General features: G+C 69.9%; 64 protein-coding genes and 1 pseudogene (1 of these 65 cut by a window edge). 31 read left to right on the top strand and 34 right to left on the bottom strand.

Annotation, left to right across the window (positions count from 1 at the left end; all coding sequences use genetic code 11):
- The 6 genes from ABT004_RS18545 to mshD form a co-directional block, all read right to left on the bottom strand.
- Positions 1–602 carry the beginning of an RNA degradosome polyphosphate kinase gene (locus ABT004_RS18545; RefSeq protein ID WP_351337832.1) on the bottom strand. The gene continues 1,816 nt to the left of window position 1, outside the view, so 602 of the gene's 2,418 nt are visible here — the first part of the coding sequence; its start codon is at positions 600–602; the stop codon falls past the left edge of the window.
- Between the two features lie 212 nt (positions 603–814).
- Positions 815–1,753, bottom strand: coding sequence for an ABC-2 membrane transporter-related protein (locus tag ABT004_RS18540; RefSeq protein WP_351337829.1), 939 nt, complete (start codon positions 1,751–1,753; stop codon positions 815–817).
- The gene (locus ABT004_RS18535) at positions 1,750–2,766 is read right to left on the bottom strand and encodes an ABC-2 membrane transporter-related protein (protein ID WP_351337827.1); all 1,017 of its coding nucleotides are present in this window, start codon (positions 2,764–2,766) and stop codon (positions 1,750–1,752) included. The genes ABT004_RS18540 and ABT004_RS18535 overlap by 4 nt, the downstream gene beginning before the upstream one ends.
- Complete coding sequence (locus tag ABT004_RS18530) at positions 2,763–3,659, bottom strand: ABC transporter ATP-binding protein (RefSeq protein ID WP_351337824.1); 897 nt, start codon at positions 3,657–3,659, stop codon at positions 2,763–2,765. The genes ABT004_RS18535 and ABT004_RS18530 overlap by 4 nt, the downstream gene beginning before the upstream one ends.
- Positions 3,656–4,078, bottom strand: coding sequence for a GntR family transcriptional regulator (locus ABT004_RS18525; protein ID WP_351337822.1), 423 nt, complete (start codon positions 4,076–4,078; stop codon positions 3,656–3,658). Before ABT004_RS18525 ends, ABT004_RS18530 begins: the two co-directional genes overlap by 4 nt.
- A gap of 107 nt (positions 4,079–4,185) precedes the next feature.
- Positions 4,186–5,112, bottom strand: a complete 927-nt coding sequence (mshD, locus tag ABT004_RS18520; RefSeq protein WP_351337820.1) for a mycothiol synthase — start codon at positions 5,110–5,112, stop codon at positions 4,186–4,188.
- 217 nt (positions 5,113–5,329) lie between these two features.
- On the opposite strand from mshD, the gene ABT004_RS18515 reads away from it, so the two are divergent.
- Both ABT004_RS18515 and ABT004_RS18510 read left to right on the top strand, forming a co-directional pair.
- Positions 5,330–7,150 (top strand): bifunctional metallophosphatase/5'-nucleotidase, encoded by a 1,821-nt coding sequence (locus ABT004_RS18515; protein WP_351337818.1) that lies wholly within the window; start codon positions 5,330–5,332, stop codon positions 7,148–7,150.
- Positions 7,151–7,256: 106 nt separating this feature from the next.
- Complete coding sequence (locus tag ABT004_RS18510) at positions 7,257–8,456, top strand: LmeA family phospholipid-binding protein (RefSeq protein ID WP_351337817.1); 1,200 nt, start codon at positions 7,257–7,259, stop codon at positions 8,454–8,456.
- A 29-nt stretch (positions 8,457–8,485) separates the two neighbouring features.
- Here the strand turns inward: ABT004_RS18510 and ABT004_RS18505 are convergent, their stop codons facing one another.
- From ABT004_RS18505 to ABT004_RS18485, 5 genes are all read right to left on the bottom strand, one after another.
- A complete protein-coding gene (locus ABT004_RS18505; protein ID WP_351337815.1) occupies positions 8,486–9,907 on the bottom strand; it encodes a HAMP domain-containing sensor histidine kinase in 1,422 nt (473 codons plus the stop codon).
- Positions 9,904–10,632, bottom strand: a complete 729-nt coding sequence (locus tag ABT004_RS18500; RefSeq protein WP_351337812.1) for a response regulator transcription factor — start codon at positions 10,630–10,632, stop codon at positions 9,904–9,906. Before ABT004_RS18500 ends, ABT004_RS18505 begins: the two co-directional genes overlap by 4 nt.
- A 159-nt stretch (positions 10,633–10,791) precedes the next feature.
- Positions 10,792–11,808 (bottom strand): S1C family serine protease, encoded by a 1,017-nt coding sequence (locus tag ABT004_RS18495; protein ID WP_351337810.1) that lies wholly within the window; start codon positions 11,806–11,808, stop codon positions 10,792–10,794.
- Positions 11,809–11,930: 122 nt separating this feature from the next.
- Positions 11,931–12,953: a LacI family DNA-binding transcriptional regulator gene (locus tag ABT004_RS18490; protein WP_351337808.1), complete on the bottom strand. Its 1,023-nt coding sequence runs from the start codon at positions 12,951–12,953 to the stop codon at positions 11,931–11,933.
- 53 nt (positions 12,954–13,006) lie between these two features.
- Positions 13,007–13,834 (bottom strand): response regulator transcription factor, encoded by an 828-nt coding sequence (locus tag ABT004_RS18485; RefSeq protein ID WP_351337805.1) that lies wholly within the window; start codon positions 13,832–13,834, stop codon positions 13,007–13,009.
- Between the two features lie 250 nt (positions 13,835–14,084).
- Here ABT004_RS18485 and ABT004_RS18480 point away from each other — a divergent pair, with 250 nt between their 5' ends.
- From ABT004_RS18480 to ygfZ, 11 genes are all read left to right on the top strand, one after another.
- Positions 14,085–14,912 (top strand): alpha/beta hydrolase, encoded by an 828-nt coding sequence (locus tag ABT004_RS18480; protein ID WP_351337802.1) that lies wholly within the window; start codon positions 14,085–14,087, stop codon positions 14,910–14,912.
- Positions 14,913–14,969: 57 nt separating this feature from the next.
- A complete protein-coding gene (locus ABT004_RS18475) occupies positions 14,970–15,224 on the top strand; it encodes a MoaD/ThiS family protein (protein ID WP_351337800.1) in 255 nt (84 codons plus the stop codon).
- Entirely contained in the window at positions 15,160–16,125 is a 966-nt protein-coding gene (locus ABT004_RS18470; protein WP_351337798.1) for a hypothetical protein, read from the top strand. Before ABT004_RS18475 ends, ABT004_RS18470 begins: the two co-directional genes overlap by 65 nt.
- Positions 16,126–16,200: 75 nt before the next feature.
- Entirely contained in the window at positions 16,201–16,938 is a 738-nt protein-coding gene (locus tag ABT004_RS18465) for an LmeA family phospholipid-binding protein (protein WP_351337795.1), read from the top strand.
- Positions 16,939–17,150: 212 nt separating this feature from the next.
- A complete protein-coding gene (locus ABT004_RS18460; protein WP_351337858.1) occupies positions 17,151–17,231 on the top strand; it encodes a putative leader peptide in 81 nt (26 codons plus the stop codon).
- Positions 17,232–17,348: 117 nt separating this feature from the next.
- Positions 17,349–18,194, top strand: coding sequence for a sulfurtransferase (locus ABT004_RS18455; protein ID WP_351337792.1), 846 nt, complete (start codon positions 17,349–17,351; stop codon positions 18,192–18,194).
- Between the two features lie 32 nt (positions 18,195–18,226).
- Positions 18,227–18,514, top strand: coding sequence for a DUF1416 domain-containing protein (locus ABT004_RS18450; protein WP_351337789.1), 288 nt, complete (start codon positions 18,227–18,229; stop codon positions 18,512–18,514).
- A 122-nt stretch (positions 18,515–18,636) separates the two neighbouring features.
- Positions 18,637–18,897 carry a DUF3099 domain-containing protein gene (locus ABT004_RS18445; RefSeq protein ID WP_351337787.1) on the top strand — a complete coding sequence of 87 codons (261 nt, stop codon included), beginning with the start codon at positions 18,637–18,639 and terminating at the stop codon, positions 18,895–18,897.
- A gap of 222 nt (positions 18,898–19,119) precedes the next feature.
- The gene (locus tag ABT004_RS18440; RefSeq protein ID WP_351337784.1) at positions 19,120–19,713 is read left to right on the top strand and encodes a heme-binding beta-barrel domain-containing protein; all 594 of its coding nucleotides are present in this window, start codon (positions 19,120–19,122) and stop codon (positions 19,711–19,713) included.
- Between the two features lie 16 nt (positions 19,714–19,729).
- Complete coding sequence (locus ABT004_RS18435) at positions 19,730–20,176, top strand: Fur family transcriptional regulator (RefSeq protein WP_351337781.1); 447 nt, start codon at positions 19,730–19,732, stop codon at positions 20,174–20,176.
- 54 nt (positions 20,177–20,230) lie between these two features.
- Positions 20,231–21,211, top strand: coding sequence for a CAF17-like 4Fe-4S cluster assembly/insertion protein YgfZ (gene ygfZ, locus ABT004_RS18430; RefSeq protein ID WP_351337779.1), 981 nt, complete (start codon positions 20,231–20,233; stop codon positions 21,209–21,211).
- A gap of 19 nt (positions 21,212–21,230) precedes the next feature.
- Here the strand turns inward: ygfZ and dtd are convergent, their stop codons facing one another.
- Positions 21,231–21,656 (bottom strand): D-aminoacyl-tRNA deacylase, encoded by a 426-nt coding sequence (dtd, locus tag ABT004_RS18425; RefSeq protein ID WP_351337777.1) that lies wholly within the window; start codon positions 21,654–21,656, stop codon positions 21,231–21,233.
- A gap of 272 nt (positions 21,657–21,928) precedes the next feature.
- On the opposite strand from dtd, the pseudogene ABT004_RS18420 reads away from it, so the two are divergent.
- The 3 genes and pseudogenes from ABT004_RS18420 to ABT004_RS18410 all read left to right on the top strand — a co-directional run.
- Positions 21,929–22,502, top strand: a pseudogene (locus ABT004_RS18420) (IS200/IS605 family accessory protein TnpB-related protein); the annotation flags it as partial.
- A 161-nt stretch (positions 22,503–22,663) separates the two neighbouring features.
- Positions 22,664–23,281: an RsiG family protein gene (locus ABT004_RS18415; protein WP_451193136.1), complete on the top strand. Its 618-nt coding sequence runs from the start codon at positions 22,664–22,666 to the stop codon at positions 23,279–23,281.
- Positions 23,282–23,507: 226 nt separating this feature from the next.
- A complete protein-coding gene (locus ABT004_RS18410; protein WP_351337775.1) occupies positions 23,508–24,800 on the top strand; it encodes a GNAT family N-acetyltransferase in 1,293 nt (430 codons plus the stop codon).
- Positions 24,801–24,885: 85 nt separating this feature from the next.
- Here the strand turns inward: ABT004_RS18410 and ABT004_RS18405 are convergent, their stop codons facing one another.
- Positions 24,886–25,071 (bottom strand): hypothetical protein, encoded by a 186-nt coding sequence (locus ABT004_RS18405; protein WP_351337772.1) that lies wholly within the window; start codon positions 25,069–25,071, stop codon positions 24,886–24,888.
- Positions 25,072–25,236: 165 nt separating this feature from the next.
- On the opposite strand from ABT004_RS18405, the gene ABT004_RS18400 reads away from it, so the two are divergent.
- Entirely contained in the window at positions 25,237–26,229 is a 993-nt protein-coding gene (locus tag ABT004_RS18400; protein ID WP_351337769.1) for a GntR family transcriptional regulator, read from the top strand.
- A gap of 35 nt (positions 26,230–26,264) precedes the next feature.
- Here the strand turns inward: ABT004_RS18400 and ABT004_RS18395 are convergent, their stop codons facing one another.
- The gene (locus ABT004_RS18395; protein WP_351337767.1) at positions 26,265–26,456 is read right to left on the bottom strand and encodes a hypothetical protein; all 192 of its coding nucleotides are present in this window, start codon (positions 26,454–26,456) and stop codon (positions 26,265–26,267) included.
- Between the two features lie 214 nt (positions 26,457–26,670).
- On the opposite strand from ABT004_RS18395, the gene ABT004_RS18390 reads away from it, so the two are divergent.
- From ABT004_RS18390 to ABT004_RS18375, 4 genes are all read left to right on the top strand, one after another.
- Positions 26,671–27,558: a GntR family transcriptional regulator gene (locus ABT004_RS18390; protein WP_351337854.1), complete on the top strand. Its 888-nt coding sequence runs from the start codon at positions 26,671–26,673 to the stop codon at positions 27,556–27,558.
- 32 nt (positions 27,559–27,590) lie between these two features.
- A complete protein-coding gene (locus ABT004_RS18385) occupies positions 27,591–28,343 on the top strand; it encodes an HAD family hydrolase (RefSeq protein WP_351337764.1) in 753 nt (250 codons plus the stop codon).
- 98 nt (positions 28,344–28,441) lie between these two features.
- Positions 28,442–29,341 carry a winged helix-turn-helix domain-containing protein gene (locus ABT004_RS18380; RefSeq protein ID WP_351337761.1) on the top strand — a complete coding sequence of 300 codons (900 nt, stop codon included), beginning with the start codon at positions 28,442–28,444 and terminating at the stop codon, positions 29,339–29,341.
- 32 nt (positions 29,342–29,373) lie between these two features.
- On the top strand, positions 29,374–30,255 hold the full coding sequence (locus tag ABT004_RS18375) for a GntR family transcriptional regulator (RefSeq protein ID WP_351337758.1): 882 nt from the start codon (positions 29,374–29,376) through the stop codon (positions 30,253–30,255).
- On the opposite strand, the gene ABT004_RS18370 is transcribed toward ABT004_RS18375, so the two are convergent.
- Positions 30,200–30,964: an HAD family hydrolase gene (locus ABT004_RS18370; protein ID WP_351337755.1), complete on the bottom strand. Its 765-nt coding sequence runs from the start codon at positions 30,962–30,964 to the stop codon at positions 30,200–30,202. The two genes, ABT004_RS18375 and ABT004_RS18370, sit on opposite strands and share 56 nt — an antisense overlap.
- 163 nt (positions 30,965–31,127) lie before the next feature.
- Between ABT004_RS18370 and ABT004_RS18365 the strand changes: the two genes are divergently transcribed.
- The 6 genes from ABT004_RS18365 to ABT004_RS18340 all read left to right on the top strand — a co-directional run bounded on the left by ABT004_RS18365 (position 31,128) and on the right by ABT004_RS18340 (position 35,452).
- Positions 31,128–32,207, top strand: a complete 1,080-nt coding sequence (locus tag ABT004_RS18365) for a phosphotransferase (protein ID WP_351337752.1) — start codon at positions 31,128–31,130, stop codon at positions 32,205–32,207.
- A gap of 124 nt (positions 32,208–32,331) precedes the next feature.
- Positions 32,332–33,153, top strand: coding sequence for a hypothetical protein (locus tag ABT004_RS18360; RefSeq protein WP_351337750.1), 822 nt, complete (start codon positions 32,332–32,334; stop codon positions 33,151–33,153).
- Between the two features lie 36 nt (positions 33,154–33,189).
- A complete protein-coding gene (locus tag ABT004_RS18355; RefSeq protein ID WP_351337746.1) occupies positions 33,190–33,816 on the top strand; it encodes a TetR/AcrR family transcriptional regulator in 627 nt (208 codons plus the stop codon).
- Positions 33,817–33,924: 108 nt separating this feature from the next.
- Positions 33,925–34,350 (top strand): helix-turn-helix domain-containing protein, encoded by a 426-nt coding sequence (locus ABT004_RS18350; protein ID WP_351337743.1) that lies wholly within the window; start codon positions 33,925–33,927, stop codon positions 34,348–34,350.
- A gap of 22 nt (positions 34,351–34,372) precedes the next feature.
- A complete protein-coding gene (locus tag ABT004_RS18345) occupies positions 34,373–34,996 on the top strand; it encodes a hypothetical protein (protein WP_351337740.1) in 624 nt (207 codons plus the stop codon).
- 117 nt (positions 34,997–35,113) lie between these two features.
- Positions 35,114–35,452, top strand: a complete 339-nt coding sequence (locus tag ABT004_RS18340; protein WP_351337737.1) for a DUF2516 family protein — start codon at positions 35,114–35,116, stop codon at positions 35,450–35,452.
- Positions 35,453–35,486: 34 nt separating this feature from the next.
- On the opposite strand, the gene ABT004_RS18335 is transcribed toward ABT004_RS18340, so the two are convergent.
- The 3 genes from ABT004_RS18335 to ABT004_RS18325 all read right to left on the bottom strand — a co-directional run bounded on the left by ABT004_RS18335 (position 35,487) and on the right by ABT004_RS18325 (position 39,280).
- Positions 35,487–36,938 carry a PP2C family protein-serine/threonine phosphatase gene (locus ABT004_RS18335; RefSeq protein WP_351337735.1) on the bottom strand — a complete coding sequence of 484 codons (1,452 nt, stop codon included), beginning with the start codon at positions 36,936–36,938 and terminating at the stop codon, positions 35,487–35,489.
- 288 nt (positions 36,939–37,226) lie between these two features.
- Positions 37,227–38,297 carry a C40 family peptidase gene (locus tag ABT004_RS18330; RefSeq protein WP_351337732.1) on the bottom strand — a complete coding sequence of 357 codons (1,071 nt, stop codon included), beginning with the start codon at positions 38,295–38,297 and terminating at the stop codon, positions 37,227–37,229.
- Positions 38,298–38,470: 173 nt separating this feature from the next.
- Positions 38,471–39,280 (bottom strand): class I SAM-dependent methyltransferase, encoded by an 810-nt coding sequence (locus tag ABT004_RS18325; RefSeq protein ID WP_351337729.1) that lies wholly within the window; start codon positions 39,278–39,280, stop codon positions 38,471–38,473.
- 169 nt (positions 39,281–39,449) lie between these two features.
- Between ABT004_RS18325 and mshA the strand changes: the two genes are divergently transcribed.
- Both mshA and ABT004_RS18315 read left to right on the top strand, forming a co-directional pair.
- The gene (gene mshA, locus ABT004_RS18320; protein WP_351337726.1) at positions 39,450–40,793 is read left to right on the top strand and encodes a D-inositol-3-phosphate glycosyltransferase; all 1,344 of its coding nucleotides are present in this window, start codon (positions 39,450–39,452) and stop codon (positions 40,791–40,793) included.
- Positions 40,786–41,295, top strand: a complete 510-nt coding sequence (locus ABT004_RS18315) for a type III secretion system chaperone family protein (protein WP_351337724.1) — start codon at positions 40,786–40,788, stop codon at positions 41,293–41,295. Before mshA ends, ABT004_RS18315 begins: the two co-directional genes overlap by 8 nt.
- 46 nt (positions 41,296–41,341) lie before the next feature.
- On the opposite strand, the gene ABT004_RS18310 is transcribed toward ABT004_RS18315, so the two are convergent.
- The 3 genes from ABT004_RS18310 to ABT004_RS18300 all read right to left on the bottom strand — a co-directional run bounded on the left by ABT004_RS18310 (position 41,342) and on the right by ABT004_RS18300 (position 43,185).
- Positions 41,342–41,533, bottom strand: a complete 192-nt coding sequence (locus ABT004_RS18310) for a hypothetical protein (RefSeq protein WP_351337851.1) — start codon at positions 41,531–41,533, stop codon at positions 41,342–41,344.
- Positions 41,534–41,601: 68 nt separating this feature from the next.
- Positions 41,602–41,880, bottom strand: coding sequence for a hypothetical protein (locus ABT004_RS18305; protein ID WP_351337721.1), 279 nt, complete (start codon positions 41,878–41,880; stop codon positions 41,602–41,604).
- A gap of 30 nt (positions 41,881–41,910) precedes the next feature.
- On the bottom strand, positions 41,911–43,185 hold the full coding sequence (locus tag ABT004_RS18300) for an MDR family MFS transporter (protein ID WP_351337719.1): 1,275 nt from the start codon (positions 43,183–43,185) through the stop codon (positions 41,911–41,913).
- 135 nt (positions 43,186–43,320) lie between these two features.
- On the opposite strand from ABT004_RS18300, the gene ABT004_RS18295 reads away from it, so the two are divergent.
- Positions 43,321–44,082 (top strand): phosphoglyceromutase, encoded by a 762-nt coding sequence (locus tag ABT004_RS18295; RefSeq protein ID WP_351337716.1) that lies wholly within the window; start codon positions 43,321–43,323, stop codon positions 44,080–44,082.
- A gap of 94 nt (positions 44,083–44,176) precedes the next feature.
- On the opposite strand, the gene ABT004_RS18290 is transcribed toward ABT004_RS18295, so the two are convergent.
- The 13 genes from ABT004_RS18290 to ABT004_RS18230 form a co-directional block, all read right to left on the bottom strand.
- Positions 44,177–45,142, bottom strand: coding sequence for a Fic family protein (locus ABT004_RS18290; RefSeq protein WP_351337713.1), 966 nt, complete (start codon positions 45,140–45,142; stop codon positions 44,177–44,179).
- A 291-nt stretch (positions 45,143–45,433) separates the two neighbouring features.
- On the bottom strand, positions 45,434–46,684 hold the full coding sequence (locus ABT004_RS18285) for a tyrosine-type recombinase/integrase (RefSeq protein ID WP_351337710.1): 1,251 nt from the start codon (positions 46,682–46,684) through the stop codon (positions 45,434–45,436).
- Entirely contained in the window at positions 46,684–46,878 is a 195-nt protein-coding gene (locus ABT004_RS18280) for a helix-turn-helix transcriptional regulator (protein ID WP_266714660.1), read from the bottom strand. The genes ABT004_RS18285 and ABT004_RS18280 overlap by 1 nt, the downstream gene beginning before the upstream one ends.
- A 2-nt stretch (positions 46,879–46,880) precedes the next feature.
- Positions 46,881–48,254: a replication initiator protein RepSA gene (gene repSA / locus ABT004_RS18275; protein ID WP_351337706.1), complete on the bottom strand. Its 1,374-nt coding sequence runs from the start codon at positions 48,252–48,254 to the stop codon at positions 46,881–46,883.
- Entirely contained in the window at positions 48,247–48,438 is a 192-nt protein-coding gene (locus ABT004_RS18270; RefSeq protein WP_351337703.1) for a hypothetical protein, read from the bottom strand. Before ABT004_RS18270 ends, repSA begins: the two co-directional genes overlap by 8 nt.
- Positions 48,439–48,525: 87 nt before the next feature.
- A complete protein-coding gene (locus tag ABT004_RS18265; protein ID WP_351337700.1) occupies positions 48,526–48,840 on the bottom strand; it encodes a SpdD-like protein in 315 nt (104 codons plus the stop codon).
- A 26-nt stretch (positions 48,841–48,866) separates the two neighbouring features.
- Entirely contained in the window at positions 48,867–49,022 is a 156-nt protein-coding gene (locus tag ABT004_RS18260; protein WP_328633431.1) for a hypothetical protein, read from the bottom strand.
- A 10-nt stretch (positions 49,023–49,032) separates the two neighbouring features.
- Positions 49,033–49,224, bottom strand: a complete 192-nt coding sequence (locus ABT004_RS18255) for a mobile element transfer protein (protein ID WP_266714668.1) — start codon at positions 49,222–49,224, stop codon at positions 49,033–49,035.
- 18 nt (positions 49,225–49,242) lie between these two features.
- A complete protein-coding gene (locus tag ABT004_RS18250) occupies positions 49,243–49,938 on the bottom strand; it encodes a DUF2637 domain-containing protein (RefSeq protein ID WP_351337697.1) in 696 nt (231 codons plus the stop codon).
- Between the two features lie 3 nt (positions 49,939–49,941).
- Positions 49,942–50,127, bottom strand: coding sequence for a hypothetical protein (locus ABT004_RS18245; protein ID WP_351337695.1), 186 nt, complete (start codon positions 50,125–50,127; stop codon positions 49,942–49,944).
- Positions 50,128–50,207: 80 nt separating this feature from the next.
- The gene (locus ABT004_RS18240; RefSeq protein ID WP_351337692.1) at positions 50,208–51,578 is read right to left on the bottom strand and encodes an FtsK/SpoIIIE domain-containing protein; all 1,371 of its coding nucleotides are present in this window, start codon (positions 51,576–51,578) and stop codon (positions 50,208–50,210) included.
- A 2-nt stretch (positions 51,579–51,580) separates the two neighbouring features.
- Positions 51,581–51,937: an SCO3933 family regulatory protein gene (locus ABT004_RS18235; protein WP_351337689.1), complete on the bottom strand. Its 357-nt coding sequence runs from the start codon at positions 51,935–51,937 to the stop codon at positions 51,581–51,583.
- A gap of 138 nt (positions 51,938–52,075) precedes the next feature.
- Positions 52,076–52,855 carry a GntR family transcriptional regulator gene (locus ABT004_RS18230; RefSeq protein ID WP_351337686.1) on the bottom strand — a complete coding sequence of 260 codons (780 nt, stop codon included), beginning with the start codon at positions 52,853–52,855 and terminating at the stop codon, positions 52,076–52,078.
- An 18-nt stretch (positions 52,856–52,873) separates the two neighbouring features.
- On the opposite strand from ABT004_RS18230, the gene ABT004_RS18225 reads away from it, so the two are divergent.
- The gene (locus ABT004_RS18225) at positions 52,874–53,341 is read left to right on the top strand and encodes an NUDIX hydrolase (protein WP_351337685.1); all 468 of its coding nucleotides are present in this window, start codon (positions 52,874–52,876) and stop codon (positions 53,339–53,341) included.
- Positions 53,342–53,722 lie beyond the last annotated feature (381 nt).

The raw sequence follows: 53,722 nt of genomic DNA, 5'->3' as shown, positions 1-53,722 counted from the left end.
CGGGAGCGGTTCCAGATCAGGTCCAGGACCTCGCGGGGCTGCAGGCCCGAGGCCGAGCGGGTGGCGACGCCGGTCGCGATGCGGCGCTTCAGGCCCGCCACCCGGACCATGAAGAACTCGTCCAGGTTCGAGGCGAAGATCGCCAGGAAGTTCGCCCGTTCCAGGAGGGGGGTGCTCGGGTCCTCGGCGAGCTCCAGGACCCGCTCGTTGAACGCGAGCCAGCTGCGCTCGCGGTCCAGGAAGCGGCCCTGCGGGAGCTCCGCGCCCTCTTGGCCCGCGTAGCTCTCCTCGTAGTCGTCCGGGTCCGCGTCGATATCGGCGACGATGCCGGCGAGCTTCGCTGCGGCCAGGTCGTACTCGCCGCCGGCCACGGGGTGCGGCCGGTGCGCGGCGAGCGACCCCACGGACGGCTGGGGCTGCGCGGCCGAGGGGGCCGGAGCAGCGTCGGTCGTCTGGTCCTGTGCGGCGTTCGGCTGGCTCATGGCCCCATTCTTCCGCGTGGACGGCGTCCGGGGCGCGTCGACGGCGTCGGAGTACGCGGGCGCGAGCGCGAGGGTGCCGCGGTGGGCGGGGCCGTCGGGCTCGGGGGCGGGGGGCTGCATTCCGTGAGCGTCGCAAGCCCGTCTGAATCGACGGTTACGGCGACATGACGTACGGGCTATGGGCGTGCGGCCCGCGGGGGGTTTGTCTCCCCGCCCCGCCCCTTCCCGAAAGTCCTGCCGGACGGGCCTGCTCAATCTCCCCCAGCTAACGCTGGGAGGTGCCCCCTGCAGGGGCTATCAATAGCCCCGCCGGCGTTTGAGGCGCGGCACTCTTACCGTGCTCGGCGGCGGAGGAGCCAGAAGGCCGTGGCTGTGGCTGCCCCCGTGAGGGCGAGGATCAGGCCCGTCTCGACGAGCTGGAGGGGCCAGAAGTGGGACGGCGGGTGGCCCTCACGGTAGTAGCCCGTGATGTCGTGCGAGGCCAGGCAGGCGCGGTCGTCGACACACAGGGGGTCGGCGACGCGCGCGCCGGAGCCGGTCAGCGCGCCCTCGGTGGTCACGGAACCTGCGAAGGAGGGGTAGCCCCCGCGCAGGTCGCCGGTCACCGTGACCGTGGGCCACAGCCGGTCGCGGACCGCGCCGAGCACGCCCATCACGACGGCCATGGCGATCAGGGAGAAGGGGGCCGCGGACAGGGTCCGGCGCATAAGGAGTGCCACGACCGCGCCGATGGCCAGGCCGAGCAGCGGCAGGGTCACGGCCGTCGTGCCGAGGGCGCTGTTCGCCGCCGAATCGTGCCAGCGGTTGTCCGAGAGGCCGGGGGCCGCCGAGGCGACGAGCCGGCGCAGGAGGACCAGGACGGTCGTGCCGAGGACCAGGAACATCGCGGGCACGGCCAGCTTCGTGGCGAGCCAGCGGGCCGGGGACACGGACTGCGTCCACGCCAACTCGGCCGTCCCCGTGCCCAGTTCGCGCCCGATGAGCACGCTGCCCGCGAACACCGAGGCCGCCACCGGCAGCAGCGTGATCAGCGTGTCCGCGAGGGTGAGGACGTAGTGGTACGTGTCCCCGCTGGCGCCCTTCGCCGTGCAGCCGTTCGCCACCGCCGGGTCGCAGTGTCCCGTGATGTCGAGCGCGGCCGTACCGGGGCCCCACAGCCACAGCAGCGCGGCGCCCGTCACGACGACGAAGGCGATCCACAGCCAGGCGGCGACGCGGTGCACTCGCAGGACCGTCCGGGGCAGGCCCAGGGAAATCGTGGCGGCGCTCATGCGGTGGTCTCCTTCGTGAGCGGGGTTGCCGACGGCTCCGGCTGGAACCGGCGCAGCACCAGGAAAGCGGCCACGACGGCCAGGGCGGTGAGCCCGAGCAGGATGCCGGTCTCGGCGAGCTGGCGCGGCCAGAAGTCGGGGGAGGGGAGGTAGTGGCGGGTGAAGCCGGTGATGTCGTGCTGGTCCAGGCAGTGCTGCGTATTGCAGCCGGGGTCGCGGATCTCCGCGCCCGTCGACGTGACCGCCTTGCTGTGCACGGGGATCTCCGGCTGCAGGTATTTGCCCTGGAGCGGCCAGGAGTTGGAGCGGAACGCGCCCACCAGGTACGTCACGACCCCGGCGAGGGCGGCTGCCGGCAGCGTCCGGCGCAGCACCAGCGCGGCCAACACCCCGATGGCCAGGCCGAACAGGGCGTTCGCCACCGTCGCGGGACCCACGGAGAAGTCGAAGTCGCGCGGGCCGATGCCGGCGACGAGCAGATGGTTCCGGCCGTCCCACACCAGGCGGTAGAGGATCACGACGAGCGTGGTGCCGACGGTGATGAGCGCGGCGGGCACGTACAGCTTCGCGGCCAGCCAGCGGGCCGGGGAGACGGACTGGGTCCACGCCAACTGGGCGGTGCCCTGCTCCAGTTCGCGGGCGATCAGCGGGCCCGCGGCGAAGACGGCGATGACACACGCGCCGATCCGGGCCATGGTCAGCGGATCGTAGAAGAGGGTGTCGAAGGAGTGGTCGAAGAACCGCAGGAACGGGGAGAACGAGCCCTGCCACGCGTTGTTTTGCGCTCCGCTGTAGCCCATCTTGTCGAAGGCGGACTGGGCCCCCGACGAGCCGGGGCCCCACAGCCACAGGAGCAGGCCGAGGCTGACCGCCACGTAGCCGGTCCACACCCACATCGCCGGGCGGTGCAGCCGCAGGACCGTCCACACCAGGCCGTCGGGTCCGGGCTTCGTGCGGCGCACGCCGGAGGGCTTGGCGGACTTGGCGGGCTTGTCGAGGGACGGGGCACTCATGCCGGCACCGCCGTCCGGCGCGGGCCCGCCGTGGTGCCCGGCGTGATCAGGGGTGGGGCGTCGGGCGAGCGGAGGTGGGCCAGGAGCAGCTCCTCCAGGGAGGGCTCCTGGACCTGCCAGCCCTCGCCGATCGGCCCGTCCCTGCGGATCAGGGCGGTGACGCCGCGGCCCGAGGCGCGTGACTCGACCACCGTGTGCGGGGCGAGGTCGCCGCGGCCCGTGACCAGGCTGTGCGCGCCGATCAGATCGTCGATGCCGCCGCCGAGCCGGATCCGGCCGCCGCCGAGCAGCAGCAGGTGGTCGCAGGCGTCGGCCAGTTCGGTCACGATGTGCGAGGACATCAGGACCGTCGTGCCGTGCTCGGCCGCGTCCGCCATCAGCGTGCCCATCAACTCGTGCCGCGCCAGCGGGTCGAGGTCGGCCATCGGCTCGTCGAGCAGCATCAGCTCGGGGCGCTTGCCGAGGGCCAGGGCGAGCGCGACGCGGGTGCGCTGGCCGCCGGAGAGCGAGCGGATCTTCGCCTTCGGGTCGAGCTGGCCCTGCTCGACGATCTTCGACGCGTACGCGGCATCCCAGCGCTCCGGGTTGAGGTCGGCGCCCGTCCGCAGGGTGTCCGCGACCGACAGCTGGGGGTACAGGGGCTTGCCCTGGGAGAGGTAGGACACCTTCGCGCGGTGCGCGCCAGGGGCGGCGCCGAGCACGGAGATGCTCCCCGAGGTGGGGCGCGACAGGCCGGCCGCGATGGTCAGCAGCGTCGACTTGCCCGCTCCGTTGGGCCCGACGAGCGCGCTGATCCGGCCCGCGGGCAGCCGGAACGAGCAGTCGTCCAGGGCCGCCGCAGCGCGCCGTCCGTAGCGCTTGACGAGGCCGTTCGCCTCGATGGCCGTGCTCATGAAGTCCCCTTGGATGTGGTGCCGAAGTGCGCCTCCAGGACGCTGCCGAACAGGGCCTCGACGTCCTCCCGGTCGAGGCCCGCCTCCTTCGCCCTGGCCGTCCAGTCCCCGAGCTCCGCCCTCAGCGGGGAGTCGGCGGAGCCGGAGCCGAGCGTCGCGCGGACGAACGTGCCGAGCCCGCGCCGGGCCTCGACGAGTCCGGAGCGCTCCAGCTCTCGGTATGCCTTCAGCACGGTGTTCGGATTGATCGCCGTCGCCTCCACTACCTCGCGGGCCGTAGGCAGCTTGTCGCCGGGTTCGAGCAGTCCGAGCCGCAGTGCGTGCTCGGTCTGGTGAACGATCTGGAGGTAGGTGGAAACGCCTGTGTGGCGGTCGATGCGGAACTCTATGACCGGTTCCGGTGCGGACCCTTGTGCCACGGCGTACCCCCTTTCACTAATCAAGTAGTGAAAGGGTGATGCAAGAGAGGGGGCGGCGTCAAGCGACGCCGCCCCCTCAACGTGGGTCGTACCGGTAAAACCCCAGGTCAGGACTCGGTTCGGTACATCAAATCCGTTTCGTACGTGGTGAAACCGAGCCGCTCGTACACGCTCACCGCCGCCTTGTTGTCGGCGTCGACGTAGAGCATCGCGGTCGGAAGTCCGGCCGCCGCCAGGTGCCGCAGGCCCGTCGCCGTCAGCGCCTTGCCGAGGCCGCCGCCCTGGCCCGCGGGCGCCACCCCGACGACGTACACCTCGCCGAGTCGCTCCTGCGCGTGCACCTTCGTCCAGTGGAAGCCGACCAGCTCGTCACCGCGGAACGCGAGGAAGAAGCCCGCCGGGTCGAACCAGGATTCGGCCTTGCGGTCGTCCAGGTCGCGCTGGGTGAGCGTGCCCTGCTCGGGGTGGTGGGCGAACGCCGCCTTGTTCACCGCGAGCCATGCCGTGTCGTCCTGGCCGGGCACGAACGTACGGATCCGGACGCCCTCGGGCAGGGCCGGCTCCGCGAGGTCCAGGTTCTCCAACGGCCGCCGCATCTGCCGCAGTTCGCGGAACAGGGTCAGCCCGAGAACCTGCGCGAGGTGGCGTGCCGCGCTGTGTCCGCCGTGTGCCCACACCCGCAGCCGCTTGCCGGAGGCGGCGAGCAGTGCGCTGCCGAGGGCCCGTCCGTGACCGTGGCCCCGGTGTGCCGGGTGCACGACCAGTTCGGCGGCAGGGGCCTCTACGGGGTCGGTGTCCTCCAGCTGCGCGTAGCCGACCAGGTCGTCGCCGACGCTGAGCAGCAGGTGCCGGATGCCTTCCCGCTCGCCTCCCCGCAGTTGCAGCCGGCCCTGCTCGGAGACGGCTTGCTGGCCGTCCGTGTGGGCGGCTTCGCCGAGCAGGGCGAGAACGGTGGTGGATTGCTCGGCAGTCAGGGTGGGCAGGGTGTCGATCCGGCGGCCGGGATCGTTGGTGGGGGCGGGGTCCGTGGTCATGGATACGAGGGTACGACTGGGCTCCGCCCGGGACGGGTGCCTGGTGCGGCACCGGTCCTACGCCGCGGGGCTCCGCCCCGGACCCTGCGCCTCAAACGCCGGCGGGGCTGGATGTGCTCAATCGCCGCACGGGCTGGATTTTGCTTACGTACTACGCGCGTTGACTCTAGGCTGCCCCCACATTCACGGTCGTCGCACCGCACCCCGAGGGGGCCCCATGCACGTACGGAACAAGAGACCTGTCGCGCTTGTCGTCACCGTCACCGTCGTCGCCGTTGGCGCGCTGGTGGCCGCGTTGCCTGCCGGGGCCAGTGCCGAGAAGGTGGGGCAGGGGCGCTACCAGGACGTACAGCTGCTGTCCTTCAATGACCTGCACGGGAACCTGGAGCCGCCGGCCGGGTCCTCCGGGCAGGTCACCGAGGACCAGGCCGACGGCACCACGAAGAAGATCGATGCGGGTGGCGTCGAGTACCTGGCGAGTTCGCTGCGCAAGGCCCGGCAGGGACATCCGTACAGCGTCACGGCCGCCGCGGGTGACCTGATCGGTGCCAGTCCGCTGCTGTCCGGGCTGTTCCACGACGAGCCGACCGTCGAGGCCATGAACAAGCTGGACCTGGACGTGACCTCGGTCGGGAATCATGAATTCGATGAGGGCTCGGGGGAGTTGAAGCGGCTGCAAGAGGGCGGTTGCCATCCGAAGGACGGGTGTTATGAGGATGGGCGCGCCTTCGAAGGTGCCGACTATCCCTACCTGGCCGCGAACGTCACCGACGAGAAGACCGGCAAGCCGATCCTCGCCCCCTACTGGGTGTGGAAGCACAAGGGTGTGAAGGTCGGGTTCATCGGCGTCACGCTCGAGGGGACGCCGGACATCGTGTCGGCGGAGGGCGTCAAGGGGCTGAAGTTCCACGACGAGATCGAGACCGTCGACAAGTACGCGAAGATCCTCGACAAGCAGGGCGTGAAGTCGATCGTCGCGCTGGTCCACGAGGGCGGCGCCCCGGCCTCGGCCTCGTACAACTACGACTGTGACGCGCCGAGCGGCGGCAGTGGTGTGTCCGGGCCGATCGTCGACATCGCCAAGGGGATCACATCGAAGGTGGATGCCCTGGTGACCGGGCATACGCACAACGCGTACGCGTGCACGATCCCGGACCCGGCAGGCAAGCCGCGGATGGTCACGTCCGCGTCCTCGTACGGGAAGCTCTACACGGACACGACGCTGACGTATGACCGTGCCACCAAGGACGTCGTCCGTACGTCGGTGAAGTCGCCCACCTCCAAGAACCCCGCCTCAAAGAACCCCATCTCCGCCAATCACGTCGTCACGCGGACGCAGCCGAAGGCCGCCGACATGACGGCGCTGATCGGGCAGTGGAACAAGCTGGCAGCGCCGGTCGCGAACCAGCCCGTCGGCTACATCTCCGCCGATGTCCCCGGCCGGGGCGCGGCGACGCCCGAGGCCCCGCTCGGCGATCTCATCGCGGACGCGCAGCTCGAACACGCCAAGTCCCTTGACCCGGAGGCCGATCTGGCGCTGATGAACCCGGGCGGGGTCCGCTCCGACCTGGTGTTCAAGGCGAGCGGCGGCGAGGGCGACGGCGTGGTGACGTACGGGGAGGGCTTCGCCGTGCAGCCGTTCAGCAACACCGTGAATCTGGCCGACCTGACCGGCGAGCAGCTCGTCACCGCGCTCCAGCAGCAGGTCAGCGGAGCGAACACGGCCTCGCCGAAGATCCTTCAGCCCTCGGCGGGACTCACGTACACGCTCGACATGACCAAGGCGGGGGCCGACCGGGTCGTCGTCGATTCGATCAGGTTGAACGGCGCCGCCATCGATCCCGCCGCCACCTACCGCGTCGCGATGAACTCCTTCCTCGCGGGCGGCGGCGACGGCTTCGCGGCGCTCGGGGCGGGGAAGAACCCGCTGGTGGGAAGCGATGGCCTCAAGGCGCTCAACGACTATCTGACGGCCAACTCCTCGGCCTCGAACCCGATCGCGCCGCCGAAGGCGGACCGGATCACGATCGTCAAATAGCTGAAACAGAGCTTGCATTGGGGTGGCCTACGGTTGAACAGTGGGCCACCCTTCGCATGTGAAGGATGTTTGTGCAATTGGTGGGGTTGTGTGATGGAATCACCCGATGCGTACCCCCCACCGCATAGCCGACGACCCCCTGGCCGACGACAGCACGACGTTCGACGGCCACACGACGTTCGATGACGACACGACGTTCGACGATTGGTTTGATGGCGGTGCGGAGGATTTGGTTCCGCCCAGCCACAGGCGAGCCGGACGACGCAGGCGCCGAAGCCGCCTCGCCGGGCTCTCCTTCGCACTGAAGGGCCTGATCGCGGTCCTTGTCCTGTGCGGCTTCCTCGGCCTCGCCGACCGCTGGGCGGTGCTCTACGCCGAGAACAAGGCGGCACAACAGATCAAGAAACAAATGAAGTTGACGGCCGCCCCCGAGGTGGAGATCGCCGGCTTCCCGTTTCTCACCCAGCTCGCCGACCGCCGCATCGGCGAACTGAAGGTGACCGTCCCCGACGTCGCCGCCGACCGCGTCACCCTCGCCAAGGTCTCCGCGACCGCGCACAACGTACGCATCAAGGGCTCGGGCCTCACCGAGATCAGCGGCGCCCAGGCCGACGCGATGCACGGCGAGGTGCTGCTCAGCTTCGCCGACATGAACAGGGAGCTGGGCGCGTCCCAGGTCACGTTCAGCGGGCACGGGAAGAACAAGGTGCTGGCGCGCGGCACCCTGCCCGTCGCCGGGCACGACGTGAAGGTGCGGGCGGACGCGAACATCCAGCGGCTCGGCGCGTCCGGGATCTCCACCGACATCGACAACATGAGCCTGGCCGTCGGGGACCTCGCCACCTACCGCCCCGGCACCCGCGCCTCCGAGGGCCTGCACCTCACGCGCGCCTCCGTGGCCAAGCTCACCAAGCAGGTCGACAAGGCGCGGCAGCTGCTCGCCGTCCCCGCGGTCGTCAAGCGTCTCGGGGTGCCGGACAGCGCGGTGCAGCAGGCGCTGCACAGCGACGCGAAGCTGCGCGAGCTGACCGGGACGCCGCGCTTCGTCAAGCAGTTGATGGGCACGAACCTGATCGACATCGCGCTCGCCCACCCCGAGTTCCTCAAGCGGATCGGGCTCGACCCGGCGCTGCTCGACGGCCTCACCCGGCTCACCAAGCCCGAGCTCGCCGACCGCCTCTCCCTCGCCTTCCGGCTGCCGAAGCTGCCCGGCGACGACGGCTATGTGCGGCTCCAGGACGTGACCGTGGAGAAGGAGGGGATCCGGGTGAACCTGTCGGGCGGCGGGCTCTCGATCGGCAAGTGACCGACAGGGCCTGATCCGGACGACAGGCCCTACGGGATCTCCGGCGGCGCTGTCGGCGCGCCCGGGAGGATCAGCGTGGCGATCGTGCCGCCGCCGTCCGCCGTCGAGAGCGCGACCTGGCCGCCGCTGGCCTCGACGGTGCGGGCCACGATCGACAGGCCGAGGCCCGAACCCGGCAGGGCGCGCGCGGTCGGCGAGCGCCAGAACCGGTCGAAGACGTACGGCAGTTCATCGTCCGGGATACCGGGCCCGTGGTCCCGCACCGTGAGCGTGCCGCGCATCAGCCGGACCTCGACGCGGCCCTTCTCCGGGCTGAACTTCACGGCGTTGTCCAGCAGGTTCACGACCGCCCGCTCGAGCGCCGCCGGCTCGGACCGTACGTACCAGGGGGCCAGCTCCGCGTCGAAGGTCAGCTCGGGGCCGCGCAGCCGGGCGCGCTCGATGGCGCTGCGCACGGTGTCGTGCAGCGAGACCACCTTCAGCGGCCCTTCCGCCCCGGTCAGTCCCGTACGCGACAGTTCCTGAAGGTCGCCGATGAGCGCGGCCAACTCCGTCATCTGGGCCTTCACCGACGCCATCAGCGCCTTGCGGTCCTCCGGGGGGATGGAGCGGCCGGTCTCCTCGATCCGCGTGAGCAGTTCGATGTTGGTACGCATCGAGGTCAGCGGCGTCCGCAGCTCATGACCCGCGTCCGCGATGAGCTGTTGTTGGAGCTCGCGGGAGGAGGCGAGCGAGGCGGTCATCGAGTTGAACGACTCCGAAAGGCGCGCGATCTCGTCGTCGCCCTCGACCGGGATGCGGACCGTGAGGTCCTCGGTCCTCGCCACGTGTTCGACGGTCTCGGTAAGCTGGTCGACGGGGCGCAGTGCGGCGCGGGCGATCCACAGACCGGCGGCCGTGGAGCCGAGGACGCCGATGCCGCCCACGGCGAGGAGCAGCCAGGCCAGGGTGGTCAGCGGCGTCGTGATCTCGTCGAGGGGCGTGGCGACGGAGGCGGCGACGCCGGGGAGCCGGGTGTCGTCCTGCTTGATCGGGACGGTGAGGACCCGCATCGCCTGGCCCTTGGCGTCGTCCGTGGTGTGCACCGAGTGGTCCGAGGTGCCCGCCGCGACGGCGGTGTCCGCGGGCTGGACGGGAATCCTGGGATCGCCCTGCGAGGTGCACGCGGTGCCGTTGGACTCGATGATCTGGATCGTCGGGCCCGGGAAGTTGTGCTGGGCCGAGGAGTCGCCGGACTGGCAGCCCGCGAGGACGTACTCCATCTGTTCGCGCTTGACCGAGTGCGCCTGCTGCACCAGATCGTTGTCCAGCTGCGCGTACAGCTGCTTCGCCGTGACGAACCAGCAGGTCACCGCGACGGCGGCGACGGCGGCGGCCACCGCGACCGCCACCAGGAGCGCGATCCGCGACCTCAGCGGCAGCGTCCGCAGCCGCCGGACGAGCTTGCTCACTCGGACGTCCCGTCGGACCGCAGCACGTAACCCACACCCCGCACGGTGTGCACGAGGCGCGGTTCGCCGCCCGCTTCGGTCTTGCGTCGCAGGTACATCACGTAGACGTCCAGGGAGTTGGAGGACGGCTCGAAGTCGAAGCCCCAGACCGCCTTGAGGATCTGCTCGCGCGTGAGGACCTGGCGGGGGTGCGCGAGGAACATCTCCAGGAGCGTGTACTCGGTGCGGGTCAGCTCGACCGCGCGCCCGCCACGTGTGACCTCCCGGGTCGTCAGGTCCATCCGCAGGTCGGCGAAGGAGAGGGCGTCGTTGTCGTCGGCTTCGTCGCCGGTGGCGCCGTAGGAGCTGCGCCGCAGCAGGGCCCGCACCCGGGCGAACAGTTCGTCGAGCTCGAACGGCTTGACCAGGTAGTCGTCCGCGCCCGCGTCGAGTCCTGTGACACGGTCGCCGACCGTGTCGCGGGCGGTGAGCATGAGGATCGGGGTGGTGGAGCCGGTGGCGCGCATCCGGCGGGCGGCGGTCAGGCCGTCCATGCGGGGCATCTGTACGTCGAGGACGACCAGGTCGGGGCGGTACGAGGCGACCTTCTCCAGGGCGTCGGCGCCGTCGACCGCGACCTCGGTGCCGTAGCCCTCGAAGGCGAGGGAGCGCTGGAGTGCCTCCAGTACCGCGGGCTCGTCGTCGACGATGAGGATGCGCTGCGGTTCGCCTTCGGCGGGGCTCATGCGGTGTGCTTCCTGTCGGTCGGTACGGGTGGGTGGTCGGCGCCTCTCAGCCTCGCACGGCCACCCGGTGTGTGCGTGGAGCTACCCGGCCCCTCCGGTCGCGGGGCTCCGCCCCGGACCCCGCTGGCTCTCGTCCGAACGGCGGGGCTTGAGATGGGCTCAGCTGTCGGAGCCGCCCGCGCGCAGTGTGTCGAGGTCGGCCTTGACCGTGTTGATCGGGATCGCGAAGCCGAGGCCTACGCTGCCGTTGCTGGAGGCCTCCCCGGAACCGGAGGAGTCCGAAGCGGACGAGTACATCGCCGAGTTGATGCCGATGATGTTGCCGTTCATGTCGATGAGGGCGCCGCCGGAGTTGCCGGGGTTGAGGGACGCGTCGGTCTGGATCGCCTTGTACGTCGTCTTGGACGAGCCGGTGTTGCCGTTGAACTCCTGGCCGCCGAACTCGAACGGCCACTCGCCGCTGCCGCCCTGCTGTTGCTGCTGCTGCTCCTCGTCGGTGGAGACGGTGACATCGCGCTGGAGCGCGGAGACGATGCCGCTGGTCACGGTGCCGGTCAGGCCCTCGGGTGAGCCGATCGCGACGACGTCGTCGCCGACCTTGACGCCCCCGGAGTCGCCGAGCGTCGCCGCCTTCAGGCCGGAGGCGCTCTTCAGCTTGATGAGCGCGAGGTCCTTCTTCGCGTCGGTGCCGACGACGTCAGCCGTGTACGTCTTGCCGTCGCTCGTCGAGACCTTGACGGAGGTGGCGCCGGACACGACGTGGTTGTTGGTGACGATCTCGCCGTCGCTCGTGACGATCACGCCGGAACCGGTCGAGGACCCGGAGGAGAGCGTCGAGTTGACCTCGACGATCGACGGGCTGACCGCCTCCGCGACGCCGGACACGGTGCCCTTCTTGCTGCTGGGCACGACCGTGGTGCTGGTGGAGGACGAGGCCGTGGCGCTGCCGGCGCCGGTGAACTCCTGGATGGCGTACGCGGTGCCGCCGCCGACCGCCGCCGCCGCGATCGCCACCGCCGTGATCAGCCCGGCAGGACCGCGCAGCCGCTTCTTCTTCGGGGTGCCGTGCTGCGGGTGCTCGTGGGTCTGTTCGGAGAGTTCCACGCCCGGCAGGTACGGGGGCTGCGGGGGATAGGGCTGGGGGTCGTCGCCGCTTCGGCGGTAGGTCTCGGTCATGGCACCAAGCCTGTGGCGCGTACATGAGAGCTGCCTGAGTGGTCCCTGAGAGTCCCAACAGAACCCTGTTTGCCCGAAATAAAGGTCGACCTCGACCCATAATCCGGCGACCCGCGGAGCGGCTACGCGCAGCCGCAGGACTGCCGGACGACCAGCCGCGAGGGGAACTGCTTCAGCCGCTCGCGCCGCGACCCGGCCACCCGCAGCGAGTCGTCCAGGACGAGGTCCACGGCGGCCCGCGCCATCGCGGGACGATCCGACGCGACGGTGGTCAGGGTCGGATCGGTGAGCCCCGCCTCCTTCACGTCGTCGAACCCGGCCACCGCGAGACCGCCCGGCACGTCGATGCGCAGCTCGCGCGCGGCCCGCAGCACACCGATGGCCTGGTCGTCCGTCGAGCAGAACACCGCGGGCGGCCGGTCCGGCCCGGACAGCAGGCCGAGCGCCATCTTGTAGGCGTCGTAACGGTTGTACGGCGCCTCGAAGAGCCGTCCCTCGATGGAGCGCCCCGCCTCCTTCATGGCGCGGCGCCAGCCCTCGACGTGGTCGGAGACCGGGTCGCCGACGGAGGGGGTGTCGGCGGTGCCGCCCACACAGGCGACGTAGTCGTGGCCGTGCTCCAGGAGGTGGCGGGTGGCGAGCTGGGCGCCGCCCACGTCGTCGGTCACGACCGCGACGTCGTCGATCGCCTCGGGTCGCTCGTGCAGCAGGACGACGCGGGCGTCCCAGGCCTCGATCTCGTTCGCCGCAAGGTCGTTGAAACCGTGCGAGACGAGGATCAGCCCGGAGACCCGCATGCCGAGGAAGGCGCGCACATAGTGGACCTCACGGTCCGGCACGTAGTCGGAGTTGCCGACCAGGACCATTTTCCCGCGCTCCGACGCCGCCTGTTCGACGGCGTGCGTCAGCTCCGCGAAGAACGGCTGGCGCGCGTCCGGCACGATCATGCCTATGAGGTCGGTCCGCCGCGAGGCCATGGCCTGGGCGACCCGGTCGGGCCGGTACCCCAGCTCCTTGATCGCGGCGAGCACCCGCTCGCGCGTGGCCGGGGCGACCGGCCGGGGTCCGTTGTTGATCACGTAGGACACGACGGCGGTCGAGGTACCCGCCAGCCGCGCCACATCGTCCCGAGTCACCTTGGCCACGCGCGGAGTCTACGCGGATGGACCACCCTCTGGGCAGGGCAAGACCCGCACCGCTAACGGCGCATGGAGGCCGGGCGGCCCACCCCGTCCACGGGGGACGGGATCTTGTCCGGGTTGGCTGCGTTATCCGCCTTGTTCGCGGCGGCGGCCTCTTCCTCGGCCTTCTTCTCGGCCCGCGCCTCGGCGTTCTTCTCCGCCTTCTTCTCCGGCTTCTCCGGGGTGACGAAGCGGTAGCCCACGTTGCGCACGGTGCCGATGAGCGACTCGTGCTCGGGCCCGAGCTTGGCGCGCAGCCTTCGCACGTGCACGTCCACGGTCCGGGTGCCGCCGAAGTAGTCGTAGCCCCAGACCTCCTGGAGCAGCTGGGCGCGCGTGAACACGCGGCCGGGGTGCTGCGCCAGGTACTTGATGAGCTCGAACTCCTTGAAGGTCAGGTCGAGGACCCGTCCCTTGAGCTTCGCGCTGTACGTCGCCTCGTCCACCGAAAGATCGCCGTTGCGGATCTCCATGGGGGAGTCGTCGGTGACGATCTGCTGCCGGCCCATGGCGAGCCGGAGGCGTGCCTCGACCTCCGCGGGTCCCGCGGTGTCCAGGAGTACATCGTCGATGCCCCAGTCGGCGGTGACGGCGGCGAGGCCGCCCTCCGTCACGACGAGCACCAGCGGACAGCCGGGCCCCGTGGAGCGGAGCAGCTGACAGAGGCTGCGGACCTGAGGGAGGTCCCGGCGCCCGTCGATGAGGATGACATCGGCACCGGGGGTGTCGACGAGTGCGGGGCCCTCCGCCGGGGCCACTCGCACGTTGTGCAGGAGCAGGCCGAGAGCGGGGAGCACCTCCGTCGACGGCTGGAGGGCATTGGTGAGGAGCAGAAGAGAGCTCATCGGTCCCCACCTGCCCTGGTGGTCGTCATACGTTCGTGCACGGTTCGCTCGCCCATAACGTCTGGTTCCTCCTCGGTCCCATCGAGGACGTTTGCGGCACTGCTTCGTACAAAGGCCAAAACCCCGCGCCCGCGGGTCCTGACCTGCGATTTTTCCTGTGTCTCCGGGGGGCCGTATACAACGCCCCTGAATGCACAAAAGGACCCGGGGGCTGCATTGCCCGAGTCCTCTTCCCAGCAGAATAGCCCACATGACTTGGGGTCCGGCAGGTGACGAGCGTGGATCTTCTGTGTGGCCGATCACGGAACGGGGACGGCGCGTGCTGCTCCGGACACGCGACGGAGTCGCCATCGACGCCGCCTACGAGCCCGGTCCCGGCGGTCCCGAGGACCCGGCGATCGTGCTCGCGCACGGCTTCACCGGCGACCTGGAGCGGCCCCGCCTGCGCCGCGCTGCGGCGGTGCTCGCACAGCGTGCGGCCGTGGTCACGTTCTCGTTCCGGGGCCACGGGCGCTCCGGCGGACGGTCCACGGTCGGCGACAAGGAGGTGCTCGACCTCGCGGCGGCGGTCGAGTGGGCGCGCTCGCTCGGCCACGCGCGCGTGGTGACGGTCGGCTTCTCCATGGGCGGATCCGTGGTGCTGCGGCAGGCCGCGCTGCACAGGGGGCGCACGGAAGCGCGTGTTGACGGGGTCGTCGCGGTGAGCGCCCCCGCCCGGTGGTTCTACCGCGGCACGCCTTCGATGCGGCGGGTGAACTGGGCGGTGACCCGGCCCGTCGGACGCCTGGTCAGCCGCTTCGGGCTGCGCACCCGGATCCACCCGTACGGCTGGGACCCGGTCCCGCTCTCCCCGGTGGAGTCGGTCCCGCTGCTCGCGCCGACCCCGCTGCTCGTGGTGCACGGCGACCGCGACCCGTACTTTCCGGTCGACCACCCCCGGATGCTGATCGGTGCGGCGGCCGACGGAGACGCTGAGTTGTGGCTCGAACCGGGGATGGGCCACGCCGAGAACGCGGCGAGCGACGAGCTGATCGAGCGGATCGGGGCGTGGATCGCGGCGACGCTTGCCGCACAATAGAACGCCGCACCAGCCGCACCAGCCGCACTAGAGAGCGGGTACCGAGAGGAGTCGGGAATGGCGCAGGGCACGATCCGCTTCTGGGCCGCGGCCAAGGCCGCCGCCGGCGTCGCCGAGGAGCCGTACGAGGCCGAGACCCTGGCCGTGGCGCTGGAAGCGGTGCGTACGGGGCACCCGGGCGATCTCGTCCGCGTGCTCCAGCGTTCCTCGTTCCTGGTCGACGGGGACCCGGTCGGGACCCGTGACCATGAGACGGTACGGCTTGCCGAGGGCGGCACGGTCGAGGTGCTCCCGCCGTTCGCAGGAGGATGACACCCCGATGAGCAACAACCAGCAGTATCCGTACCAGTACGACGCGTATGGGCAGGTGCAGCCGGCCCCGGCGGCGGTGCCGCAGCAGCAGTGGTCGTACGAGGCCGGGCCCTCGTCGGCGCCGGAGGGGCTTGAAAGGCCTGCTCAAACGCCGCAGGGGCTTGGTAGGCGGGCGCGTCGTTCTCCCATCATCGAGCCGGGGTTGCAGCCCGCCGCGCTCACCGCCGTGCTCGCCCTGCTGCTCGCGGGGGGCGCCGCCATCGGGTCGTACGCGCTGCTCGTTCCGCTGGTGCTGCTGCAGGCGGTCACGGCCGCGGGCTGGTTCCGGCTCAACGGGATGTGGCCCGCGCGCCAGGGCATCGCGCTCGCCTTCATGGGCGGCGTCGTCGCCGATGTCGCGCTGCTCGTGGCGGGCCGGGACAACGGTCCCGCCGCGATCCTCGGCACACTCGGCGTCTGGGTGCTGCTCACCCTGGTCCTCCAGCTCCGCTCGCACGCCGAACCGGACGAGCGGATGTACGGCCTGATGGCCACGGTGGCCTCCGCGGCGCTCGCGATCATCGCGGCCGGACATCTGGCGGCCGGGCCCGAAGCGGTGACGGTCGGCGGGGTGGCCGTGGCGGTCGCGATCCTGGCCCGTGCGCTGCCGCTGCCGACGGTCGTGTCCGTGATCGTGTCGCTGCTCGCGGCGACCGGTGCGGGGGTCGCGGCCGGCCGTATCACCGACTTCGGCACGGGGGGCGCGCTCCTCGGCCTCGGCGCGGGCGCCTGCGCCGTCATCGGCCACCGCGTCGCGTCCTACGACTTCCCGTCCCGCTTCGTCCACATGACGGCAGGCGTGGCCCTCCCCTTGGCCGCGGCCGCCCCGGCGGTCTGGCTGCTGGGCCGCGCGCTCGGCTAGCCACATCAAGCCCCGGCGGCCCACATCAATCGCCGCAGGGGCTTGATCTGCCGACGTTCGCGTACCCTCCGGCCCATGCGCGCACTGCGAATACTGCTGATATTTGTCGTCGTCATCGGCGCCCTCTTCGTCGCGGCGGACCGCATCGCGGTCCACTTCGCCGAAAGCAAGGCCGCCGACAAGATCCGCACGAGCGAGGGGCTCGGCCAGACCCCCGACGTGTCGATCAACGGCTTCCCGTTCCTGACCCAGGTCGCGGACGGCACCCTCGACGACGTCGAACTCGGCATCCAGGACTTCGAGGCGAAGAGCGGCAAGAGCGACGACGCCGGCATCCGCATCGCCGACCTCAAGGCGGAGATGCACGGCGTGAAGTTCGACAGCAGCTACAGCTCCGCCACCGCCGCCTCGGCCACCGGCACCGCCCGTATCGACTACGCCGAGCTCCTCAAGGCCATCAAGAAGCAGGGCCCCGCGCAGGTCGCCCCCGGCGTGAGCGCGTGGATCGACGACCTCGCGTACGCCGGTGACCACAAGGTCAAGCTGACGATCGCGGTCAAGACCCCGCTCGGCACGGTGCGGCCCACGGTGCGCAGCACGGTCGACGTCAGCGGCGGCAAGGTCTCCGCGCACGCCGACAGCCTGCCGGACCTCCCCGCGTTCGACCTGGCGAAGGACCGGATCCGGGGCGTCACCGACTTCCAGCAGGCGCTCGACGACCTGCCGGCCGGCATCGAGCTCGACCGGGTGCGGGCCGTCGGTCAGGGCATCGAGATCACGGTGAAGGGTTCGGACCTCGACCTGGTCGGGTAGGCCGGGGGAGGCGTCGAAACAGGCCACGAACACTGTTGGTCCGAACTGCGAGACAACGGCGTCCGCAGAGTAGATGTCGAGAGGCACCCGACGGTGCGGCGGCGGGACGAGAGTCACCCCGGATCGCGATCGTTCCCACATTCCGGACGATCTCGTCTCACCATTCGACATGCCGGTGACACGGCCGCCGGTACGTCCTTACGATCGGACCCATGAGGCGACAGGCGGATCTCACGAAGCGGCGGGCAGTAGACCTGTGCCGCGTCGCCGCCATGCTCTGTCGCACCGCCTAGCGGGACGGATCAACTCCCGCTCTCCCCGGACCCCTTGAGGCTCCTGCCTCGGGGTCCCCGTGCAGCTACGCACACCCCCCTTTCGCATACCCCCGCAACTGCCCCGGAGGAATCAGCATGAGCCGCAGCGACGTCCTGGTAGACGCCGACTGGGTCGAGGGAAACCTCGACAACGACAACGTGGCGATCGTGGAGGTCGACGAGGACACGTCCGCGTACGACAAGAACCACATCAAGAACGCCATCCGCATCGACTGGACCAAGGACCTCCAGGACCCGGTCCGCCGTGACTTCATCGACCAGGCCGGCTTCGAGGAGCTGCTGTCGAAGAAGGGCATCGGCAACGACACGACCGTCGTCCTCTACGGCGGCAACAACAACTGGTTCGCGTCCTACGCGTTCTGGTACTTCAAGCTCTACGGCCACCAGGACGTGAAGCTCCTCGACGGCGGCCGCAAGAAGTGGGAGCTCGACTCCCGCGACCTGGTCGACGGCTCGCAGGTCCCGAACCGTCCGGCCACGCAGTACAAGGCCAAGCCGCAGGACACGTCGATCCGCGCCTTCCGCGACGACGTCGTCGACGCGATCGGCACCAAGAACCTCGTCGACGTGCGTTCGCCCGACGAGTTCTCCGGCAAGCTGCTCGCCCCGGCCCACCTCCCGCAGGAGCAGTCGCAGCGTCCGGGCCACGTCCCGTCCGCGCGCAACATCCCGTGGTCGAAGAACGCCAACGACGACGGCACCTTCAAGTCCGACGAAGAGCTCAAGGCCCTCTACGAGGACGAGCAGGTCGACCTGGCCAAGGACACCGTCGCGTACTGCCGCATCGGTGAGCGCTCCGCGCTCACCTGGTTCGTCCTGCACGAGCTGCTCGGCCAGGAGAACGTCAAGAACTACGACGGCTCCTGGACCGAGTACGGCTCCCTCGTCGGCGTGCCGATCGAGCTCGGCGCCAACAAGTAACCCAGCGACCTTTCACTTCCTAGGAGAGCAACATGTGCGGAGCGAAGGCCGGCGGCCCCGACGCCTCGACGATCAAGCCCGGTGAGACCACGATCCAGGGCCAGGTGACCCGCGGCGGCGAGCCGGTGACGGGCTACGTCCGGCTCCTGGACTCGACCGGCGAGTTCACCGCCGAGGTCCCCACCTCGGCCACGGGCCAGTTCCGCTTCTACGCGGCCGAGGGCACGTGGACCCTGCGCGCCCTGGTCCCCGGCGGCCAGGCCGACCGTACGGTCGTCGCCCAGACCGGCGGCCTCGCGGAGGTCGCGATCGCCGTCTGAGCGGTCACACACGACGGCTGAAGGGCCGCACCCCGCCTGGGTTGGACGCCACTGGCACGGGTGCGGCCCTTCGGCATGCCCGGCCCGGAGCCGGGCGGCCCGCACGGGCTTACGCTGAAGTCATGTACGCGCGGCGAAAGCACCTCTACTTCGCCATGATGGGCGTCTGCATCGGCCTGTTCGTGCTGGCCTGGGGCGTCGTACGGCTCTGGTCCGTGCCGGCCGCCGTCGCCATGTGCGTCGTCGCCATGGTCATCCCGCCGGTCGCCGCCATCGTCGGCAACCGGCGCGGGCCCGACGACCGCTGGTGGGACGATCCCTCGGGCGACGAGAAGTCCGACGAGTGGTGGGACGAACTGGACGGCAAGAAGCGCCCCCGATGACCGACCTCGCTGAGAGGGCTTTGGCCCGGACGACTACAGTGGGGTCCGGCTCTGTTATCCGCATACGTTCCGCTCACCGAGGAGCAATCCCGTGCTTGAGGCCTTCTTCTCCACCCTTCTCGTCCTGGTCTGCGTCGGCGTCGTCGCCTTCGCGGGGCTGACCGTGAAGAAGCTGTACCAGGGCCAGCGCTGACCCCCCACTGAGAGACGTCTGAACCGCTCATGATCCAGATCCCGTCCGACCTGAACCCCGACCTCGTCCCCCTCGCCTTCCTCCTGGGCGACTGGGCGGGCGCCGGCGTCACCGACTTCCCGGGCGCCGAGAAGGCCAACTTCGGCCAGGAGGTCTCCTTCACCCACGACGGGCGGGACTTCCTGGAGTACCGCTCGTACACCTGGATCCTGGACGCCGAGGGCAACAAGGTGAAGCCCCTGGAGTCCGAGTCGGGCTTCTGGCGGATCTCCGCCGCCGAAGGTGACAAGCGCGCCAGCAAGGTCGAGGTCGTCATGGTCCGTGACGACGGCGTCGTCGAGGTCTGGTACGGCGAGCTCGCCGACAAGAAGCCGCAGATCGAGATCGCCACGGACGCGGTGGCCCGCACGGCCGCCTCCGGCCCGTACAGCGGCGGCAAGCGCCTCTACGGCTACGTCAAGAGCGACCTGATGTGGGTCGGCGAGAAGCAGACCCCCGAGGTCCCGCTGCGCCCGTACATGTCGGCCCAGCTCAAGAAGGTCGTCTCGCCCGAGGACGTCGCAGAGATGGCGCGCAACCTTCCGGACGACGCCCCGGACGACGGCATCGCGTTCTTCAAGTAGTTCTACACTCGTCGGTGTGGTGAGCACCGAAGGTATCGACTGGAAGAGCGATCTGCGGCAGCGCGGCTACCGGCTGACGCCGCAGCGCCAGCTTGTCCTCGAAGCCGTGGACACCCTTGAGCACGCGACCCCCGACGACATCTTGTGCGAAGTGCGCAAGACGGCGTCGGGGGTCAACATTTCGACGGTCTACCGGACCCTTGAGCTCCTGGAGGAGCTCGGGCTCGTCTCGCACGCCCATCTCGGGCACGGCTCGCCCACGTACCACCTCGCCGACCGGCACCACCACATCCACATGGTGTGCCGCGACTGTACGAACGTGATCGAGGCGGATGTGGACGTGGCGGCGGAGTTCACCGCCAAGCTGCGCGAGGAGTTCGGCTTCGACACCGACCTCAAACACTTCGCGATCTTCGGACGCTGCGAGAACTGTGCGAAGGACAAAGGGCGGACGCAGGAATAGCTAAGGCTCCGCAGGAATAAGCGCGTCCGCCCACTCGTCGTAGTGTGTGTGAACATGCAGCGACTTTCACCGAGCAGCCCCCTGCTGACCCTGCCCGGCGCCGTCCCCGCCGAGGGCGTGGACGAAGGCGTCGCCGCGCACTACGGCGACCTGTTCCGCGAGCAGCGCTCCCTCGCCGACGGGGCGGGCGTCGTCGACCTGTCGCACCGGGGCGTGATCACCGTCACCGGCGCGGACCGACTGAGCTGGCTGCACCTGCTGCTCACCCAGCATGTGGAGCAGCTGCCGCCCGGGCAGGCCACCGAGGCGCTGATCCTCTCCGCCAACGGACACATCGAGCACGCCCTGTACCTCGTCGACGACGGTACGACGATGTGGGCGCACGTCGAGCCGGGCACGCAGGAGGCACTCCTCGCGTACCTGGAGTCCATGAAGTTCTTCTACCGGGTCGAGACAGCCGACCGGACGGACGAGTTCGCCCTCGTGCATCTGCCGGCCGGGTCGATCGCGCCGGTGCCGGACGGGGTGGCCGTACGCGAGACACCGCACGGCCGCGATCTGTTCCTGCCGCGCGCCGACCTGGAGTCGTACGTGAGTGAGAACGGCCCAGCGGTCGGTCTGCTGGCCTACGAGGCACTGCGCGTCGAGCAGCACCGCCCGCGCTTCGGCTTCGAGACGGACCACCGCACGATCCCGCACGAGCTGGGCTGGATCGGCTCGGCCGTGCATCTGCAGAAGGGCTGCTATCGGGGGCAGGAGACCGTCGCCCGCGTGCACAACCTGGGGAAGCCGCCGCGGCGGCTCGTCTTTCTGCACCTGGACGGCAGCGAGGTGCACCTGCCGCCGCACGGCGCCGAGGTGCGGCTCGCGGCGGACGGCCCCGAGGGCCGGAAGATCGGTGTCGTGACGACCGCCGTACGCCACCACGAGCTCGGCCCGATCGCGCTCGCGGTCATCAAGCGGAACGTGCCGGCCGACGCGGAGCTCCTCGCGGAGGCCACGGCGGCGGCGCAGGAAATCGTCGTCGAGCCGTAGCCACTCCGTATGAGAGGGGCTACATCTCCAACAGCACCGTGAACGGGCCGTCGTTCGTCAGGGACACCCGCATCTTCGCTCCGAACCGGCCCGTCGCCACGATCGCGCCGAGCGCCCGCAGCTGCGCCACGACCTCGTCGACCAGAGGCTCGGCGACGGGTCCCGGCGCGGCGGCGTTCCAGGTGGGGCGGCGGCCCTTGCGGGCGTCTCCGTAGAGGGTGAACTGACTGATCACGAGCAGCGGCGCGTCGATGTCGCTGCACGACTTCTCGTCGCCCAGCATCCGTACCGACCAGAGTTTGCGGGCCAGTTGGGCCGCCTTCTCCTTGGTGTCCTCGTGCGTGACCCCGACGAGGACGCACAGCCCCTCCCCCTTGATCTCGCCGACGACCTCGTCCTCGACGACGACGCTCGCGCCGTCCACCCTCTGCACCACTGCTCGCATACGGCCATCATGCCGTGCGCCGATTTTCGTGCCGCGCAAGGGGTTTGCGCTCTTGGTCGAACGTGGGTTTGTGGGTCGAATGGGTGACCTTGTGGGTGGTGGGTCGTTGGGTGGGGTGTCGGGTCGTCTGAAGGTGGATTGGGGGTGAAGTGGTGGGCGGGTTGCGGGAGTTGGTGGCGCCGTTCGTGGTGTCGGGTCCGTCGGGGGTGGCGGTGCGGACCCGGCTGAAGGGGCTGTCCGCGCGGGACGTGGCGGTACTGGAGCGGGTGGGGGCGCTGACCCGGGTGCTGACCTGGGCGAAGGCCTGCGGCGTGACGGCGATCGCCATCGAGGACCTCGACTTCGCAGCGGAGAAGAACCGGGAGAAGCACGGCCGCAGGAAACGGTTCCGTCAGCTCATCTCCGGCGTGCCCACCGGCAGGCTGCGGGGCCCGGCTGACGTCGATGGCCGAGGCCACCGGCATCGCGATCATCGCCGTGGATGCGGCCTACACCAGCCGCTGGGGCACCCAGCACTGGAAGAAGCCAATCACCACGACCACCCGCAAGACGACCGGTCACGATGCGGCGAGCATCGCGATCGGTAGACGCGCCCAGGGACACCCGATCCGGCGACGGACGGCACCGCCCCGCGACGACCAGAGCGATCGTCGCGGGCATCGGACCGCCCAGGCCCCACCGGAGGTTCCCGGGCGTGAGGGACTCCGCCCCCGCATCCCCGGACCACGGACACGATCCGTGCCACCGGACGCGGCGCGTACGCGGGCGACCAGGACACCCAACGCCGTTCGGGATGTCCGCAGCGGCCAGGAATGGGTCCAACACTCACTCCTGCTCACTGAATAGGAACGGTTTGACATACTCCCCAACCCCCCATCCGGGGCGGATCTGGGGCACTCGGGCCCGAATTGGCCACTGGGAGTGGCACGATGCTGACACGCGGTGCGTCGGTGGCGTGCGGCGCGGTCCGGTCGAGGGGACGGTAAGCAACCATGGATACCCATGCCATGAGCCACACAACGAGTACGGGGCTGCCAGGGCAGCCCGTATCGCTGACGCACAGGGAACGGGTGGCCCCGCTGACCCGTCCGCCGGCCCAGCGGACCGACAGCCCGGAGCTGCCCGCCGCGCCGGCCGTCGACCTGTCGGCCCTGCGGCTGCCGGAGCTGCGCACGCTGCGCCGCGGCTCGCAGCAGAACGAGGCGGACCTGAGTTACGTACGACGCCTGCTCCAGGGCCGCATCGACATCCTGCGGGCCGAGCTGGACCGGCGGAAGGACCCCGAGGCGCCGGTCGTGGACCGGCTGTCGGAGATCCTGCGGGACCAGCCGACGAGCCACCGGTCCTCCGCCCGGCACGTCACACTCGGCACGCCGCTCAGTGACGAGTCCCGGCGCCTCGCGCAGGAGATGCTCGCCGAGGTCGAGCTCTCCGACCTGGTCGCCCGCACGGACGACGAGCTGCTCGCGGCGATGGGCCGCCTCGTCCGCTACGAGCAGCAGGTCTCACGCCGCCGCCACCAGCTGCAGCGCACGGCGGACAACTGCAGCGCGGAAATCGCTCGCCGCTACCGAGCCGGTGAGGCCCAGGTCGACGACCTGCTCACGAACTCGACAGGCGAGTGATCATCTAGCCCGCTTCTCGTACGGGAGGCGGCGGGGTGCGGGCAGGTCAAGCCCCGCCGGCGGGTGGGCATTTCAAGCCCCTGCGGCGTTTGAGCAGCGGGGTCCGGGGCGGAGCCCCGATCTTTTCCAGCCCCGCCGGCGATTGAGGCGCGGGGGCCGGGGCGGAGCCCCGTGGCGGGGGGTTAGTGCGGCGACACGTGCTTCGGGTCCGGCTTAGCGTGAGCGTATGAGCAACCGTGACGCCACCCCCGACGACCGCGAAGCGACAACCGTTCGGGCCATCACCGAGGACGAGTTGCCCGACTGGTCCCGCGCCCTCAACACCGGTTTCCTGCGCCCCCCGACCACCTCCCCGCAGACGGTCGCGAAGCGGCGCGCACACTTCGACCTCACCCGCACCCGCGCCGCCTTCGCCCCCGCCGGAGGCCCCGGCACCCGGCAGGTCGCCACGTTCCGCTCCTTCGCGCAGGAGCTCACCGTGCCGGGCGGCGCCACCGTCCCCACGGACGCGATCACCAACGTCACCGTCAGCCCCACGCACCGCCGCCGCGGACTGCTCAGCCGCATGATGGCGGCCGACCTCGCCGAGGCGAAGGAACGCGGCGACGTCGCGGCGACGCTGATCGCGGCGGAGTACCCGATCTACGGACGCTTCGGATTCGGCCCCGCGGCCACCGCCACCGTGTGGGAGGTGGACGTACCGCGGGCCGGCCTCGACCCCCGCTGGGCGGGCCCGGACGACGGCGGCCGCGTGGACCTGGCGGACCCGGAGGAGGTGCGCAAGGTCGGCCCGGAGCTGCACGCGCGGCTGCGCACCCGCGTCGCCGGCGTGGTGTCGCGGGACGAGCACTGGTGGCAGTACAACACCGGCCTGTGGCCGGCCCCGGAAGACCCGTGGACGGAGCCGTACTACGCGGTGTACCGCAACGCGCGCGGCGAGGTGGAAGGGCTGGTCGACTACCAGGCCGACGACCGCTGGGGCGATGCCAAGCAGCCGCTGAACACGGCGCGGGTACGGCAGTTGATCGCCACCACCCCGGCCGCCGAGCGCGCCCTGTGGACGTATGTCTGCTCCGTCGACTGGATCGCCACCGTGCGGTCCGGGCTGCGCGCCCCCGACGACTTGCTGCCGCACCTGCTGCCGGACCCGCGCGCCGCCCGCATCGTGACGCAGGCGGACTTCATGTGGGTGCGGATCCTGGACGTCGCGGCGGCCATGGAAGCGCGCTCGTACGACACCAGTGGGGAGGTCTCGTTCGAGGTGCTCGATCCCGCGGGGCTCGCGGGTGGACGGTTCACGTTGACGGCGGCGCCCGGCGGGGCGGTCTGTTCGCCGGGCGCCGCCTCCCCTCAACTCACTGTCGGCGTAAGTGAGTTGGGGACACTGTGGCTGGGTGACGAGTCAGCGGTGCGGCTCGCCGCCCTGGGACGGCTTGTGGAGCACGAGGAGGGCGCCGCCGCCGGGCTCGGCGCCCTGCTGCGGACCCCGCGGCGGCCGTGGTGCCCCGATGTGTTCTGAGCCGCTGTGTTCTGAGCCGCGACCCCGTTCACGTACGACGTACTGACCGACCGGGCTCCCGGCTCCCCTCCGGAAGGGAGCCCGGTCAGCCGCTCTGGGCGAGCAGCATCACGAGGATGACGGCCCCGATGCCGCTGAGCGCGGTGTTCTTGGCCTTGAGGCCGATGGAGAGAACGATGAAGGCGATGATGCCCATCGGCCCGTACTTCCACTGGATGAGCTGCTCGAACCCGATGGCGAGTGCGGCGACGACGATGGCGAAGAGCGGCATTGTCCTACCTCCTTCAGGACCTGTGGTCCTCGTGGTGACCAACTTCAGGTCCCCCGACCATGTCCGGGAAGTTGGTCACCAACTCAAAGGTAGTTATCTCCATTGAAGAGCGGCTCATAACCACCTTCACGTCAACTCCCCAAAGATGGCGGGAAGTTGTAGGGTTTGGCTGTGAGTGGGGAGCATGCCGCCGTCAACGGACGGCCCAGGTCACAGCGGGCGCGAAACACGTACCGCGAAGTGGCCGACGCGCTGCGCGACCGGATCACGTCCGGTCGCCTGGGTCCCGGCCAACGGATGCCTACGCAGGCACAGTTGGCGGGCGAATTCGGTGTGGAGCGCTCCGCCGTACGCCAGGCGCTGCGCATTCTGCAGTCCGAGAACCTGTTGGTGAACGCCTCGAAGGGCAGCCCTGCCACGGTCGCGCGGCACCCGCGGCCCGCGCTGCACGGCCCCGAGGTGCCGCCGCAGCCGACCATGGTGACGCTCGCTCCGCGGATCGCCGAGGCCTTCGAGCGGGCCGACGTGGAGATCGACGCCCTGTGCCTGACGGCGGTCTCGCTGACGCTCGCGATGGGCGAACCGCTGCGCCTCATCCACGAGGGCCGTACGAAACCGGCCAGGGTGCGGGTCCGCGTGCTGCTGCCGAGCCGGGACATCGACCTCGCGTTTCCCGCGCCCGCGCCCGCGCCCGCGCCTGCGCCGCCGGCCGCCGAGCCCGTGTCACGGGCGGCGGAGGCCTCAAGGGTGGCCGGGGCCTCGCGGGCGGAGGCGGCGATGGGCGGCAGGCTGCGGCGCGACTGGCTGGCGCAGCGCAACGCGCAGGGGCAGGTGCTGCGCCACAATCTGCTGGCGCTGCGGGCCACGCACAACATGGACGTCACGGTGGAGTTCCGCGCGCTGCCGTTCACGCCCCCGGTCAAGCTCTACCTGCTCAACAGCGACGAGGCGCTCTTCGCGTACTACACGCTGGCGAGACGCGGCGAGCAGATCGACCACGAGCGGGTGGACGTGTACGACGCGCAGGGCGTGCGGCAGATGCTCTTCGCGTTCGAGCACGGTGCGGGGCTGCGCGACACGACCTTCGTGGAGCAGTCCCACCTGTGGTTCAACGGACTGTGGAACACGATCAGCCAGGACCTGACGCTGAGCTCGTGACGTGGTCCCGCGGCAGGCCCTCGCTCTCGCCGCGGTCAGTGCAGCGCGGGCCCGGCCACCGTGAGCGCGAGCAGTACGCCGCCCAGCGAACTACAGGTGGCGTTTCGGGCCTTGGCGCCGACGGCGAGCAGCAGCAGGCCCGCGAGGCCGGCCGGGCCGTAGTGCCACTGTGCGAGCTGTTCGAAGGTGATCACGAACACCGCGGAGAGGAGGCTGAGAATGGACATGGTGGTTCCCCCGGCTTCGGCGTTGCTTCGCTGATGGGCCTTACTTGGTCTCCTTCGCTGCCACCATTGGCCACCTTCTTCCAAGTTGGCGACCAACTGCACTGGAGTTGTCCCCACTTGGTCGTGGTATATAAACGAGAGGTCGACAACTCTCACCAAATCAAGGTGAGTTGTGCCGTTTGGTCGGGACCCAGGGGAGCAGGGCGTGGCGGACATGGCAGACGCGACACTGAACGGCAGGAGAAGGCTCACGGCCCCGGAGATAGCCGACCAACTCCGCGAGCGCATCAGGGCGGGCAGCCTGAAGCCGGGCGACCAACTGCCCACGCAGGCCACGCTCGCCGACGAGTTCGGCGTCGAGCGCGGCACGGTCCGTCAGGCGCTCCAGCTCCTGGAGACGGACGGGCTGCTGAGCAAGCGCAGCAAGGGCAGCCCGCCGCGCATCGCACCGGGGACCGCCGCGCGCGACGAGCCGCAGCCCTCCATGGTCGCCCTCGCCCCCCGCCTGGTGGAGGCCTTCCACGCCCCACATGTGCGTATCGACGCGGTCTGCATGACCTCGGAGACCCTGATGCTGGCGCTCGGCGAGCCGCTGCGCCACATCCACGAGGGCCGCATCCGCCCCGACTCCCTCGACGTACGCATCCTACTGCCCAGCCGCGACATCGACCTCGCCTTCCCGGTCCCGGTCCCGGGCGCCGGCGAGGGCGTCGACCACGACGAGTCGGTCGCAGTGCACGACCGTTGGCTCGCCACGCGCAACGCGCAGGGCCAGGTGCTGCGCCACAACCTGCGCTCCCTGCGCTCCTCGCACGACATCGACGTGCGGGTGACCTTCCGCGCCCTGCCCTTCACCCCGCCGGTCAAGCTCTATCTGCTGAACCAGTCCGAGGCCCTGCTCTCGTACTACATGGTCACGCGGCGCGAGGAGGAGATCGACAACGACACCAAGTTGGAGATGTTCTCGGCCACCGGCACGCAGGCCCTGCTCTTCTCCTTCGAGGAGGGGGCGGGCCACCGCGACCGGACCTTCGTGGAGGAGTCGCAGAAGTGGTTCGACGCCCTCTGGGAAACCATCACCTCCGACCTGACACTCTCCTAGTGACTTCAGAGACGACGAAGCAGACTGTTCCGGTGGCAGAAGAGACCGATTCAAGCCGGGAAACGACCGAACAGGGCGATGTACGCGAGGCGGGCACCCTGGCCGAGCTGATCACGGGCGCCCGCCATGTCCTCTTCGACTTCGACGGGCCGATCTGCCGGCTGTTCGCGGGCCGCCCGGCGGCGGGGATCGCGCGGCAGCAGGTGGACTGGCTGGACGCGCAGGGCCTGGGCGACGTGCTGACGGCCGAGGAACGGGTCGATGTGGATCCGCACGCCGCCCTGCGCCGCCTGGGCAGCGCGCGGCCCGACAGCGATCTGGTCCTGGAGATGGAGAGCCGACTCACCGAACAGGAGCTGCGCGCGGTCGGCTCGGCCTGGCCCACGGAACACGTGGACCCACTGATCCGCACCTGGACGGCGGCCGGCGCCCGCCTCGCCATCACCACCAACAACTCCGCCGAAGCGGCCCGCCGCTACATCGCGAGCCGCGGCCTGTCCGGCTGCTTCGAACCGCACATCTATGGCCGCACCCGGAACCTGGCCCTCCTCAAACCGGACCCGTACTGCCTGACCCGCGCCATGTCGGCGATGGGCGCGGCGCCCGGGACGACCCTGATGATCGGCGACGCGGCGACGGACCTGACCGCCGCACGTCAGGCCGGTGTCGCATTTCTCGGCTACGCGCGACATTCCCGCAAGGAGCACGTCCTGCGGGATGCGGGGGCCCGGCAGGTGACCGCGACCCTGGAGCCGATCATCGACATCCTGCGGGGCCACGGCTGACCTGCGATTCCCCCAACCCCTGCGGCAAACCGGGTGGAGTTGGCAGCCAACTGCCGTAGAGTTGTGAGGACTTGGTCGGGGGGTGAGGGGAGATCGCCGTGGCGAACGCGAATACAGAGCCCGCCCCCGGACTCGCTCCCAGACCCGCCGCCGAAGAGATCGCCGACACGCTGCGCAAGCGCATCTACGACGGCGAACTCACCTCGGGCGCCCGTCTGCCAACACAGGCCGCGCTCGCCCGTGAGTTCGATGTGGAGCGGGGAACGGTCCGCAACGCGCTGCAACTGCTCCGCTCGGACGGCCTCTTGACGAACACGGGCAAGGGCAGCCCGCCCACGGTGTCCCGCCCCGAGCGCGCGCTCCTGCCCGGCGCGCAGACCGCCCGCAGCATCCTGGGCCCACGCCTGGTGGCTGCCTTCGAGGCCCCGCACGTCTACGTGGACGTGGCCAGCCTCACCGGAGAAACCCTGGTGACAGCCCTCGGAGAGCCGCTGCGGAAGGTCTACGAAGGGGCACTGCGACCGAAGTCCGTACGGGTCCGGATGGTGGTGCCGAGACTGGGTGAGGACGTCGACTACCCCGCGCCCGCGGCCGGCTGGGGCCACGACGACAAACTCGACGAGGCGGTCAGGCGCCGCGGCCGCGTCCAGTGGACCTCGCAGCGCATGGTGCTGGACAAGGCCTTCATGGGCCTGCGCGACCTCGACATCGACGCGAGCTTCGAGTACCGCTTCGTCTCCGGCGTCCCGACCCGGAAGGTCTACCTCCTCAACCGGCAGGAGGTACTGGTCGGACACTACGTCCCGGCCCGGTTCGAGCGGGAGATCGACGACTACGAGGGGGCGGACACGGTGGAGCTCGTGGACGTGGCGGGCTTCGAAACCGGCATGCTCGCTTTCGGCCGCGCGAACGGCCCGGACCAGGCCGCCTTCGTGGACGGCGAACAGGCGATGTTCGACGGGCTCTGGGAGCACGTGGCGAGGCGTCGTCAGACCTGAGTGTGCCGCCCGGCCGACGGAGGTAACTACCCATGGTGACCGGTAGCCATATCGGGGCGAGCGGTGGAAAAGAGGTCTTCCGTGTCGTGGAGGAGCTGCGAACCCGCATGGCCGGAGGCTTCTATCCGCTCGGTTCCCCGTTGCCGCCCCAGAGGGCGCTGGCCGAGGAGTTCGAGGTCGCGCGGGACACGGTGCAGCGCGCCCTCGGCCAGTTGCGCGAAGAGGGCTGGATCGAGTCGAAGCAGGGCAGCGGCACCCGTGTCGTACGCGCTCAGAAGGCCCAGTCGTACACGGCGCGGGAGGCAATAGAGGGCCGGGTGACGCTGCGCGGGTTCTTCGACGAGGCGTTCGCGAACCCCGAGGTCGTGCTCGACGTGTGCACGCTGACGTCGGAGTCCCTCGACATGCAGGTGAAGGGTCAGATCGAGCGGATCAGGCTCGGGGAAGTGGGGCCCCGGAGCATCGCCATCCGAATGCTGCTGCCCGACGAGTCACTCGATCTGCCGTATCCGCGAGCCTTGGACGATCCTGACGGGCAGCTGACCGCCGCGTTGAAGGAACGGCTGCTGGGGATCACGCGCCGGCACAGCTCGTCGATACAGGTGGAGCTGCGGCAGTTGGAGGCCGAGGGGCTCGTGGAGTCCGCGAGCATCGAGATCCGGCATGTGATGCTCACGCCGACGTCGAAGCTGTACCTGGTCGGTGGCGAGCAGGCGCTGCACGGCCCGTACGAGGTCATCGAGCGGCCGATCGTCCTCGACGACGAGGTGACGGTCCAGGCCCTCGACGTGTTCGGCCTCGGCGCCCAGCTCACGCACTACGTCAAGAATGAAAACCTGGACTCGCGCGGGTCGGTCTTCATGAAGAGCTGGGAGTCGTGGTTCGACTCGGTGTGGGAACGCTTGGCGTACTGAAGTCGTCGCTGGTCACGGCAGCGAGCACCGGTTCCAGCGAAGTGAACACCAGGCGGGCCCCCTGCGTAGTCATCTGCTTGAGTTCCTCACGGTCCTCGGTGCACCCGACGAACGTCATGCAAGCCGCTTGAGCAGCCTGAAAGTCCGATGCCTTGTCGCCTACGAGAAGGCACCGCGAAGCGGGCAGGCCGAGTTTCTGTGCCGCATCCAGGAGAGTGTCGGGAGCGGGTTTCATCTTGCTGATGTCGAGGGGGTCCCGGCCGCACACGGCCGTGCCAAAGGCGGCTCTCATCCCGTGTTCTCCGAGAAACTCGAGAATCGGCTCTCTGGCGTTGTTGCTGGCGATAGCCAAGTTCTTGTCCGCTGCGACCAGATGGGCAACCAAAGCGCCGATATGTGGCGTCGCCGACGCGGAGCCGACCGCTTCCGTCTCGAACTTGGTGACCATGTCGGTCACCCGTCTGACGACATCAGATGACGCGCCACGCAGTTCCTTCAGGAGGTCGTGCGTGTCGGTGACCTTCGCGAGCGGTGGTGGCAGTCGGTCGGTATCCCCCCAGACAGCCGCTTTGATGGCTGCGGTCTGCGGGGCAGTGCCCTGCGGGAAGAGCCGGCACACGGGGCCGTCGAAGTCGAAAATCACGCCATCGGCCCGCCGTAGCGCCGTGCGCAGTGCGTCCCTCTCGGAAACGCCACTTGCATCGCTCATCTGGCAAGTGTGGACCAGACGGCATACGTCGGCCAGCACATCAGTGACCCGAGTGGCTGCGGGGCGTTGACGATGAGGAGTAATTTGCTGCCTGCCCGAGCGGCCGGATCACAGCCCTGCGGAGAGAGTGCGAACGATGGTACGAACTGCGCCCACGCGGGGCATGCGGAAGGCTCTGGAACTGAGCTCTGATGAGCAGGCGATCGAGGGACCGCTCAAGGGTTTCCATCATGAGACGTATGTGTTGCCGCTGAACCGCCCTCCCGCCGGCGAGGGGCAGGGAAGGTGGAAATGCAGGGAGCCGCGGGAAGGCCTCTTCTGGTTCGACCGGCGGTGTTTCATGTCCGAAGAGGAACTCATCGAGGCGCTGGCGTCGCGTGTCACGCGAATCCCGGGCCTCATCAAGGTCGATGACATCCGGCTGCAGCGTTTTGTCGAAGGAAGAACGCTGGGAAATCTGTATGCGGCCGGGACGGCTGTGCCTCATCGTTTGGTCGCGGACCTCATGGTCCTTTTCCAGGAGCTGTCGGCCATCCGGCCGCAGGACCTGCCCATCGAGCGCAGATGCGACGGGGATAAGGGTGTCGTGGACGGTGACACGGAGGTCTTCCTTCAGCGCCTTGTTCGCTTCGTGCAGGAGGACGTCTACGCATCTCATCAGGACGCGTTCGGCGACCTGTTCGAGGCTCTGGGGGTGGGTGAGGAGTCGTTCGACTCGTTGCACAAGCTGGTGCAGGGCACGCAGGAACGCCCCTTCTCCCTGCTGCACGCGGACCTGCACCGGGAGAACCTCATTGTCGACAGCCTCGGCAAACTCTGGTTCATCGACTGGGAGTTGGCGATGTTCGGTGATCCGATCTATGACCTGGCCACCCATCTGTACTTGATGCGCTATCCGGCGAAGCAGGAGCGTGAGGTCATCACATGGTGGCGGTCGAGTGTGGAGCGAGTCCGTCCCCACAGCTCCAGAGGGCTCGAGGAAGATCTGCCCAAGCTGCTGGGATACAAGAGGGCCCAGTCCGTCTTCACTGACGTCATCCGTGCGGGCCTTCGCCTCGATGCCGTGCCGCACGGGCACGCCATGGGTTCGGAAACGCTGGCCAGGTCCGCGCGCAAGGTGAGCGCCGTTCTGGGGGCTGCCGCGGAACCTCTGGGGCTCACCGACGTTCCTTCGGCCCAGAAGGTTGCGGGAGTGCTCGCGGGCTGGCTGTCCGGATCGAAGGGGCAGCGCAACTACCTCTAGAGGAAGCGGGGTTGAAGGTACTGGCAGCCGGGATGACCATCGCTGTATGACTCGAGGCGGGGGCGGTTCAAGCAGGAGTTCCGGAACAGGGGAACAGAGATCCTTCACGGCGAGGTTTCGTCCAGTGGTCGTGCGTGCCGCGCTGGTGGCCGTCTTCCTCACCGGACTTGCGGCGAGTTTCGTCAAGCCGTTCGCGGATTTCTTGGAAGGGCGGGCGCTTCTGGGTGGTTCGCTGCTCAGCGTGGTCGCTCTTCTACTGTATGAGGCGATCGTGGACCTGAGAGAGGCGGTCGATCGGCGCCCCGTTCCACGTATCACGGTGTCGTCGGACGAACTCAAGGTGCGAGTCGACGCCGCCTTCTCGGCGCGTGAGGTGGAGATCCGGTTCCTCGGTTACACGGGGGAGACCCTCGTGAGGGGTATCGACCAAGGCTTGCGTCGCCTGCTGGACGGCGGCCATGCCGTGGAGAGCATCAGCATCCGGCTTCTGATACCGGATTTCAGCAGGCCCATGGTGGTCCCCTCACTCGTCGGCGAGGCCCGCAGGCCGGTCGACGATGAGCGGTACCGGCGAAGGCTCGTCGACAAGGCGAGTGATTTCGAGGCGATGCTCAACTGCGCGGTGGACAGTTTGCGCTTGCGAGGGCGCCTGCCAGAAAGCGCTCTGTCCTGCGAATACCGCGTGTTTCAAGGCTTCCCCCGCGACAAACTCGTGATCCTCAACGGCGAGACGGTCCTGCACGGTCTCTGTGACGTGCGAACGACCCGGCCCATGGGAGGCAAGGACTATTACGATCCGGAGGGAGCGAACACCTCATTGGTGGAGGTGGCTCGACGACGGGACGGGTCGGCGGCGGGGCACGGGGTCGACACTTGGGCCGCGCACTTCGACGGGCTGTGGGAGCTTGCGGCGCCCCCGCCATGGAGTGAAGCGAACCGGTCGTGACTCCTCGGCCCGACGGCGGTGCGTACCCTCCTCCCCATGACCGCCCGCACCCCCGGCCTCCGCGAACGCAAGAAGCAGCGCACCCGGCAGACCCTCTCCGAGACCGCCGTTCGACTCTTCATGGAGAAGGGGTACGACAACGTGTCCGTGGCCGAGGTCGCGGCCGCGGCCGAGGTGTCGAAGCCGACGTTGTTCCGGTACTTCGCGTCCAAAGAGGACCTGGTGCTGCACCAGTTCGCGGACCACGAGGACGAGGCGGCGAGAGTGGTCGCGGGGCGGGGCGAGGGGGAGTCGCCGCTGGCCGCGCTGCGGTGGCATTTCCTGGAGGGGCTGCGGCGCCGCGACCCGGTCACCGGCCTGTGCGATCACCCGGCGGTGCTCGCGTATCAGCGACTGCTGTACGGGACACCGCAGTTGGTGGCGCGACTGTACGGGTACCAGGAGCGGTCCGAGCGGGCACTCGCACAGGCGCTCGGCGGGACGGCGGTGCAGGCGCGGATCGCGGCCGGGCAGATCGTCGCCACGCAGCGGATCCTCGCCGAGGGGAACGCACGGCGGATCGTGGCCGGTGAGTCCGCCGACGAGCTGGAGGCGACAGCCGTGAGCACCGCCGAGCTGGGCTTCCGGCAGCTGGGGGAGGGGATCGGGCGGTATTTCGGGTGACCGGTGGGGGCGCCGTCGCACTGATTTCGTGGCGGGTCCGGTGTTGGGTGGGACACTTTTGCAAGCGGGTGCTTGCAAAAGTTAGCGTGGGTGCGGCACCATCGGGGTATGGCATCGCTCAACGTCGGAAGTCTCGGCGAATATCTGCGCGAGCAGCGTCGCAACGCGCAGTTGTCGCTCCGTCAGCTCGCCGACGCCGCCGGGGTGTCCAACCCGTACCTGAGTCAGATCGAGCGCGGGTTGCGAAAGCCGAGCGCGGAGGTTCTGCAGCAGGTCGCCAAGGCGCTGCGGATCTCCGCGGAGACGTTGTACGTGCACGCCGGCATTCTCGACGCCGAGCGGGAGCGGACCGAGGTGGAGACGCGCGCCGTCATCCTCGCCGACCCCTCGCTCAACGAGCGTCAGAAGCAGGTGCTGTTGCAGATCTACGACGCCTTCCGGCACGAGAACGGAAGCGGCGCGGACGGCGAACACGGCGAGCAAGGCGACGACGAGCACGAGCAGGGCGATGCCGAGCCCTCAAGCAGCAGTTGATGTGATCCGGGAGGACCACGCCATGGCCATCAAGGACGACCTGCGCAAGACCCTCACCGACCCGACCCCGCTCTACTTCGCCGCCGGCACCGCCGAGCTGGCGTACCAGCAGGCCAAGAAGGTGCCGGGGATCGTCGAGCAGCTGCGGAGCGAGGCGCCCGCCCGCTTCGAATCCGTGCGGCAGACCGACCCGAAGGATGTGCAGGAGAAGGCGACCACCCGCGCCAAGGAGGCGCAGGCCACCCTCACGGCGAAGGTGAACGAGCTGGTCGCGGGCCTCGACACCGATCTGAAGAAGTTCGGCGAGAGCGCCCAGGAGTTCGCGCTGCGCGGCGTCGGCTACGCGGCCGAGGCCGCCGTCAAGGCGCGCGAGACGTACGAGAAGGTCGCCGAGCACGGCGAGGAGGCCGTGAAGACGTGGCGCGGTGAGGCTGCCGACGAGATCGTCGAGCTCGCCGAGGCCGTCGAGCCCGAGCCCGAGCCGGAGGCGAAGGAGGCCGCCGACGTCAAGGACGCCTCGGCCGCCGACGCGGACAAGCCGGGTACCGCCAAGAAGACCACCGCGGCCAAGAAGACCACCGCGCCGAAGAAGACGGCCCCCGCGGCCAAGAAGACCGGCTCCGGCACCACGCCGCCTGCCAAGTAGCGGCCACGCCGACGGGCCGGGCACTTGTGGAGTGTCCGGCCCGTTGTGCGGGTACCGTGGCGGTCAGGTCCTTCAAGAACTGTTCAAGAAGACGATTCTGGTGGTGGCGTTGTGCTGATGCAGGGGTTCGCCAGTGTGATGTGGCTGCTGAGCACGGCGCTGATCATCTTCAGCGGCTTCGCGTTCATCGACGCCGCAGTGCGGCGCGAGGACGCCTACCGTGCGGCGGACAAGAAGACCAAGCCGTTCTGGCTGATCATCCTCGGGATCGCGTTCGTCGTGAACCTGCTGTTCCCGATCCTGTCGTTCCTGCCGATCATCGGGCTCGTCGCGACCATCGTGTACATGGTGGACGTGCGGCCCGCCGTCAAGCAGATCGGCGGTGGTGGCGGGGGCAGCAAGCGCCGCGGCTCCAGCAGCGACGGACCGTACGGCCCGTACAACGGCGGCCGCTGAGCCCGGACCTCACGGCGGCCGCTGAGCCCGGACCTCACCGGTCGAGCAGCAGTACCGCCACGTCGTCCGTCAGATCGCCCCCGTTGAGGTCGCGCACCTCGTTCATCGCGGCCTCGAGCAGCGCCTCGCCGGTCAGGCCCTGCGCGCGCTGACGGCGGATCATCTCCACCATGCCCTCCTGGCCGAGTCGCTGCCTGCCCTGGCCGATCCGGCCCTCGATCAGGCCGTCCGTGTAGAGCATCAGGCTCCACGAAGGCCCCAACTCGACCTGCATGCGCGGCCACCGCGCCTTCGGCAGCAGCCCGAGGGCCGGCCCGTTGTTCTCGTACGGGAGCAGGCCCGCGGGGCGGCCGGGGGTCGCTATCAGCGGTGCCGGGTGGCCCGCCAGGCACAGGCCCGCGCGCCGGCTGTCCGGCGAGATGTCGACCGTGCACAGCGTCGCGAAGATCTCGTCGTCCGCGCGCTCGTGCTCCAGGACCTGCTGGAGGGTGGAGAGGAGCTCGTCGCCGCACAGGCCCGCGAACGTCAACGTCCGCCAGGCGATCCGCAGTTCGACGCCGAGCGCCGCCTCGTCGGGGCCGTGCCCGCAGACGTCGCCGATCATCGCATGGACCGTGCCGTCGGGCGTGCGCACCGTGTCGTAGAAGTCGCCGCCGAGCAGCGCGCGCGAGCGGCCCGGACGGTAGCGGGCGGCGAAGCGCAGCGGTGAACCGTCGAGCAGCGGCTTCGGCAGCAGGCCGCGCTCCAGGCGGGCGTTCTCCTGCGCGCGGAGCCGGGACTCGGTGAGCCCCTGCTGCGCGATGTCGGCGCGCTTGCGCTCGACCGCGTACCGGATGGCCCGGCCGAGCAGCCGGGAGTCCAGCTCGTCGCGCATCAGGTAGTCCTGCGCGCCCACCCGGACCGCCTCCGCGCCGCGCTCGGCGTCGCCCGACGTGGTCAGGGCGAGCACGGCCCGGCGCGGGGCGAGGCGCAGCAGGTGTCGCAGCGTGCCCAGCTCGTCGTGGTGTTCCGGCGCAGTCCCGTCCGGCTTCGCCTTGTCAGGCGTCGTCCTGTCCGCCTTCGCGCCGGGCAGCGCGAGGTCCAGCAGGACGCAGCTGACGTCGTCGGTGAGCAGCCGCTCGGCCTCGGTGAGGTTGCGCGCGGTGCGCACGCGGATCGGCTTGCCCACGGCGTCGGGCATCTCGGGGATGCTGAGGGAGCCCGCCGGGTCGTCCTCTATGACCAGGATCGTCAGACCGGTGGCGTCACGCTCGGCGGGTGCCGACTCGTGAGCGGGGTCCTCGGCCGGTGCCTCCCGGCCGCGCTCGGCGCTCTGCGGGTCGTTCTGTATGTCGTTGGCATCGAGCTGTACGTCGTTGGCGGCGGGGCGGTGGGTGATCGGCCGCTCGCCTCGCAGGTCGTACGTGTCGGTCGTGGTGTGCGCGTCCTGAGCCTGACCACTTTCCACGGCCGGGATGGCTCTCTGCCGCGGTACGGGTACGGGCATCGCTTCGGTTCCTTCCCTCCCCCCGAGGGCACGGTGGGACGAAGGTCCTCGCACCACCGACGGGGACCTTAGCGGTAGCCGACGCCCGAACGGAATGGTGAGCGGCAAGGGGCCGGCGTCATATGCCGCTCCCCGCACCGGAATTGGGTGGGTTCCGTCCCTGGTCGGACGGGCCGAGGATGACGAACGTCACGCCGGTGGGCCGCAACCGCGGCGCTCCGCGTGCCATGGGTCACGTGGGGCACATCACCCGTCGGGGCCCATGTCCGGCATCCGGTCACCCGGGCCTCAGGCGTCGGGCCTGACCACCCCGAGCATCGCCATGGAGCCCGCGCCCGCGACCGTCACGTTCCGCCCCGGGCGGGGTGCGTGGATGATCGCGCCCTTGCCTATGTACATCCCGACATGGCTGGCGTCGTCGTGGTAAATGATCAGGTCGCCGGGTCGCATGTCCTTGATGGCGATGTGCTTCAGCTGCTTCCACTGCTCTTGCGACGTGCGCGGAATCGGCCGCTTCGCCGACGCCCACGCCTGCGAGGTCAGGCCCGAGCAGTCGAACGACTTCGGGCCCTCGGCGCCCCACACGTACGGTTTGCCCAGCTGCTCCGAGGCGTAGCGCACGGCCTTCTTGCCGGGGGCCGACGCCTTGCCGTCGATCTCCTTCAGGACGCCCGAGGAGAGCCATTCCGTCTGCGCCTTCTGCTCGGCCGCCTCCTCCAGCTGCCGCAGCTGCTCGCGCTCCTTCTTGGCGAGCTTGTCCTCGATCTTCTGCGCCGCCTTGATCTGCTTCTCGATCCGCTCCTTCGCGGCGGCCTTCTTCTTGCGCCCCTCGTCCAGCGCCTTCCACTTGGCGGAGGCTTCGTCCGCGTACGCCTGCAGGGTGTCCTGGGCCTTGGTGAGGCGGGACATCAGGTTCCGCGTGGCCTGCTGCCCCTGGTAGGCGCGGCCCGCGTTGTCGAGGAAGCGGCTCGGGTCGCCGGCGAGCATGAACTGCGTCTCCTGGGAGATCCCGCCGGTGCGGTACTGCTCCCGGGCCGCCGCGCCCGCCCGGCCCTTGAGGCCGTCGAGCTTCTGCTGGCCCGCGGCGATCTTCCGGGCCAGCTTCACGATCTGGTCGGACTGGTCGGCCGCCTTCTCCTCCGCCGCGTTGTACTCGTCGGTGGCGACCGCGGCCTGGTGGTACAGCTTGTCGATCTTCTTGCGGACCGACTCAAGGTCCTTGACCCCGGGGGAACTTGACGGCGATGGGGAGGATGGAGAGGGGGACGGCTCCGCGTACGCCAGTCCCGTCGGCGCCAGTACGGTCACGGCGCACACCAGCGCCAGAGCCGCCACCGTCGTCGTGCTCCGCTTGCTCATCCGCTTCCGCCCCCACAGCCGAGACAAACCTGATGGACCGTCAGTAAGTCGAGCGCTCCGGGGATGGTGCCATGCGCGCCTCGAAACCGACAGACCCCGGCGCGGTGCGGCAACTGCCCCGCACGGTTCGACGAACGAGGTCCCGAGATCGTTCCCTCGACTTCCGCCGCGTCTCAGCCGCCCGTCGAAACCCGCCGCGGCGCCAACGCCCCCCACGCCACGGTCACTTCACCCTGCCGCCAGCGCCCCGCCCTGTCCACCACCGGCCAGTCCGCCGACAGCTCCCGCACCGCCCGGATCCAGCGCTGCCGCGCACCGTACGAGGCATAGGGCGCGGCCGAGGCCCACGCCCGGTCGAAATCGCGCAGGAAGGCGTGCACCGGCTCACCGGGGACATTGCGGTGGATCAGCGCCTTGGGTAGACGTTCGGCCAGGTCGGACGGGGTGTCCAAGGAACCGATCCGGGTCGCGAACGTCACGGTCCGCGGGCCCTCGGGGTCGAGCGCCACCCACACGTGCCGGCGCCCGATCTCGTCGCACGTGCCCTCCACGAGAAGGCCGTCCGGCGCGAGCCGCCCGCACAGCCGCTGCCACACCGCGGCGACCTGCTCCTCGTCGTACTGGCGCAGCACGTTCGCGGCGCGGATCAGGACCGGGGGAGTACTCAGTGGCAGCTCGAAGCCGCCGTGCCGGAACGTGAGCCCGTCGCGCTCGTACGGCTTCGCGGCGGCGACCCGCGCCGGTTCGATCTCGATGCCCACCACGCGCGCGTGCGGCGCCGCCCCGCGCAGCCGGGTCAGGAGTTCCACCGCGGTCCAGGGCGCCGCGCCGTAGCCGAGGTCGACCGCCACCGGGTCGTCGGCGCGGCGCAGCGCGGCGCCGTGCACGGCCGCGATCCAGCGGTCCATGCGGCGGAGTCGATTGGGGTTGGTGGTGCCTCGCGTCACGGTTCCCACGGGGCGGGAGGAGGGGCGCGGGCTCATGCTCAAGAGGGTATGTGCTGCGCCCGGCGCGGCTTTGGTTGAGACCCGTACGGTAATGATTCGGCAAAGTGGAAATGGAGCAGCCGACTCCGGCGTTGCCGCCTTGGAAGAGGGCCTGTGCCCTCCGGTCGTCGTGCCCGCAGTCCGCCCACCAAGGAGGGCCCGCCACGTGAGCCAGTACGTGACCAGGTTCCGCCGCTCCGGGGCTGCTCCGGCCCTGCTGCGGTTCCCCGGTGCGCATCGCCGCCCCCGCCGCGTCGCGATGCTCAGCGTGCACACCTCGCCCCTCCACCAGCCCGGAACGGGCGACGCGGGCGGCATGAACGTCTACATAGTCGAGCTCGCCAAGCGGCTCGCGGCGATCAACATCGAGGTCGAGATCTTCACCCGCGCCACCTCCGGGGGCCTGCCGCCGGAGGTCGAGCTCGCGCCGGGCGTCCTCGTACGACATGTGGACGCGGGCCCCTACGAAGGCCTCGCCAAGGAGGACCTGCCCGCCCAGCTCTGTGCCTTCACCCACGGAGTCATGCAGGCGTGGGCGGGTCACCGCCCCGGCTATTACGACCTCGTCCACTCGCACTACTGGCTGTCCGGGCAGGTCGGCTGGCTGGCCGCCGAGCGCTGGGGCGCGCCCCTCGTGCACGCCATGCACACCATGGCCAAGGTCAAGAACGCGTCGCTCGCCGAGGGCGACACCCCCGAGCCGGCCGCCCGCGTCATCGGCGAGACCCAGATCGTGCGCGCCGCCGACCGCCTCATCGCGAACACGGCGGAGGAGGCCGACGAGCTGGTCCGCTACTACGAGGCGGACCCCGGGAGCGTCGCGGTGGTGCACCCCGGCGTGAACCTGGACCGCTTCCGCCCCGCCGACGGCAGGGCCGCCGCTCGCGCCCGCCTCGGCCTGCCGCAGGACGCCCTGATCCCCCTCTTCGCGGGCCGCATCCAGCCCCTGAAGGCGCCCGACATCCTCCTGAAGGCGGTCGCCGTCCTCCTCGACGAGCGCCCGGAACTCCGCTCCCGCATGGTCGTCCCGGTGGTCGGAGGCCCCAGCGGCAGCGGCCTCGCCAAGCCGGCGGCGCTCCAGAAGCTCGCCGCGAAGCTCGGCGTCGCGGACGTCGTCCGCTTCCAGCCGCCGGTTGGCCAGGAGGCGCTCGCGGACTGGTTCCGCGCCGCGTCCGTCCTCGTCATGCCCTCCTACAACGAGTCCTTCGGACTCGTCGCCATAGAGGCCCAGGCCGCCGGTACGCCGGTGATCGCCGCGTCCGTGGGCGGCCTCCCCGTAGCCGTGCGCGACGAAAAGACCGGCTTCCTTGTCGACGGCCACGAACCGGCCCACTACGCGCGCGTGCTCCGCGACTTCGCCGACCACCCCCACCTGGTCGACACCATGGGCAACGCGGCCGCCCGCCACGCCCTCTCCTTCGGCTGGGACACGGCGGCCTCCGCCACGGCGGACGTCTACACGGCGGCGATGCAGGCGCGGCGCCATCACATACCCTCGCACCATGGCTGACGAAGGACACCAGCGACCGGCACACGACGTCATCGAGTCCACGTTGAAGGACGCCGAGCTGGAGTGGGAGAGCCCGGAGCCGGGCTCGTACGTCGTGAAGCTGCCCGGCACCCGCAAGCTCTCGACGACGCTGTCCCTGCGCGCCGGCCGGCACAGCCTCTCGCTCAACGCCTTCGTGATCCGCCACCCGGACGAGAACGAGGCCGGGGTGCACCGGTGGCTCCTGGAGCGCAATCTGCGCCTGTACGGCGTGAGTTACGCGGTCGACCAGCTCGGCGACATCTACCTCACCGGGAAGCTACCGCTCGCCGCCGTCACCCCCGACGAACTGGACCGGCTCCTCGGCTCGGTGCTGGAAGCGGCGGACGGCTCCTTCAACACGCTCCTCGAACTGGGCTTCGCGAGCGCGATCCGCAAGGAGTACGAGTGGCGGGTGTCGCGCGGCGAGTCGACGCGCAACCTGGACGCGTTCACGCATCTGACCCAGCGACCCGCCAAGTAGTCCACCTGGTGGGCCAGCTGCTTGCTGGTTGAGCGCTGGTTGCGCGCTAGTTGAGCGCCACCATCCGCACCACCGTCACGGTCAGCACCGACCCGGAGACGTAATAGAGGACTATCGCCCCGCCGACCGTCGCCTCGCGGCGGTCGCGCTCTCCGGAGACCGTGGTGGAACCGTGGCCGTAGGGGTCGTGGGAGAGCGTGCGGGCCATCTCGTCGCGGAAGGCGTCCGGGTTGGCCATCTTGGCGAGCGTGTCGTCGGCGGGCGGTGCGTAGGCGACGCGGCAGGCGGCGCGCCTGCGTCTGCGGCTCACGCCGGGCCCCGCCTCTCCGCCTCGTCGTGGGCGAGCCTGGCCAGGATCGCGTCGGCCTCCGGGTCCGGAACCGCCTCCAGCATCCAGTGCCGCATGACGGCGTGGATCTCGCCGACGCCCGCCGCGTTGATCGCCTTGTCGAACTCGTGCCGACGGTTCGGTTCGAGCGCGGCGCGAATCGCCGGGATGCTGTTGGGGACGTCGACCTCGACGCCGCCCACCAGCGTTCTGGGCGGTTCGTCAGTTCTGGAGGAGGTCCTAGGGGGTTCGGCCATGTACGGTCACGTACCCGCCGAACTGCCCGGTCAAGCCGGGCTGTTCCCGGCCTCGACGGGAGCCGCCACGGGAGCCGCGGCGACGGGCACCGAAGGCTCCGTGTCCGACAGCTCGCGCATCAACACCCAGTAGCCGATCGCCGTCACCGTGCCGAGGGCCGCGCATCCCGCCCACAGCCACCCGGCGCCCGCCGAGTCGATCACCCAGCCGCCCGCGAGCGGGGCCACGAGGGCCGCCGCCGACCACGACATGGTGTAGACGCCCTGGTAGCGGCCGCGCCCCTCGGCGGGGGAGAGCCGGGCCACGAGCCCCGACTGCGTAGGCGCGTTGATCATCTCGCCGAGCGTCCACACCACGACCGTGAGCGCGTACGCGGCGAGCGATCCGGCGATGGCGGTGAGCGCGAAGCCGTAGCCGATCAGGAGCGAGGAGACGGTCAACAGGCGGCCGGGGTCGCGGCGTTCGATGAACCGGGTCAGCGGGATCTGCAGCGCGACGATCACGAGCCCGTTCACGCCGGCGACGAGCCCGACGTCCGAACTGCTGAGCCCGTTCTCGCCCATGACGATCGGCAGCCCGACCGAACTCTGCGTGAACACGACCGCGACCAGAAACGAAAGACCCACCATCAGCATGAAGCGGCCGTCGCGCAGCACGGTCCCCATGGTGACCACCGGGCTGGACGGCGCGCCGGGCACCACCGTGCTCGTCGGCCGCGACTCCTTCACCTTCACGAAGACGACGCAGGCGCAGGCGAGCGTCATGGCCGCCTCGACGAGAAACCCGAGCGTGTAGCTCTGCGCGACGAGGAAGCCGGCGTACACCGACGAGACGGCGAACCCCAGGTTGATCGCCCAGTAGTTGAGCGAGAACGCCCGCACCCGGTCCTCGGGGCGCACGATGTCGGCCATCATCGCCTGGATCGCGGGCCGCGAGGCGTTCGACGCGAGACCGAGGGCGAAGCCGGTGACCGCGATCCACGCCGGGTCGCGCACGAAGGCGAGCGCGGCGACCGTCGCCGAGGTGGCGAGCTGCGCGCCGAGCAGCGTCGGCCGCCGCCCGAGCCGGTCGGCGAGCACCCCGCCGAGTACGGACGCGATGACCCCGCCGAGCCCGATCAGCGAGGCGACGAGCCCGGCGTACGCGGCCGAGAACCCGCGCGAGGCGGTCAGGTACAGCGCGAGGAACGTAAGAACGAAGTTCCCGAGCCGGTTGACGAGGGTGCTGGTCCACAGCCACCAGAATTCGCGCGGCAGCCCGGAGACGGACTCCTGGGCGGCACGTCTGAGCGAGGCGACTGACATGGGTGCATCCCCCGGGGCGTAAGTAAGCAGTGCAGCAGGTTTACGTAACTTACGTGCCGGGTATTCGTACGGGCCACTCAATTGACGGGGACCGTCAATCGGCGGGCGCCGGACGGGTCGATTAGGCTCGCCCCCATGGCCGACGCACCGTACAAGCTGATCCTCCTCCGCCACGGCGAGAGCGAGTGGAACGCGAAGAACCTGTTCACCGGATGGGTGGACGTCAACCTGAACGAGAAGGGCGAGAAGGAGGCGGTCCGCGGCGGTGAGCTGCTCAAGGACGCCGGCCTGCTCCCCGACGTCGTCCACACGTCGCTCCAGAAGCGCGCGATCCGCACGGCCCAGCTGTCGCTGGAGTCCGCGGACCGCCACTGGATCCCGGTCCACCGCAGCTGGCGCCTGAACGAGCGCCACTACGGCGCCCTCCAGGGCAAGGACAAGGCGCAGACCCTCGCCGAGTTCGGCGAGGAGCAGTTCATGCTGTGGCGCCGCTCGTACGACACCCCGCCGCCGCCCCTGGACCGCGACGCCGAGTACTCCCAGTTCGAGGACCCCCGCTACGCGACGCTCCCGCCGGAGCTGCGCCCGCAGACGGAGTGCCTCAAGGACGTCGTCACGCGCATGCTGCCGTACTGGTTCGACGGCATCGTCCCGGACCTGCTCACCGGGAAGACGGTCCTGGTCGCGGCCCACGGGAACAGCCTCCGCGCCCTGGTCAAGCACCTCGACGGCATCTCCGACGCCGACATCGCGGGCCTGAACATCCCGACCGGCATCCCGCTCGCCTACGAGCTGGACGCGGACTTCAAGCCGGTCAAGGCCGGCGGCACCTACCTGGACCCCGACGCGGCCAGGGCGGCCATCGAGGCGGTCAAGAACCAGGGCAAGAAGAAGTAAGAGCCTACGAAGAAGCCCCCTACCTGCGGTTTTCCCGCTGGTAGGGGGTCTTTGTTGTGCCCTTGGGCCGTCTATGGGCCGTGGGTAGCTAGCTCTACCCTTTATCGGCGCGTTGGTACTTGGACTCCTCGTACTGCTCAAGCCATTTGCGGCTGCTGCGCCAAGAGCCATCCTCGGCCTTGACCGCTCGCAGTCTTCCGCGGCTTGCCGCCACGCGGAGAGCGTTCTCAGAGATGCCTTCTGTTGCCAAAGCTGCCAACGGGACGAGCTTCACGGGTCCTGCTACAGCTGGCAGGACGAAGCGGTACAGGTTGGTCGTCACACTTCGTGCGATCAGCTCGGCGAGGGGGCCATACTCCCCTCGGTCGCCGCGGCGCATCGCCTTGAGGTATTTGTCCCGATCGCGCTTGTAGATGATCGCGGGCGGGTAGCCCAGGCGGCCAAGGAGCAAGTTAAGTACGAGACGGCCAGTTCTGCCGTTCCCGTCTAGGAACGGGTGGATCTGCTCGAACCGGTTGTGCAGCTGCGCCACCTTTTCCGGGAGGGAGGCGCTCTCGTTCGTGGCCCGCAGTTTGTCGGCATCGGCGACCCAGTCCCGCATCAGATGGTCTACGTCAGTCCATGAGGGCGGCTTCATGCCCTCGCTGAAGGCCGCGATCTCGTGTTGCCTGAAGCTGCCGGGACCTTCGAAGTCGGAAGCGTCGGGGTGAGGCTCTACAGTCCAGACTGGCGTCATCAGGACGTGGTGGATGTTGCGCACCTCTTGCAAGGTGATGATGCAACCGTCGGTCCAGTCGCCGGGTTCTAGGGCTTGGCCGTAGACCCACTTGGCTGCGTCGCCGTAGCCCCGTACCTCCATGTAGTCACGGAGTGGTTTGGCGCCGACCGCCTTCCCGTCCTCGAGGAGCTGTGCCACCTCGCGACGGACAAGCGTGTTGCCCTCCAGGGCGGTGCTGTTGTGCGCTTCCTCGTGCCAAAGATCGGACCAGATGTCCTCGGCTTCGGTGGGGGTGGGGAGGCCGCCGAACCGGTCCTGAAGCTCGCGGATCGCCTCGTCCATGCCCTGGTAGACGCTAGCGCGTGACGGTCGGCCCACGATCAACCTCGATTTTGTTCGGTGTGAAGTTGAGAAACCGTACCGAACAAAATTTGAATCTGTTCGCTCGATGCCCAAGAAACCGAACCGAACAACTCTGAAAGTTGTTCGGTCGCAGGCTGAGAAACCGTTCCGTACAAAAGATGTCTGTGGGTGCTGGTTGTGCAGCCTTGCGACTTGCCGAGCTAGGCTCTCCAAAAATTGAATGTCGATGAGCCTAGCACGGCAACCAAACAAACTGTATATTTTGCCTGGTCAGGATGTGTGTGGGCGGTGGCGGTAGGTGCTGCTGAAGATGGAGGAGACCGCTTTACGGGTCCTCTCCTGACTGGAGGGCATCAGGTGCGCGTACACGCGGAGCGTGAGTCCGGGGTCTGAGTGCCCGAGGTACTCGGCGACGGCCTTGATGCTCTCTCCGGCGTCCAGGAGGACCGAGGCGTAGAAGTGCCGCAGGGCGTGCATGCCGTTCTCGCGTGACTCCGCGTAGGGCTCGCCCCGCTTGGGTGTGGGGATCACTCCGGCAGCGGCCAGCGCCGGTTTCCACGCCTCTTCGTTGAGCGAGGTACGCCAGACGTGCCCGCCGCGCGGAGCGGTGAAGATCAGCCGCTTGGTCACGGGCGGCCCGTCGGCGACCTTCCAGGGCAGCGTGATCTCGACCGGCGGGAACTCCTTCATGTGGGCACGCAGCGCGTCGGCGACGGGGCCGGGGAGCGGCGTGTCCCGGAGCTTGCCGCCTTTGGGAGGGGCGAATACGGGCTTGCTGCGGCTGAGCTTGAGCTGCTGGACGACGTGCAGGGTCTCCGACTCGAAGTCGATCGCGTCGACGGCGACGCCGAGGATCTCGCCTTGTCGAAGTCCGCAGCCACCGCCGAGGTCGACCATCGACTGGTATCGCTCGGGCATGGCGGCCTGGACGGCGAAGACGCGCTCAGGGGTCCACGGGATGACGCGCTTGGCGTCGACCGTTGGCGGCCGGACCGAGCGAGCGGCGCACGGGTTCCGGGGGAGGTGCCCGTCATCGACAGCGGCGGACAGGGCGGCGCGCACGTTGGAGTAGATGGTCCGGGCGTACGAACCTCGGACGCCGTTCTCCTGGAGCTTCCGCACCCAGTCACGGATGTGGGCCGGTTGGAACGAGCCGAGAGGGCGCGCGCCCAGGTGAGGGAAGGCGTGCAGCCGGAGCTGCGACTCCATCGACGCCTGGGTGTTCGGGTCGGCTCCCTGTGTGGCCACCCAGCGCTCCGCGTACTGCTGGAAGGTGATCCGCGCAGCTCGCGGGTCGATGTACTGACCGCGTGCCATGTCGGCTTCGGTGTGCGCCAGCCACTGGTCAGCGAGCCGCTTCTGTCGGTCCGGGAAGCTCTTGGACTTCTCCGTACCGTCCGGGCCGATGTAGCGGGCTCGGTAGCGCATGCCCGATCCATAACGGTCGGACTTGACCTTGCGGGTCTTGCCGTCCGGGCCGATCTCGCTCCGGTACCAACGGTCTTGGACGTGCCCAGCCATCAGGCAGCCACCGCCATCTGCGACTCGACCCAGGCGCGTACGTCGGCGGGGTCGAAGCGAAGGTGCCGGCCGACGCGGAACCCCTTCGGGCCGGTGCGCTTGCGGCGCCACTGGTAGACGGTCTCGACCGGGACGGCCAGGAGCTCGGCGACGTCGACCGGTGTCAGGTAGCGCTCGGGCAAGGCGTGCTGCATGGTCACCACTCCTTCTCGTGCGTCAGGTCGGCCAGGGCTTCGCGGGCTGTCTCGCGGTTGAGTTGGAGGCCGCGGGCGATGGTGGCGGCCAGGGCGGATTCGCCGGGGGTGTGGCCGTGGCCCGCGTACTGCCAGTCGGCCAGGACCAGGACGGTGTCCGGCTCGTAGTCGGGATTGCCGAGGGCTTCGCGTTCCTGGGCGGCGCGGAAGTCGGCGCGGGCCTGGCGGAGTTCGCCGAGCGTCGTCGAGTAGCGGCGGGACTTGGAGGAGAAGTGGCCCCGGAAGCCGAGCATGTGAGCCCAGGCCCAGAGGCGGCGGTCCGGGTACAGCGGGTCCAGGTGCTTGCACGCCTCGATCAGGCGGCGGGTGTGGTCGGGGACCTGGTGGCGGTCGAGTTCGGAGAGTTCGCCGATGCGGCGGTCGAGGGTTCCGGTGGTCTCGGCGGCCTTGGTGGCGTATTTGGCGACGTAGGCGGCGACGGCCTGTTCGGTGATGTCGGAGCCGTCGCCGAAAGCCTTGACCGGGCGGACGTCGAGCTGGGTGCCCCAGCGGAAGGTGCGGGCCGGTTCGTCCTCGGAGGCCGGGACCGACACCGACGTGTAGCTGTGCGCGGCGGCGGCCTGGATCGCGTCGGCGAGGAGCGTGACCGTGGCCCAGGATGGCGGCGGGGTCTCCGGGCCTTCGGGGCCGTCGATGCGGATCACCGCGTGGAAGTGCAGGGCGCCGCGCTTCTGGAACTCGGCGACCTTGCCGTACGAGAGGCGGGCGGACTCCTTGAGTTCGCGCTGGGTGACTCCGGCGCGGGCGGCGATCTCGCGGCGCAGGCGGGTTGTGAAGCGCATCCACAGGTCGCCCGCGTGGTTGTTGAAGAGGACGGCGGCGGCGTAGTCGTACGTAGTCGGGTCCAGGGCCGTGCCGAGGGCGGGGTCGTCGGTGGCGTGGCGGGTGCCGCAGCGGCAGGTGCCGGAGTCCGGGCGGTTGTGGACCGGGCCGAAGGACGGGGCGGTGAGAGTGGCGAAGACGCGGGGGTGGTCGCGGACCGTGGAGGGGATGTCGCGGCGGTCGTCTCCGGCCAGGCCCGCGCGGATCAGGTGGTACGTGTCGCCCGCGTACGTGAAGGCGCAGGACGGGCAGCGGGAGGCGCGGCGGTTGCCGCAGGCGAGGCGGAGTCGGCCGCCCGGCTCGGTCTCGGTGGAGTAGTGGTGCAGGGTCTCGCCGGTGGTCTTGTCCTTGGTGAGGGTCCAGCCGGTGAGGTGGATGGGGTCGGAGCAGCCGCCGGTGCGCTGGATCTGGTCCTGCCAGCGGTCGAAGTCGGCGGCCGAAGCCACCCTCAGCAGGTCGCCGAGGGTGGTCGGGTCGAGGAGCGTGTCAGGCACGGGCGCCCTCCCGCGCGATGCGGGTGCGGAGGACGACGAAGCCGGTGCCGTCGCAGGGCGCGCAGTCGGCGGTGATGGTGCGCAGGTGGCCGTGCCGGTCGCGGCCGCCGAGGGTGATGGCGACGGAGGCGAAGCCGTCGCAGGCGGCGCAGATGCGGGACGGGCGGCGGGTGCGGTGCGTCATGCTGGGGGTTCCTTCCGGTTCTTGGATCGGTTGGGTACGGCTCCCGGGCGGTGGAGACTTGGCGGTTTCAGGCCGCCCGGGGGCCGGTCAGCGGCGCTTGTGCTCGGAGTTCATGAGCGAGCGGATGACGAGCGCGGTGATGGCGGTCGATCCGGCGGTGATGGCGACGGCCAGGAGCAGCGAGACCAGGACGGTGCCGAGGACCAGGACGACGCCCGTGCCGCCGACGACGAGGGTGATCAGGGCGCCGGGCGTGAGTTGGATCGTGGGGCGGGTCGAGGCCGGAGGCTGGGGCGCCACCGGGGCGGGCTGAGACTGCGTGATCGCCGTGGGCTCGACGACGGCGGGCGGGGTGACCTGGCCAGTCGGGACGGGCATGGACGGGACCTTGGGGCGCAGCATCGGGACGTACTCCCTTCCGTGGGCGGTTACTTGACGGCGGTGTCGATGACCGGGGCGAGGACGCTGTCGGCGAGGAGGTAGCCGCCCAGGAGCAGGAGGGCGACGAGCCACCAGGGCGGGCGCATGAGCTTGATGCCGACCAGGCCGACGCAGGCGACGAAGAACCAGAGCGGGACGTCCATGGCGGTCTCCTCAGCGGACGCGGCAGCGGTGGGTGCGGGCGGCGAGCTGGGCGGCGGACTGGCTGGAGTAGTCCGAGGACCAGCCACAGCGGTCGGCGGTGCAGACGGCGGCGTGCTTGGTGCGGCCGTGGCGGTCGCGGTGGGTGCCGACCTGGACGGGGCCGATCTGCATCACCGAGTGGAAGTGGTCGCGGGCGGGCATGGTGGTTCTCCTTTCGGATCAGGTGAGTTGGGCGGCGATGGCGTCGGCCAGCTGGGGCGGGACGCCGAGGCGGGAGCGCAGGGTGTCGGGGTCGATGGCGACGCCGGTACGGGTCCGGTGGTCGTCGGCGACCTTGCGGGCGTGGGCGACGAGGGCGGCCGGGACGGCGGGGGCCGGGTCGGCGGGCGGTGGGGCCGCGGGCTCGGTGGCGGTGGCCGGGAGCGCCGGGGCTTCCTCGACGGCCGGAGGCTCTACGGGCTCCGGGGCCGGGGGCGTCGGCCGCTCGATTTCCGGCTCGGGCTCGGGTGCCGGCCGAACCGCTTCCTGCTCGTCCTCGGCGGGCGCGGCCGTGGCCGTGTGGGCGAGGAGCGTGCCTCCGAGGAAGGCGATCGCGGGCCATCCGGCGACGCCGATGCGGAGCCAGGCGGGCGGGTGGTCGACGTCGAGGAGTCCGGCGGTGGCGACGTTGGCGCCGAGCGAGGCGAACAGGGCGACGGCGAACCAGGTCCAGGCCAGCCGGGAGCGCCGGTCGGCCCGGAGTCGACGCCAGGCGGCGACCAGGAGCAGGTCGACGCTGACCGGGTAGGCCCAGGCCTTCCAGCCGTCTTGTCCGGCAGCGGCGGCCAGGTCGTGGAGGTGGGCGAAGGAGAGGGCTCCGGCGATGACGGCCTGGACCAGGACGGCGTCCGGTCGGAGCGTGGGGCGGGCCGTCACCGGTCAGCCCTCCGCCGGGTCGTCGTTGCCGTCGTACGGCATGGGCGGCAGGACCCCGATCGGGAGCGACAGGGCCAGTGCCGGGGCGATGACCTCGACGAACGCGGCGTCGGTCTCGTAGCGGCGCTCGTACAGGTCGAGTGCGCCGAGGAGGGCGGCGGTGCGGGCGAAGTCCTCGTTGGCGTCCATGAGTTGGCCTCCTGTTTTCGGCATGGGCGGGGTAGGGGCGTGGCGCGGGGCGGTCGCGCCGACCGTGGAGCGAGGGAGAGTCAGGCCGTGACTGTGGCGGCCTTGGTGAGCGACACGGGCGCCGGGGCGGGCGCGGGCACGGCGGGCCGGAAGGCGGCGAGCGCGGGCAGGTCCGGCGTGCGGTCGGCGTGGGCGTTGCAGAGGTTCACGGCGTCGCGCAGCGAGGTGTGCGGGGCGCGGATGCGGGCCCAGCCGCCGGTCGAATCACCGGCCACGGCGATGCCGGGGGTGTCGGGCGAGATCTGGATGGCGGCGATCACGGCGTCCGGGGAGATGTCGCCGAAGGCCATGTTGGCGCTGGTCTCGTCGTTGACGCGGTGGGCGGTGCGGCCGGTGAGCTGGGCGCGGAGCATGGTGATGCCCTTGCCGAGTTCGGAGCCGAAGCGTTGGCCGCAGATCTCCAGGTAGATGCCGGCCGCGCGGCCGAGCTGGGCGAGGCGGACGAGCGCGGTGACGATGCGGTCGCGGCGCTTCTCCTCGTCCTTGGAGGCGTACAGGGCGAGTTCGGCGACCTCGTCGACCAGGACGACGACCGGGGTCGGGCGCAGGTCGGCGGGCAGGTCCCAGATGTCGGCGGCGATCTCCGCGTCCGGGACGCCGACGCTGATGCGCTGTTCGGCGCGGATGAGTTGGTAGACCTCCTGCATGTGGTCGACGAGCGCGTCGAGGAGTTCGAGCGCGGTGTTCGGGTCGTCGGCGAGCGCGGAGAACCGGCGGGCGAGCGGGAAGAGTTCGACGCCTTGTTTGCAGTCGATGCCGACCAGGGCGACGTCGAGCGGGGCGAGGCCGCACACGAGATTGCGCTGGTAGACGGACTTGCCGGACTCGGTGGCGCCGAGGGTCAGGCCGTGCGGGACGGCCCGGTAGTCGCGGTAATGCACCGAGCCGTCCTCGCGCAGCGCGACCGGGACACGTAGCGGCGACGCATCGGCGGCAGTGCTGGCGGCATTCGGCATCTGCACCCGCTTGAGCACGTCGTAGCCGGTCATCCTCAACTCGACGACACCGGAGCGAAGTTCACGGGAGCTGACACCGCACATCCCGAAGGAGTGGCGGAGCCGATCCGTGGCGGCGGAGAAGTCGAAGGCGTCCTGTCCGGGGCGGAGCTTGAGGCGCAGGACGAGGCCGGTCCGGGTGGGTCGCAGCCGCAGGATGCGCGGGGAGCGGGACTCGGGCAGAGGCCGGTTGGCCAGGCGGGCGAGTGTGAGGCGCCAGCGTGACGGCGGGACCGTCAGCCCGCAGGCCTCCATCACGGAGGCGTAGCGGACCAGGAGCCGCAGCGACGCGAGCACGGCGCCGAAGCAGACCCAGTACCAGGCGGGGCGCCGCCACCGCAGAAGACCTGCGACGGCGGCCGCCACCAGGAGCACGATGACGAGGAACTCGCCCATGATCAGGCCGCCTTGGCCGTGGCCGCAGAAGCGGCGAGCGAGGTGACGGCGATGGCGCGGAAGGCGATGCCGTGCCGCTTCTGCCCGTTGAACTCGTTCTCCCACGGGCGGGCGATCAGGCCGGTGAGCGCGACGGGCGTACCCATCGTCAGCTCCTCGGAGACGCCGGTCTCGGGGACGGTGACGGACAGGATCTCCACCTGGTCGTTGGCCGCGAACATCACGTCCACGGTCATCAGCTTGCCGCCGGTCTCGACGTCCAGGGCGACCTCACCGGTCTTACGGTCCTTGACCTTGATCTGCGGGGTCTTGGCGACCATGACGGTGGCGGCGGAGGTGTCGACGGGGATCTGACGCACAGAGATCACTCCTATAGAGATGCTGGACTCCGTCACTCATGTACATGAGTGACATGAAGAAGAGTGCAACACTCCTATACATGAGTCAACCCGCCGCGACAGAAAAGTCACGACGGGCTGCGGATCAGCGAGGGTGCGTCAGTCGGCGGCGGGGATCCGGTACTCGAAAACGAACTGGTCAGCGGCCATGAGGGTGTCGCACACCTCGACCACGCGACCCTCGGTCGTCCGGGCCTCACGAATCAGATGAACCACCGGGTCACCGGGGCTCAGCGCCAGCTCGGACGCCTCCGCCTTGGAGGCCGGACGCGCCTGCAAGGTCTCGACGAACTCCGCGAACTCGTGCCCGTGGTCTTCGAGTCGGGCATAGATGCCGCCACCGCCGGGGTTCTCGGCGAACAGCTCGGGGATGTCCTTCACGACATCCCACGGGAGGTACGAGGAAGCCGTCTCGACCGGGGTGCCGTTGCGGAAGTAGAGGCGTCGACGGGCCAGGACCTGAGTGCCGGCCGAAACGCCGAGCCGTTCGGCAGCATCCTCCGGGGCCTCCATGGGCCCGATGTAGAGCACGCTCACCTTCGCCGTGGCGCCGGACTGCGCGGATTCGGCGAGGTAGGCGGCCTTGCCGCCCTGGCGGTGCGAACGCCGGAAGCGGTCGGAGGAGCGGTGCCGTACCGGCGGCCGGTCCTTCACGATGGAGCCCTTGCCGTGCCGGGTCTCCACGAGCCCACTGGCCCGGACCTCGACCATGGCCTTACGGATCGTGCCGCCCGAGACGCCGTAGCGCTCGACCAGCTCCGATTCGCTCGGCACCAGCTCACCAGGCTTGAGGACACCAGCCCTGATCTGCTGAACAAGATCCTCAGCGATCCGCACGTACTGAGGGACGGACCTCCCCTCTCCTGCTGCAGTTCCCATAGTCCTTTTCTTCCTCCTATGCTCCTGTACATGAGTAACAGCGCCAAGGAAGGCCAGTCAACGCCACTGCACTCCGTGTCCGTAGCCGGAGTGGTGGTCCGCGATGACGGCCGACTCCTGGCGATCCGCCGAGCGGACAACGGCACGTGGGAGCTCCCCGGCGGCGTACTCGAGTTGGAGGAGTCCCCGGAGGCGGGCGTACGGCGGGAGGTCTGGGAAGAGACCGGCATCCACGTCGAGGTGGACGAGCTGACCGGCGTCTACAAGAACACCACCCGAGGCGTCGTCGCTTTGGTGTTCCGCTGCAAGCCCGCGGGCGGCGAGGAGCGCACGTCGGACGAGTCCACGGCCGTGGAGTGGCTGACGCCCGACGAGGTCAGCGAATATATGTCCGAGGTCTACTCGATCCGGCTCCTCGATGCCCTCGACGGGGCAGGTCCTCACGTCCGAAGCCATGACGGCAAGCGGCTGACACCAGCGCGATAGAACTTTCCCTACTTCATCAAGACCGGCTGCGCTCCGCTCCGCCGGGCGCGCTTCCCGGCTCCGCTGCCCTTCGCGCTCATGCCTTCGGCCCGCGCTACGGGCGCTGCGCCGACGCGCGCCCACAAGGGGTCAGGCCGGGAACATGAGTCGAGCACCCGACACATGCCGGCCACGGTCAAAGACGATGCCTCCGGCGGGGGCGCTCCGGCACCGGGGGCCGGGGGTAGCGCTGTCGGGTGCGGGTCCGCGGGTGGTTGCGAGAAGGGCTCCCATCCCGTCCACCGTCGACCCAGGCAAAGCCGAGCAGACGTGGTTCATGGCGTCCAGGTCGTTCGTACAGTGGCGCGGGACAACAGGAAGCCCATAAACAAAGATAGGTAG

Source organism: Streptomyces sp. NPDC002790 (genome assembly GCF_040295505.1).
GTDB lineage: Bacteria > Actinomycetota > Actinomycetes > Streptomycetales > Streptomycetaceae > Streptomyces.
This window is presented reverse-complemented; position numbering and strand designations above follow the sequence as displayed.

Bases quoted from the DNA above. Each gene is read 5' to 3' on its own strand.
- ABT004_RS18240 (WP_351337692.1), bottom strand. From the start codon at position 51,578: ATGGGCGAGTTCCTCGTCATCGTGCTCCTGGTGGCGGCCGCCGTCGCA.
- ABT004_RS18285 (WP_351337710.1), bottom strand. From the start codon at position 46,684: ATGGCTGGGCACGTCCAAGACCGTTGGTACCGGAGCGAGATCGGCCCG.
- ABT004_RS18255 (WP_266714668.1), bottom strand. From the start codon at position 49,224: ATGCCCGCCCGCGACCACTTCCACTCGGTGATGCAGATCGGCCCCGTC.
- ABT004_RS18365 (WP_351337752.1), top strand. From the start codon at position 31,128: ATGCGGAAGGCTCTGGAACTGAGCTCTGATGAGCAGGCGATCGAGGGA.
- ABT004_RS18540 (WP_351337829.1), bottom strand. From the start codon at position 1,753: ATGAGCGCCGCCACGATTTCCCTGGGCCTGCCCCGGACGGTCCTGCGA.
- ABT004_RS18395 (WP_351337767.1), bottom strand. From the start codon at position 26,456: ATGTCCATTCTCAGCCTCCTCTCCGCGGTGTTCGTGATCACCTTCGAA.
- dtd (WP_351337777.1), bottom strand. From the start codon at position 21,656: ATGCGAGCAGTGGTGCAGAGGGTGGACGGCGCGAGCGTCGTCGTCGAG.
- ABT004_RS18280 (WP_266714660.1), bottom strand. From the start codon at position 46,878: ATGCAGCACGCCTTGCCCGAGCGCTACCTGACACCGGTCGACGTCGCC.
- ABT004_RS18475 (WP_351337800.1), top strand. From the start codon at position 14,970: ATGGCGCAGGGCACGATCCGCTTCTGGGCCGCGGCCAAGGCCGCCGCC.
- ABT004_RS18415 (WP_451193136.1), top strand. From the start codon at position 22,664: ATGAGCCACACAACGAGTACGGGGCTGCCAGGGCAGCCCGTATCGCTG.
- ABT004_RS18265 (WP_351337700.1), bottom strand. From the start codon at position 48,840: ATGCTGCGCCCCAAGGTCCCGTCCATGCCCGTCCCGACTGGCCAGGTC.
- ABT004_RS18290 (WP_351337713.1), bottom strand. From the start codon at position 45,142: ATGGACGAGGCGATCCGCGAGCTTCAGGACCGGTTCGGCGGCCTCCCC.
- ABT004_RS18370 (WP_351337755.1), bottom strand. From the start codon at position 30,964: ATGAGCGATGCAAGTGGCGTTTCCGAGAGGGACGCACTGCGCACGGCG.
- ABT004_RS18390 (WP_351337854.1), top strand. From the start codon at position 26,671: ATGGCAGACGCGACACTGAACGGCAGGAGAAGGCTCACGGCCCCGGAG.
- ABT004_RS18510 (WP_351337817.1), top strand. From the start codon at position 7,257: ATGCGTACCCCCCACCGCATAGCCGACGACCCCCTGGCCGACGACAGC.
- ABT004_RS18325 (WP_351337729.1), bottom strand. From the start codon at position 39,280: ATGAGCCCGCGCCCCTCCTCCCGCCCCGTGGGAACCGTGACGCGAGGC.
- ABT004_RS18315 (WP_351337724.1), top strand. From the start codon at position 40,786: ATGGCTGACGAAGGACACCAGCGACCGGCACACGACGTCATCGAGTCC.
- ABT004_RS18460 (WP_351337858.1), top strand. From the start codon at position 17,151: ATGAGGCGACAGGCGGATCTCACGAAGCGGCGGGCAGTAGACCTGTGC.
- ABT004_RS18345 (WP_351337740.1), top strand. From the start codon at position 34,373: ATGGCCATCAAGGACGACCTGCGCAAGACCCTCACCGACCCGACCCCG.
- ABT004_RS18455 (WP_351337792.1), top strand. From the start codon at position 17,349: ATGAGCCGCAGCGACGTCCTGGTAGACGCCGACTGGGTCGAGGGAAAC.
- ABT004_RS18270 (WP_351337703.1), bottom strand. From the start codon at position 48,438: ATGACGCACCGCACCCGCCGCCCGTCCCGCATCTGCGCCGCCTGCGAC.
- ABT004_RS18305 (WP_351337721.1), bottom strand. From the start codon at position 41,880: ATGGCCGAACCCCCTAGGACCTCCTCCAGAACTGACGAACCGCCCAGA.
- ABT004_RS18340 (WP_351337737.1), top strand. From the start codon at position 35,114: ATGCAGGGGTTCGCCAGTGTGATGTGGCTGCTGAGCACGGCGCTGATC.
- ABT004_RS18350 (WP_351337743.1), top strand. From the start codon at position 33,925: ATGGCATCGCTCAACGTCGGAAGTCTCGGCGAATATCTGCGCGAGCAG.
- ABT004_RS18470 (WP_351337798.1), top strand. From the start codon at position 15,160: ATGAGACGGTACGGCTTGCCGAGGGCGGCACGGTCGAGGTGCTCCCGC.
- ABT004_RS18530 (WP_351337824.1), bottom strand. From the start codon at position 3,659: ATGAGCACGGCCATCGAGGCGAACGGCCTCGTCAAGCGCTACGGACGG.
- ABT004_RS18405 (WP_351337772.1), bottom strand. From the start codon at position 25,071: ATGCCGCTCTTCGCCATCGTCGTCGCCGCACTCGCCATCGGGTTCGAG.
- ABT004_RS18355 (WP_351337746.1), top strand. From the start codon at position 33,190: ATGACCGCCCGCACCCCCGGCCTCCGCGAACGCAAGAAGCAGCGCACC.
- ABT004_RS18410 (WP_351337775.1), top strand. From the start codon at position 23,508: ATGAGCAACCGTGACGCCACCCCCGACGACCGCGAAGCGACAACCGTT.
- ABT004_RS18445 (WP_351337787.1), top strand. From the start codon at position 18,637: ATGTACGCGCGGCGAAAGCACCTCTACTTCGCCATGATGGGCGTCTGC.
- ygfZ (WP_351337779.1), top strand. From the start codon at position 20,231: ATGCAGCGACTTTCACCGAGCAGCCCCCTGCTGACCCTGCCCGGCGCC.
- ABT004_RS18495 (WP_351337810.1), bottom strand. From the start codon at position 11,808: ATGACCGAGACCTACCGCCGAAGCGGCGACGACCCCCAGCCCTATCCC.
- ABT004_RS18300 (WP_351337719.1), bottom strand. From the start codon at position 43,185: ATGTCAGTCGCCTCGCTCAGACGTGCCGCCCAGGAGTCCGTCTCCGGG.
- ABT004_RS18310 (WP_351337851.1), bottom strand. From the start codon at position 41,533: ATGGCCAACCCGGACGCCTTCCGCGACGAGATGGCCCGCACGCTCTCC.
- ABT004_RS18450 (WP_351337789.1), top strand. From the start codon at position 18,227: ATGTGCGGAGCGAAGGCCGGCGGCCCCGACGCCTCGACGATCAAGCCC.
- mshD (WP_351337820.1), bottom strand. From the start codon at position 5,112: ATGACCACGGACCCCGCCCCCACCAACGATCCCGGCCGCCGGATCGAC.
- ABT004_RS18245 (WP_351337695.1), bottom strand. From the start codon at position 50,127: ATGGACGCCAACGAGGACTTCGCCCGCACCGCCGCCCTCCTCGGCGCA.
- ABT004_RS18225 (WP_351337685.1), top strand. From the start codon at position 52,874: ATGCTCCTGTACATGAGTAACAGCGCCAAGGAAGGCCAGTCAACGCCA.
- ABT004_RS18465 (WP_351337795.1), top strand. From the start codon at position 16,201: ATGCGCGCACTGCGAATACTGCTGATATTTGTCGTCGTCATCGGCGCC.
- ABT004_RS18535 (WP_351337827.1), bottom strand. From the start codon at position 2,766: ATGAGTGCCCCGTCCCTCGACAAGCCCGCCAAGTCCGCCAAGCCCTCC.
- ABT004_RS18515 (WP_351337818.1), top strand. From the start codon at position 5,330: ATGCACGTACGGAACAAGAGACCTGTCGCGCTTGTCGTCACCGTCACC.
- ABT004_RS18375 (WP_351337758.1), top strand. From the start codon at position 29,374: ATGGTGACCGGTAGCCATATCGGGGCGAGCGGTGGAAAAGAGGTCTTC.
- ABT004_RS18330 (WP_351337732.1), bottom strand. From the start codon at position 38,297: ATGAGCAAGCGGAGCACGACGACGGTGGCGGCTCTGGCGCTGGTGTGC.
- ABT004_RS18335 (WP_351337735.1), bottom strand. From the start codon at position 36,938: ATGCCCGTACCCGTACCGCGGCAGAGAGCCATCCCGGCCGTGGAAAGT.
- ABT004_RS18260 (WP_328633431.1), bottom strand. From the start codon at position 49,022: ATGGACGTCCCGCTCTGGTTCTTCGTCGCCTGCGTCGGCCTGGTCGGC.
- ABT004_RS18485 (WP_351337805.1), bottom strand. From the start codon at position 13,834: ATGAGCTCTCTTCTGCTCCTCACCAATGCCCTCCAGCCGTCGACGGAG.
- ABT004_RS18480 (WP_351337802.1), top strand. From the start codon at position 14,085: ATGACTTGGGGTCCGGCAGGTGACGAGCGTGGATCTTCTGTGTGGCCG.
- ABT004_RS18230 (WP_351337686.1), bottom strand. From the start codon at position 52,855: ATGGGAACTGCAGCAGGAGAGGGGAGGTCCGTCCCTCAGTACGTGCGG.
- ABT004_RS18500 (WP_351337812.1), bottom strand. From the start codon at position 10,632: ATGAGCCCCGCCGAAGGCGAACCGCAGCGCATCCTCATCGTCGACGAC.
- ABT004_RS18440 (WP_351337784.1), top strand. From the start codon at position 19,120: ATGATCCAGATCCCGTCCGACCTGAACCCCGACCTCGTCCCCCTCGCC.
- ABT004_RS18295 (WP_351337716.1), top strand. From the start codon at position 43,321: ATGGCCGACGCACCGTACAAGCTGATCCTCCTCCGCCACGGCGAGAGC.